Genomic DNA, 57671 nt, shown 5'->3' with positions numbered 1-57671 from the left:
GTCGAGGTAGTCCTTTGTGGACTTCCCGGTGGTGTCGTCGGCGAGTGTAGGCCGGACGCTGAGTTCGACGGCGTCGTCGCCCTGGCCGGCGGTGACCGTGAGCCGGTCCGCCTTGGTGATCTTGTCCGTGAGTTCGGCGTCGGAGAGCCCGGCCAGTACCTGGTCTCGAACGCCGGGCGGTGTGCCCGCCGTGTTCAGGGCCTGCTCGACGTCCGCCCGAAGGCGTCCGCCGTCGACCTCTTCGACACGGACGAGGTTGAGCGGGAGCAGGCGGTGGATTCTCGTGGTGGGTGTGTCCGCCAGGTGCATCGGTCGCGGGAGGCTCGGCGCGGTGCCCGAGTAGGAGGAGGGGACGGGTACGGCGTGTGGTTCGTGGCGTACCCAGCCGCCGCCGTCCGGGTCGGTCGTGGCAGCCGGGGCCACGATTCGACCGTCCGCGGTGAGGGTGGCCGGTCCGACCTGGGCGGCGGTGCCTGCCAGGCCGAGCCACAGGAGGTCCGTGGGCCGTTCGACCGGGGCGCCGAGGCTGTTGGCGAGCCCTTGGGCGAGCCGCGCGAGGTCACCGGTGTCGCAGACGTAGAGCCGGATCGTGTCGGTGCCGTTCCAGCCTGCGGCCCGCACGGCCTCGGCGAGCGCGGTGACGGTCATCCGGAGGCCGTCCCGGAAGGCGACGCCGAACTCGCCGGGGATGGCGGGCAGCGCGGCGATCGGGGCGACGAACCGGTCGTCCCCCCTGCCCCGCAGGAAGATGCCGACGGGCAGATGCTCCACGGTGAAGGGACGGCCTGGCGCGAGGTCGTCGACGGGGGAGGCGGCCGGCGGCTCGACATCGATACCAGGCTGCCCGGAGGCCACCTCAGCGGAGGGACGAGTTGGTGCGGCGGCCAGGGTGGCCGGCCCGCTCGACTCCGTTACAGGGCTCGACTGGGCGCCCGAGGAGGAGTGGGCCACCGAGCCGGTTTGGGTGACGTGGGCCGACAGGCTCGAATGGACCAGCTGGGCCGACGAGACCAGCGGGCTCGAATGGACCAGCTGGGCAGATGGGGTCACCGAATCTGGTGGAGCGATCGGGGCGGAGTGAGACACCGAGGTGGTTCGAACATGCGGGCCGGCCGCCGTGGTGGGCGGCTCGATGGACGGCCCGGTCTGAGCGGGCGTCGGTGGGGCATGCAATGCCCCGGCCCCACCGCCGGACTCCATCACGTGGTCCGATTGCGTGCCGGACCTGGCCGCCGATGTGGCGGGCTCGCTGACTGGCACGGCAGGACCGTGGTCCGGTGTGGTCGGGGAGAGACGAGTGGCCTGGAGCGCCGCGGCAGTCCGGCCGCCCGACTCCGTCACCGGGTCCGTTCGCGCGCCGGAGCCGGTCGCCGACGCGGCCGGATCGCGTACCGGCGGCGTTGGAGATGCCACAGCGTCCCTACCGCCCACCGCCGTCTCCGCACCAGCCTCCGCACCGGGTCTGGGCGCCTCCGCGGCCGGCATGGCCGTGCTGTGGTCCGTTGTCATCCGGGCCGTCGCCGCGGTCCGGGGAGCCGCGGTGGCCTGGCTGCTCGACTCCGTGGCGGTGGCCGGTTTTCCCGTGAGGAAAGCCGCCAAGGACGGTGTCTCACCCAGGTCCAGGCTGCCTACGGTCAGGCTGCCCAGGTCCAGGGTGCCCACGGTCAGGTCGCCCACCGACAGGTCCATACCGGACAGTCGCGGCGCGGCTCCTCGTCCCCGGCCCAGGAGGCTCAGTGCGCCGTCCGACGCGGCCGCCATCGGCAGCACTCCGCCGCTGTCACCGGACGCGCCTCCCTCAGGAGGGAACAGCTTCCGCAGCGCGCTCGCCAGTGGACCCTGTGCCACGTTGATCGTCGCGTTGGCCGCGGCGCCGCCGATGGCCACCTGCATGGCCGAGTAGCCCAGGTCCGCGAAGCCCTGGAAGGCCCGCGACGCCCTGGATCTCACCTCCCTGCCGGCCATCTTCTCGATCTCGACGCCCACCGCGGTGCGGAAGTCTCTCGACAGCACGTCCGCGGCGCGCCCCAGGGACCGGCCCACTCCGTAGAACCCCCCACCCAGCGCACCCAGGGCCGCCGACATGAAGAACGCGTTCCAGTCGACGCCCTCCCGCAGCTGCTGGCCGCCCTCCGTTGTCGTCAGGTTCTGCACGCCGTCGACGGCCAGGTCCAGTCCCCCCATGAACGCTGCCCCGGCCAGCCCGTACTTGGCGACGTCCACCGCCAGCTGCCGCCCAGCCCGTAGGCTGAGCCCACCCAGTTGACGGAAGCTCACGCTTCCCAACCGCACCGACAACTGCTTCAGCACCGCCGCTATGCCGACCCGCGCCACCGCCACCACGGTCGGGATCAGGAACGCGCCGAACAGGGAAGCCAGCAGCTCGGCGATGGCCGCCGCCAGCAGCACCAGCATCGCGACGATCATGATCTTGGTCTTCTCGAAGTCCGCCGCTGCCCGGAGCATCGCGGCGGCGAACGTGTCCGCCGCCTCGATCATCTGGTCCAGGGACGCGGGTACCGTCGAGTCGTACAGGACCACGACCCGCTCGGCGGTCTCACCCACCAGCACCGCGTCGAACTCTCGCGCCAGCGCGCCGTACTGGTCCCTCGCCGTCGCCAACCCGGCCCTGAACGCCATCCACGCGTCCGAGGACCGCTCCAGGTCCCGCTCGTCGCCCTCCGGCCACGGCATTCCCACGGTGACCTCCAGGAATGCCTGCAGAGAGGCGGGCAGGTCCGTCACGGCCCTGGTGCGTCGGCGACCTCATGCCTCACGCGGGAAGTACACCGCGTGAAGCCACTGTGACTCACGGTCTCGGAGCGTCCCGTGCACGGACACTGCCCGATCGTCCGCACATCATCCACTGTGGACTCTTTGCCCGACCGTACCGCTGAGGAGGGAAACCGGGGCAGAGTGCGCGTGCGTGATCTTGTCCGACCCTCGGCGGGCCGCCTAGCTTCCCGGGCATGCGCTGGCACTCCCCCGCCCGCACCCGCGTCGTCCGGCTCGGCGAGGTGACGCTCACGCACGTGCTCGACGGCGTGATGTCGCTCGCGCCCGACCGGTTCGCGCCCGAGGTGCCGCGGACCTGGTGGGAAGCACATCCCGAGCAGCTCGACGCCGACGGCCACCTCGTGATGCCGGCCGGTGGGCTGTTGGTCGAGTCGTCCGGGCGGACCCTGCTCATCGACCTCGGCTGGGGTTCGTTCACCGGCAGCCACGCGTTCGGTGACCTCCGTTGCGGCGGGTTCCTCGACAGCCTCGCCGCGCTGGGCCACCGGCCGGACACGATCGACGACGTCGCGTTCACCCACCTGCACCTCGACCACATCGGCTGGACGAGCCTGCCGGGCACCGACGAGCCCCGGCTCACCTTCGGCAACGCCCGCCACTGGGTCGCGCGGGCGGAATGGCTCGCATGGCAGGACCACACCGGTGACCACCCGGGCGGTCCGTCGAAACGCGACCACCTCGAGCCGTTGAGCGGCGCCCTCCACCTCTTCGACGACGGTGACGAGGTGCTGCCCGGCGTGCGGACCATGCCGACCGCGGGCCACAGCCCCGGACACACGGCGTTCGTGGTGGAGAGTGCGGGCACCCGCGTCGTCGCCTTCGGTGACGTGTTCCACTTCCCGGCGCAGATCAGCAATCCCGAGTGGTGTTCACTGCCGGACTCGGACCGGGACGCCACTATCCACGCGCGACGCCAGGTGCTGGCCGAGCTGTCCCGTCCGAACACGATCGGGTTCGGCTGCCACTTCGCCGACGTCGCCTTCGGCACCGTCGTCCGCGAAGGGGAGACCGGCCACCGCTGGCAGCCGTCGCCGCTCGCGATCGTCGAGGCCTAGCACCATGAACTCCGTCGAACGCCTCGCCACCTGCTACGACCACCACGACCCCGAGCTGACGGCCGACATCGTCGGCGAGGTGCACCAGCGGATCCAGCAGACCGCGCCCGTGGTCTACTCACCCGCCCACGGCGGCATGTGGTTGCTGTCCCGCTACCGGGACGTCCGTGCCGTGCTCAGGGACCACGACACGTTCAGCTCCGCGAACGGGGTGTTCTTCCCCAAGGCGCCGGGCACGCCGAAGTTCACGCCGCTGGACTTCGACCGGCCCGAGCACACCGCGTTGCGTGGCCTGATCAGCCCGCCACTGCACCAGGCGACCGTCGCGCGCCTGGCCGGCTCGATCACGGCGATCGTCGCCGAGCTGCTCGCGCCGCTGGTGGCCCGCGGCCACGGGGACCTGGCCAACGAGCTGGCGATGCCGCTCGCGATCCGTTCGGTCGCCCACGCCCTCGGTCTTTCGGACGGCGCCCAGCAACGGATCCGGGAGCTGACCAGGAACCTGTGGCAGCACCTGGCCACCGCGAGCGGTCCCGGCGCGTTCTGGCCGCCGTTCGTCGCCGTGTTCGCCGAGGACGTCGCCAGGGCACGCGCGAATCCCGGTGACGACTACATCTCCTGGCTGGTCGGGGCGCGGCTCGACGGCAGGCCGGTCACCGACGACGAGCTGCACTCCATCCTGATCTCGGCCAGCATGGCCGGTCACGAGACCACCATGAACGCCATGAGCCACCTGCTCTGGCAGCTGGCGCGTGATGTGCCGCTCCAGCAACGTCTTCGTGCGGAACCGGAACTCGTCCCGGCCGCGGCCGAGGAGGCCGTGCGGCTGTGGGCGCCGGTCGGCAACCAGACCCGGACCACCACCCGGGACACCACCGTCGCGGGTGTCGCGATTCCCAAGGGCGCGCGGATCATGCTGCTGATGGGTGCGGCGAACCGCGACCCGGACCAGTTCGCGGCGCCGGACGAGTTCCGCCTCGACCGCGGCGCCGCGATCCATCTGGGCTTCGGCTTCGGCATCCACTACTGCAGTGGCGCGCACCTCGCGCGACTGGAGCTGCAGACCGTGCTGCGGCAGCTCACCGGACACCCCGACTTCCACCTCGCCGAGACACCGAGGCGGCGCATCGAGAACGGCCGCCACATCGTCATCGACAGGCTCCCCGTCCGGTTCGGCGTGGAGACGACGTGAAGATCACGGCGACAGAATCGTCCGCGTGGCACGGTTGTGGGTGGCGGCACGCACGGGCTCAGACCGCATGCCGGCGCGGTGTGCCGCCGGACCGGGCACGGGCAAGGTCGACGCCGTGGGCGGACAGGCGCGCCCTGGCGCGGTGAATCGCCCACACCGCACCGAGATCGTCGTAGATCCGGATCATCTCGGTGCCGAGCTGCGTGGCACGGTCCGGTTGGCCAACCGAGGCGAACAGCACCGCGGCGTCCTCGAGGGTCTGTGCCAGCTCGACCGGTCTGCCGACCTCGCGGTAGGTCGCGGCGGCGATGAGCACCGGCTCGGGATCACCGCGCACCAGGCCACGGCACCGGGCCAGCGCGGCGGAGGCACGGGCCGGTGTCCGCTCGCGCCGGGCCTCACCCTCGCAGATGGCCAGCGCCCGCCTGGCGAGCCCGGTCTCCCCTGCCAGCAGGGCGATCCGCGCGACGTCCGGCATCCACTGGTGGCGCAGCATCATCTGCGAGTACCGCTCGTCCAGCACCGGCGCGAGCGCGATCAGGGCGGCGTCCGGACGGCCGTCGCGTTCCGCGGCCAACGCCTCCGCGACGACGAGGAAATCGCAGCTCTCCCGGTCGGCGGAGGTCAGCAGCGGCAGCTCGTCCGCCGCCGCCAGGTGCCGGTTCACCTCGTCGCCCCGGTCGCACAACACCGCGATCAGCGCGCCGACGCCGTGCAGCAACAGGAGTGTCGGCCCGCTCTCGCGCAGGCCGTGGAACGCCATGTCCAGCTCGCGGCGGCCGACCAGTTCGGACAGCTCCGTCACCGCCGCGTCCCAGCGTCCCGACCAGTAGTGGTTGACCACCGTCGCGCCGACGATGCCGGCGGGCAGCCGGTGCGCGCGCACCAACCGGTCCGCTTCCCGCAGCGTCGCGTCGGCCTCACCGAGCAGGTCGAGGCACTGCAGGCTGAACACGCGGTTGTCGAGCAGGCTCAGCCGCAGGTGCACGAGCTTGGGGTCGGCGCCCGCCACCGCCAGCGCCTCGTCGAGCACCGCGAGCGCCTGGTCGACGAGGCGAAGTGCCTCGGCGTGGTCGCGCTCGATCGACTGGAACAGCCACAGGTTCGCCAGCGCGTAACCCTTGGCGAAGGCGTCGCCGACGGCTTCCGCCTCGTGGATCGCCGCCCATGCCGTGGCCTGCGCGGAGTCGATCTCGCCGAGACCGAGGCCCTGACGGGCGGCCAGCAGCGCCCGGCAGCGGGCCCGCCACACCGGGGAGACCCGGGGATCGTCGACCGCGGCCCGCAGCGAGTCGACCGCGTTGCGGTCGAGGCCGCGCCGGTAGTGGACACACGCGAGCGTCCAGTGCATCTCGCCACGCAGGTCCGGGTCGCGGGTGGACCCGAGCACGGCGCGGACCTCCGACTCCGGCGACTCCCCCAGCCAGTAGAGCACCCTGGCGAGGCCGGCGGTGAGGGTCTCCACCCTGGGGTCGGTGGCGTCGCACGCCTCGGCCGACCGGCGGAGCAGGTCGACACCGATGTCCGGTGCCCAGTCGGCGACCCGTTCGCCGTACTCGCACACCCAGGCGATGGTCCACCGGTCCGGGGTGAGGGGCGTCGCGGAGAGCTGCCTGGCGACCGTTTCCGGTGCGGCGCCGGCATTGTGCAGCCGTTCGGCCGCCTGCCGGTGCAGTGCCGCACGGACCGCGGGCGCCATGGCGTCGTAGAGGGCCTGGCGGATCAGCGGGTGGCGGAAGGCGACCCGTGCCCCGTCGACGACGAGGATGCCGGCCTTGGTCGCCTCGTCGATCGAGGGGAGGAACTCGGCGGGCGACTGGCCGAGCACCACCGCGAGGTCGTTCACGTCGTCGACGCGGAAGTCGATACCGAGCAGGGCCGCGCGGCGCAGCACGTTGAGCGGCGTCGGCGACAGGAAACCCAGCCGCTGTTCGAGGGCCGAGGCGAGCGAGATCGGTGTCGTCGCGCTGACCTCGGCGGCGCCGGACTCGACGTGCACGCTGCCGTCGCGTTTGAGCGCGTCCACCAGTTCCTCGACATAGAGGGGATTCCCCGCGGCACCCCGCGCGAGCTGGATCAGGCCGGGGCCGGGCACCGCGCCGATCATGACGCGGAGCAGCCTGCCGACGTCCGCATCGGACAGTGGCAGCAGCCGCAGCACGGCACCGCCCTCGCGTGTCACGGTGTCGCGCAACGCGTCCAGCGCCTCGGTGCTCGACATGGAACGACACGCGCCGAGAACGAGCAGCGGCAGCTCGCCGGCGAGGGTCGCCAACCGGTTGAACACCAGCAGGCTCGCCTCGTCCACCCACTGCATCCCGTCGAGGACGAGGGCGAGCGGACCGTCGTCGCACAGCCTCCGCACGAGGTCGAGCAGCGCCTCGACGACCGCGTGCACGTTGCCGCCACCGCCGAGGACGTCCTCCCGGGACGCCGCGGGCCACGCCAGTTCGGCGACGCGTGCCCGCCTCGGGTCCGGCGAGTCGGCCGTCACGTGCAGGCACTCGAGGATCGTCCGCAGCGGGAACCGTTGCGCCAGCTCGTCTCCCGCGCCCCAGTAGGTCTGCACAGCCGCGTAGTCGAGTCCGGCGAGCCCTCGGGTCAGCAGCTCCGTCTTGCCGATACCCGGCTCGCCGGAGAGCCACACCGCCCGGCCCCGGCCGTCGATCAGCTCCGAGACGGCGTCCTGCAGCACCGCGAGCTCTGTCTCGCGGCCGACGAAGGTCATGGCTCTGGGCCTCGGCCGGGTGGTGACCGGCACGGAGATCGAGCTGGGCACCGGCGTCGAGACGCCGAGCGCGTTCTCGGGCGCCGCGATGGCCGGGTCGTTGACCAGTATGCGCTGGTGGATCTCGACCAGTTCGGGGCCGGGCTGGCGGTCCAGCTCGTCGGCGAGCACCTGCCGTGCCTCGCGGAACTGCTCCAACGCGTCCGCCTGGCGGCCACTGCGGTACAGGGCGGTCATCAGCAGACCGCGCAACCGTTCGTGCAGCGGGTAATGGGCCACCAGCGTGCTCAGCTCCGCGACCAGGTCCGCGTGCCGCCCGGCCAGCAACCCCGCCTCCGCCCCGGTCTCGAGCAACCTCAGCCGGGCGGCGGTCAGCTGCGTGCGGCAGGATTCCGCGAACGGGCCGGGGAGACCGCTCAACGGCTCGCCCTGCCACATCGCGAGCGCACGGTTCGCGAGCCCGACGGCGTCGTCGGCGAGGCCACGTCCCAGCGCGGCCTCGGCGTCGGCGAGCAGCTCCTCGAAACCGGCGAGGTCGACAGCGCCGGGGTCGAGCCGCAACCGGTAGCCGATGCCCTCCGAGGGCAGCACCGTGCTCGCGGTGCGGCCGGACCGGCCGGGCTCCAACACCTTGCGCAACCCCGACAGGTAGGTGTACACACTGCCCTCCGCCGTTGTGGGCGCGTCGTCGCCCCAGACGGCGTTGATCAGCTCCGACCGGCTGACGACGTGGTTGCGGCGGAACACCAACACGGCGAACAGTGCACGCTGCCGGGGCGGCCCGAGGCGGATCTCGGTGGCGTCGAGCCAGGCCCGAACCGGGCCGAGCACCTGCACCCGGAGCACACCTGCGGACATCAGGCCTCATCCTCACGTCGGTCTGGCCGTGGCACGACGTCACGTCGGTGTGGACGGTCGCTCATGGATGGTTCTCGTCCCCGGCGGGACCGCCGAACTCAATCATGGCCCCATCCGCCAGCCATGCCAACCTCCTTCTCGTGTGATACCAACGAACACGTAGTCACACTGAGGTGTCACGGGTCGCCGGCGATCCGCAGGGTGCCGTGCCCGCCTCTCGACTCGTGGACCGCGTGCGCCAGCCGGTCGGCGAGGTCCGACCGCGACGACGCGCCCAGTTTCTGCATCGTCCGGGACAGGTGGGCCTGCACCTCCCTGCGGGACAACGACAGCTCCGCGGCGATGTCGGAGTTCGACACCGCGGCGGCGGCCAGTGACGCCACCCGCCGTTCCACGTCCGAGAGCGTGTGCCAGCCGAGGACGGCCGGTGTGACGGCGCGGGGCGACACGCCACAGGCACGCATCCGCGCCTCGGCGTTCGCGAGGTCGCGGTTCGCACCCAGCTCGGTGAGGATCGCCAGGGCCTCCTCGAACATCTGCCGCGCGCGTTCACGTTCGCCCCGGTGCGCGATCAGCTCCGCGCAGTCGAGGAGGACCGAGGCCTTCTCGACCGGCCGTCCCACCTCGCTGAAGTGCCGTGCGGTGACCAGGAGGCTCGCCGGGTCGGCGTCCACGAGTGCCGTGCACCAACGAAACGCCGCGCCGGCCCTGGCCGGCACGACCTCCAGCTCCGCCTCGGCCGAGCACAGCGCGAGTGCCTCACGCACCCGCCGCGAGTCCCCCTCCGTGAGCGCGAGCCGGACGATCCCCGGCAGCCACTGGTGGCGCAGCGTCATCCGGCCGTAGTCGGGATCCAGCAGCGGGTCCATGGCGGACAGCTCGGCCGCCGGACCGGACCGCATCCCGGCGTCGACGGCACGGGCCACGAGGAGGAAGTCGCTGTTCTCCTGGGCGATGGTGTTCACGATGGGGACCGTGTCGTCGACGGCCGCGAGCGTGGCCCGCAACGTCTCGACGTCCCCCCGGTGCGCGGCGACCAGCGCGGTCACACCGTGGTGGAGCAGCCCGGTCTGGAGTCTGCGGTCGAGGTGCGCGGCACCAGGACCCTCGTCGGTGACCGACGACAGCTCGGCGACGGCCGCGTCCCAGTGTCCGATCCAGAAGTAGTGCACCGCGGTGGCGACCTGGGGGCGGTTGGTGCGCACCCGGTAGCGGCGCGCGATCTGTCGCATCCGCTCCAGTGTCACCGTCGCCTCGTCGAGCCTGTCGAGGTTCTGGAGGCTGTACGCCTGGTTGTCGAGCAGGGACAGGCGGGTGACGGCGAGGTCGAGGCTCTCGCCGGAGACGTCGAGCGCCTGTCCGGCGTGGCGGAGCGCCGCCTCGTGGTCGCGCCGCACCGAATCGAGGTACCACTGCTGCCGGAGGGCCTCCGCCACGGAGGCCGGGTCCGAGGTCTGTTCGGCGAGGTCCAGTGCCGCGCTCGCGGTGCGGGTCGCGCGCTCGATGCCACCCGGCAGCGTGTGCTCGAACTCGGCCCGCAGTGCCTGGCACCGGGCCCGCCACGTCGCCGGTGTGTCCGGGCTCTCCGCCACCTCCGCGAGCAGGCCGAGTGCGTGGTCCACCTCGCCGTCGAAGAACACGAGCTGGGCGAGGATCCACCGCAGCTCGGCGGCGTGCCCGGGGTCGGCGGTGCGGTACAGCACGGCCCGCGTCTCGGCCGTCGGCGTCTGCCCCAGCTGGAACAGCAGCCGGATGCGCCGCACGGCGAGGTCCTCGAGGCCGGCCTCCGGCACGGCGACGGACACGACGGCCTGGGAGAGCAGGTCGGCGGCCAGCTCGGCGTTCTGGACGGACACGGCGTCGATGTTGTCGCGCAGCCAGCCGACCGCCCACTCGGACAGTGCCGGGGCCGCCGCCAGGATCTGGGTGGCGACCCGGTCGACGGCCGCACCGGCCGCCGCCAGGTCCCGCGCCGCCTCGATGTGCCGCAGGGGCCGGACCTTCGGCGGCCATTCGTGGTACAGCGCCCGCCGCACGGAGACGTTCCGGAACTCGAGCTCGCGGTCCTGTTCGACCAGTACCCCGGTGGCGGTGGCCTCGCCGACGGCGCCGACCAGGTCGACGGGTGACACCCGCATGACGGCCGCCACCTCGGCCACGCTGAACGCGGTCCCGAGCAACGCGGCCGACCGCACCATCTCGTGCGTGCGCGGCGCGAGGAACCCCAGTCGCCGCAGCAGCAGCGCGGTGGTGGCGGACTCCAGCACGTCCTCGGCCGACGGGTCGAGGTCCACCAGCTCGGCGACGCCGTCCCCGATGCGCAGCGCGCCCGCGTCGGTCAGCATGTCGAGGAGCTGGTCGACGAACAGCGGGTTGCCGCCCGCGCTCGCCAGGCGCTCCGCCAGCGCGGTCCCGCAGCGGGCGCCGGTGCGCAGGCCGACCAGCTCGGCCACCGTGCCCGGTGACAACGCGTCGAGGCTCAGCACGCGGCCGCCGACGGCGTGCACGGTGTTGCGGAGCTGTGTCAGCTCCGAGGTCGGCGAGACCGGCCGCGACAACCCGACCAGGAGCAGCGGGAGCCGCAGGGTGAGCCGCGCCAGCCGGTGCCAGAGCGACAGTGCCTTGTCCTCGCTGCCCTGGAGGTCCTCGACCACCAGGACCAGCGGTGTCTGGGCGCAGGCCTGTGCCACGAGCGCGACCGTCTGGTCGACCGCCTCGTCACCCGGTTCGGCCCCGCCCGCGAGCCGGTCGGCGGTCGACCACACCACCCGGCAGTCCGGCGAGATGCCGGCGACGCCCTTCGCCAGCAGCGCCGTCTTGCCCATCCCCAGGACGCCCTCGACCCAGAGGCAGCCGCCGTGCCCGCCGGCGAGACCGGTCAGCATGGGCTGGAGCAGGCCCAGCTCCCGTGTCCTGCCGACGAACGTCGCGGCCGGTTCCGGTCCGCCGCCGTGGGACAGCATCGCGACCGCGGCGGTGCCGGGGTCCTGCGGCGTCCACATGCCGGCACCGATGTCGGCCGCCGTCACCTCGGCCCTGGCCGCGATCTTCTCGCGGATCCGTCGCATCGCCGGCCCAGGCTCGATCCCGAGCTCGCCGACCAGCACCTCCTCGGTGTCCTCGAAGAGCCGCAACGCCTCGACGTCCCGGCCTGCCCGGTGCAAGGCGACCATCAGCAGGCCCCGGGGACCTTCCCGCAGGGGGTTCCGCTCGACCAGGTCGGTCAGCTCGTCGATCGTCGCCGCCGTGGTGGTGTGGTCGCCGTGGGCGAGCCGCGCGGCGGCCCTGCGGCCACGGGCCATCAGCCGCAGCTCGCCGAGCCGGGCCCGGTGGAGCCGGGCGAAGGGCACCGTGAGCCCTTCGAGGGAGTCGCCGTGCCACAGCGCGGTCGCCGCGTCCAGCTCCGCGGCGGCGCCGGCGAAGTCACCCTGCTCCCAGCGTTGCTGCGCGGCCTCGTGGTGCCGGAGGAACAGCTGCTCGTCGATGCGTTCGGCGGGTACCCGCAGGGAGTAGCTCGTGCCCTGTGTCGTCAGTACGGCGGTGTCGTCCGACGAGCCCCGGACGGACCGCAGCGCCCGCCGCAGGTCGTAGATGTAGGTGTGGAGGGTCCCGATCGCCTTCGACGACGGTTCCTCGCCCCAGAGCCCGTCCACCAGCTCCGCCTGCGAGACGGCGCGGTTCACGCTCAGCGCCAGGATGGCGAACACTGCGCGACGGCGTGCCGTGCCGAGGTCGATCTCCACGTCGCCGTGCCATGCGCGAACCGGCCCGAGCAGCTGGATCCGGACGGACGGGGGGTCGGTGGCAGCCGTCATCGGGACGGCCTCGCCCGTACCGCGCGCCTCTCTGCGCAAACAGCTGGAGCCCAGCAATTCGCCAGAGGCATCACGAAAACATCATATGTCGTGCTATCCAGAGTGGGTGACACACCCAGGGCCACGTGCGCGAACGGGTGAATCATCACCCGTTCGGCCCAGTCAGATCACCCCGGCGCGCATGGCGTACGCGACCGCGTGCGGCCTGTTACGCAGCTGGAGCCTGGTCGTCAGCGCGTAGATGATGTTCTTCACCGTGCGTTCCGAGTACGACAGGGTGGTCGCGATCTCCGCGGTGTCCATGCCGTCCGCCATCAGGCGCAGCACGTCGATCTCCCTCGGGTTCAGCCCCGCCGCGTTGAGCCCCTTCGGCCCGAGCACCTCGTGCTGGAGGTGGTTGACGTGCCGCAGCAGCTCCCCCAGCAGGTCGGGAGGCATGAGACCGCCGAGGGAAGCGCTTGCCAGCACGGCGTGCAACAGCTGCTCGCTCGTCGCCATGGCCCTCGGCAGGATGGCCCGCACCCCGCACTCGACGGCGACCAGCAGGTCCGACTCGCTGACGTCGTTCGCGACCAGCACGACCGGTTTCCCGCTGCGTGACTCCCTGCGCAACAGTGCCAGGGCGCGCTGGCTCATGCTCTCGGGGATGTAGACGACCACGTCGGCGTCGCCGCGCTGCGTCGGTTCGAGCAGCGTCAGCTCCGGGCACCCGCGGAGGTAGCCGGAGACACCCGCGTAGCTGATGGCGTCGGGGGTGTTGACCACGACTCGAACGCGTTGCTGAGAAGCCTGTTGCATGGGAGCCCTCCCCGACCGGTCGACCACTGACATCGAGTGTGCGTCCTGTTACTTCACATCCGCTCCACCACGTCCACTCAGGCGTCGGCGGTCATGATCGCCACCGCGCGGACCGGGGCACCGGTGCTCCCCCGCAGCAGCACCGGGAAACCGGCGAAGACGAACCGCCGCCCCGCGACCCGGCCGAGGTTGGCGAGGTTCTCGTAGATGAGGACGTTCTCGGCGGTGAACCGCAGGTGAGCCGGGGAGATGGACCCGTCCGGGCCGTCCGGGCTCGGCTGGTCCACCCCGACCGCGGCCACGCCGTGGTCGACGACCCACTCGCAGGCCGTCCCGTCGAGACCGTGGTAGTCGGTCAGGTACCGAGGGGTGCCACCGAACCGGTCGTGGACACCGGTGTGCAGCAGCAACACGTCACCGCGGCGTGGTTCCTGGCCGCACGCCTCGACCGCGGCCGCCAACCGTGCCGAGGTGACCGGGCCGTCGCCGCCGGACACGCTCAGGCACAGGGCCGGGCCGTAGCACGCGGACAGCGGGATCCGGTCCACCGACGCGGCCCCCGGGTCGATGTGGTTCGGCGCGTCGACGTGGGTTCCCGCGTGGTCGCTCAGGGCCATCCCGCACGAGGAGTACGACGTGCCGTCCGGCAGCCGGGTGTCCGCGTGCGACTGGTGTTCCCACAGCCGGGTCGGTACCAGACCCGGGTAGACGGGCATGCCCTCGTAGAACTCCTGGCTGAGGTCGACCAGCTCGGTCATCGAGGCACCGCCGCACGCACCGCGTCGGCGTGTCCCCGCCGGGCGAACGGCAGCCACGACGGCAGGAACCGCTCCGCGTAGCGGATCTCGGCCGCCGCCTTCGTGACCTCCAGTTCCGGCAGCAGGGTCGAGGCCTGCTCCCGCGAGAAGCCGCTCGCCGCCAGGTAGGTCTCGGTGAGCACGTGCAGCGCGTCGTCGTAGACCTCCCGCACCGACGGCGGGTCACCGCAGGTCTCCTGGCGCCACAGGAAAGCCAGCACGAACGAGCGGCGCAGCGACGCGAGGTCGCGCAGCGGTGTGTCACCGAGGGCTCGTTCGTCCTGTGACGTGAGGGGATCGCCCTCCAGGTCGACCAACCGGACGGCGCCGTCGGCCGGAACCAGGAACTGTCCGAGGTGGACATCGCCGTGGATGTCACCGAGCGCGTCGTGCAGGCGTGCCAACGTGTCCCCGAAGGACGACGCCAGCTCGCGGAGCCGGTCCCCCCGCTGTGCGGGGTCGAGGCCCACCACGACGGTCCACCCGTCTTCGGCGTCCGGCACGAACTCGGTCACCACGGCGAGCGTCGTCAGCCGCCCGTCCACCGAACGCCACACGAGCGCACCGGTCAGGGCGGGCGCGGCGGTGCAGCCTTCGGCGGCGAGCCTGGCGAGGAGGTCGTGCTCGCGGGTCACCCCGATGGCAGGCTGGACATACCACTTGACGACATAACGCTCGCCGACGAGGTCGATGGTGTTCGTGTGTTCGCCGGAAAGCCTGCGTGCCACCGTGACGGCGCTCGGCGCCACCCACGTGTGTACGCCGGCCCCGCCACGGTCGGCGTGCACGGGAGCGGCACCACGCAGGGCCTCGACCAGCCGCAGTCCAGCCTGGCCGGGTGCACCGCCCAGCTCCTGCGACAGGCCGTCGGTTCCCTGGCGCAGCACCAGGTCCACGTCACGCAGGTGCAGCACGTCGACGACGGTCACGCGGCAGCGCCGAGGTCGTGGGCCTTCCGGCCGACGAACAGGTAGTAGAACAACGGATCCCCGTCGATGGAGTCGCGGTGGCGGTACCGTTCCATCCGGTGCACACGCAGCGCACCGGTCGACGTCATCTCCTTCACCAGCTCCGCGAAGCCCGACGTGTCACGCGCGTCGAGGAAGTTCTCCCTGATGTTGAACACGACCCAGCCGCCGTCGGCCACGACGTTGTACGCGTTGACGAACGCGGCGACCGGGACGTCGCCGAAGCCGAGCGCGGAGATCGACACGAACGCGTCGATCTCCCACTCCCCCAGCTGTTTGAGCAGCTCGTCGTCCGGGTCGGCCATGTCGGCGACGTAGTACGCGTCGTAGGCGTGCGGGCGGTCGCGGAGGCAGGCGTCCCGTGCGTCGGCGCTGATGTCCAACCCGATCACCCTCGCGGCGGGCAGCAGCTCGCCCACCATCCCGTTGCCAGCGCCCAGGTCGAGCACCCGCAGCCGGTGCACGTCACCGGTGTCGTTGGCCAGCGCCGAGAGCAACGCCTCGCTCGCCAGCCTGGGCGAGGTGCACCGCAGGCGTTCGTAGAACAGCTGCTCGTACAGGCCGGGTCTGCGGAAGATCGCGGCGTAGTCGTGTGCCCCGATGCTGGTCTGCCGGCCGTCCTCCAGGAGCTGGAAGCTCCACTGCTCGGCCATCACGGTCGCGTGGTCGGCCGGCGGCAGGGTGATGGTGTACTTCGTGGCCGTCGTCATGTGCTGCTCCTCGGGTGTGCGACTCAGTCGGGATACCGGTTGGTGATGGGCATCCGGCGGTCCCTGCCGAACGCCCTGCGGCTGACCCTCAGCGGCGGCGGGAGCTGGTGGCGCTTGAACTCCTTCGCGGCGATCAGCCCCAGCACCAGGTCGACGTCGTCGACGCAGGCCCCGGTCTCGGCGAGGATGCGTTCCCGGCCGGCCTCCTCCTCGATCGCCAGTTCCAGGATCCGGTCGAGCACCCCGAACTTCGGCAGCGAGTCCTCGTCGCGCTGGTCGAACGCGGTCTCCGCGCTGGGCGGCCGCTCCACGATGCCCCGGGGCACCGGGTCGGTCTCGGACAGCCCGGACCGGTACCGCACCAGCTCGTACACCTGCCACTTCGGCACGTCGTCGATCACGCCCAGCGCGCCGACGGTGTCGCCGTAGAGCGTGGAGTAGCCGACGCTCGTCTCGGTCTTGTTGTTGGTGCCCAACACGAGCCAGCCGAGCTTGTTCTGCATCGCCATGAGGATCGTGCCCCGGATGCGGGCCTGCAGGTGCTGCTCGGCCACGTCGATGGCCAGGTCGACGAACACCGTCTTCAGCATCTGTTGGTAGGCCACGAAAGCGGGTTCGATCGAGATCTCGTGGCTGCGCACGCCGAGGTTGTCGGCGAGCTGGCGGGAGTCCGCCCTGGTCTCCGCCGAGGAGTACCGGGAGGGCATCAGCAACGCCTCGACGCGGTCGGCGCCGAGCGCGTCGACCGCGATCAACAACACGAGTGCCGAGTCGATCCCGCCGGACACCCCGAGGCACACCTTCCCGAGGCCGTTCTTCTCGACGTAGTCGCGGAGTCCGAGCACGAGCGCCCCGTACACCTCCGCGTCCTCCGCCAGGACGGGCGCGAGCACGGGCGTGCCGCGTCTGCGCTGCTCCGGGACCGGCGGCCGGGACACCCCCGGGAGCACGGCCGGTCGCGCCGCGCGCAGGCCGCGGTGACGGGTGTCGAGCAGTCTCGCGCGGTGCACGGCGGCTACGTCGATGTCCACGTGCAGCAGGCATTCCTCGAACCGCGGCGCCCTCCCGAGGACGACGCCCCGGTGGTCGACCACCACGGAGCCGCCGTCGAAGACGAGCTGGTCCTGCCCGCCGACCAGGTTGCACATCGCGATCGGCGTCAGGTGGTCGCGGGCCCGCTGCACGATCATCCGTTCCCGCTCCACGCCCTTGCCTCGGTGGAAGGGCGACGCCGCCACGTTCACCATCAGCGCGGCGCCCGCCGCCGCGACGTCGGCCAGGTGCTCGCCCTCGATCCAGATGTCCTCGCAGATCGAGAGCCCGACCGGGGCGTCGCCCACCTCGACCACCGAGGGGCCGGCACCGGGTGCGAAGTAGCGGCGCTCGTCGAAGACCGCGTAGTTCGGCAGGCGGCACTTGCGGTAGACAGCCCGCACCGCCCCGTCCGCGACGACGGCGAGCGCGTTGTAGACGTCCCCGTCCCACTCCGGGAAGCCCACGAACGCCACGACATCGTGGGTGTCACGGGCGAACTCGTCGAGCGCGGCCCGGCAGTCACGCAGGAAGTGCGTCTTGGTCAGCAGGTCCTCCGGCGGGTACCCGCAGATTGACAGCTCCGGCGTGAGCACCAGCTCCGCCCCCTCGTCCCTGGCCCGGTCCGTCCACTCGCGCAGCCTGCCGACGTTGCCCGTCAGGTCCCCGACCACCAGGTTCAGCTGCGCCACCGCCAGCCGAAGGGGTCCCGAGTCGCTCGACCGGCTCATCCGCCCGCCTTTCTCCACTGAGTCTCGGCCGGGTCAGGAACAGCACGGTGGCGGTGAGCGTCACGACCGACGCCACCGCCATCGCCGCGGTCCGCCAACCCAGCCAGTCCATGACCGCGCCGGTGAGCGCGCTCCCGACGGCATTGCCGAGCACCATGAGGGTCACCGACCAGAGCAGCGGCGTCGCCGCGCTCGCCGCGCCGGAGGCGAGGATGGCCCTGGTCGTCTCGATCGCGAACGGAGCGCACATCACCCCGAGCGGGATCGCGGCCACCGCGGCGGTGGCGAGGCCACCCGGCAGGCAGGCGAGCACGAGGAAACCGCCCGCCGCGCCGAGTGTCAGGGGCGCAACCCCTCCCACCTCGCCGAACCGCGCGCGGATGCCGTAGCCGAGGGCACCGAGCGTGCTGCCGACGGCGACGAGCGCGAGCAGCATGCCCACCATCACGGGCCGCCGCGCGGGGTCGAACGCCGGGGACACCACCTCGAACGTCCCGTAGATCATCCCGAACGGCGCCCACCCGATCACCAGCCAGAACAGGCTCGGCCGAGCGGCCTCGGTCTGGGGCGCCGCTTCGGTGGCCGCCTCGGTGGCGGGTTCCGGCAGTGGGCCCGCGGACACGAACAGCACCGCGCCGGCGAGCATCGCCACGATCGCGACCACGAGCGTCATCCTCGGCGGTGCCATCAGGAGCACCGCGGCGCTCGCCGAGGCGCCGACGAGGTAGAGCACCTCGTACACGCTCGCGTCCAGCGCTATCGCGGCACGCAGCCGGGCCTCGTCGCGGCCGACGAGGCCGATCCACGCGTCGCGCAGCGCGACGGCCAGCATGGGCCGGCTGGCGCCGCCGACCGCGGCCGCCACGACGGCCGGCACGGCCGACGCCGCGGTACACGTCAGGAGCACCGTGGTCAGCGCGGCTGCCGCCACAACGGCGAGGGGGATCGCGCACCGGCGGGCGCCGTAGGCCCGGAACAGCCGTGCCTGCACGAAAGGCCAGGTGGCGCAGCCGATCCCGAACGCGGCGAGGATCAGCCCGGACCTGGCGTAGGAGTCGAAGTGACCACTCACCACCAGCACGACGCCGACCGGCACGAGCCCCATCTCGGCACCGGTGAGCAGGACCCCGCCGATGAGCCGGGGCACGGCCGGGATCGCGAGCACCGGTCCGTAGGCACGACGAAGGCGCGTCGGAATCCCTTGGCGCGCGGCAGCGCAAGGGTTTGTCTGGCTGTCCACGGCAGTCAGATCGCCGCGCTGACGAGGGACTCCGCGAGATCGGCGATCCGGGTGCCACCCGCGAGGGCACCGGGATCGTGCCGGATGGACTCGGCCGTCGCGGTGAGCCGCCGCCGCAGGCCCTTCTCGGCCAGCAACCGCTCTATCTCGGCGACCATGGCGTCCGGATCGAAGCCGTAGGTGTCCATCCGCACCCCGAGTCCGAGGTCGGCGACGCGTTGCGCGTTGTCGTACTGGTCCCAGAACAGCGGCAGCACGATCATCGGCAGGCCTGCGGCGACGGCCTCGTTGAGGGTGTTGCTCCCGCCGTGGGTGATGATGAGGTCGCACTCCGGGAGCACGTTCGGCTGCGGTAGGAAGGGCTCGCCGTACATGGCCGGGCCGAGCCGCACCTCGTCGTGGCACGGTCCCATCGACACGATGGTGCGGTGGCCGGTCCTCGCGACGACGTCGACCAGGTGCTGGAGCAGCCGGGTGTCGAGCGAGCCCATGCTGCCGAGCGACAGGTAGATCACCGGGCCGGTCCCCGGCAGGTGGTCGTCGACGTGGAACGGCCGCTCGCCGGTCCGGACGACCGTGTCGAGCCGGTGCCAGCGCTCGTGGAACCCGGGCGGACGCGGGTAGTCCAGTGCCTCGGGGTAGGTGTAGAGGTTGAGCCACGGCGAGGTGTAGGAGAACCGCAGTGGCTCCAGGGGTGGTGCGCCCTGTGCGACGCAGAAGTCGTTGAACTCCGCGTGCAGCCCGGTGTGGAGCCGCGCGTACTCGGCGTGGAACTCGGCCCAGCCCGTGCGGTCGTGCAGGGAGTAGCCGGAGAAGGGCGGCGGCAGGTCGGGGTCGGCCAGTTCGAGCGGGTTCGCCGAGATCGACCGCACCCACGGGATGCCGGAGGCCTGCACGGACGGGTCGGCGCCGACGTTGTCGACGACGATCAGCTCTGGTCTGACCTCCTCGATGATCTGGCGTAACCGAGGATGGGCGTGCCTCGCGGACCCGACCAGCTCAGTCCACTGTGGATGGATGACGGTGGTCAGCTGTTCGGTCGTCGAGCCGCGGAAGTGCACCGCATTGCGCCGAACCCACTGCGCCCAGAAGGCCGTACCCGACTCGGCCGGATCGACGGGTGGGGGCGACGCCTCGTAGACCACCTCACCGAACCCGTGTCCTGCGGCGACACCGAGGAAGCTCTCATCGACCGCGAACACGCACTGCAAGTTGCGGGCGCGGATGACCTCGGCCATCGCCCGCAACGCGTTGTAGGGACCCCAGGCGGCGGCGCCGGGAACGAACAGCACACGTGGTTGAGCACACATGGTTCCTCCGTGAACCTCAGGGCGAACGCAGAAGGAGGTGTGTGCCGAATCAGCCTGTCATCGGGTTTCCGTGTTCGTGCGAAGTCCTCTGTGGACTGCGAGTGGAGCGACCGGCACCGATCGTATACAACGTTCGATCATTCTGACAGACCGCGCCGCAAAGTTACTGCGATCTTGGTTACTCGTTCACAAGCTTGCCTGCAAGATGCAGGTCGCAATGTGGACTGTCCGAACTGGTCACGAGCTTTTCCAGCCATACCTGGACAATCGTCTTGACCGCCGCGACATGGACGGTCATCATCGTGAAGTGGTCGCCATCCACCTCGACGCGCTCACACGGCCGCGGCCACTCCGCTCGGATCTCCCCACCACGCAACGCCTCCCGTGCCGAGACGAACAACGTCGGCACGTCGAGGTCGCCCGGCATCCAGTGGGACAGGATGGCCCGGTAGGCGTCGGCGGCACGCTCTCCCCCGGGCGGCGCGGGCCGGCGGGCGAACTCGGATACCGCCCACGGCAACACTTCGGCGCGGAATGTCACATCCGGCCAGAACGTGTCGAGCAACACCAAACCGGCCGGCGCGTGGCCTTCCATGACCAGTCGTTCCGTGACAGCATGCGCGATCCAACCACCACTTGAATGTCCACACAGGACAGTTTGGCCCGGATCGCCGAGGGCGAGCACGGCCGCCACCTGCGCGGACAGGAGCGCGTCCAGGTCGGCAGGCAGCTGCTCGACGTCCACGAAACCCGGCTCCGGCAACACGAAGGCGTCCCGCTCACCCGCGAGCAGTGCGCCAAGGGCGTGGAACTCCGCCGGACCGCCGAACGGCGTGACCGACGGAAGGCAGACGAGCCGCAACGGAGCAGGCCCGCTGCTCAGCACCGTCGCAGGCTCGCCGGCGTGGCCGAGGAGGAAGTCGGCCAGCGACCCGGCCGTCGGGTAATCGAAAACCGCTGTGACCGCAATACGTCTACCGGTCAGCGCGGCGAGCCGGTTGCGCAGCTCCGCCGCCGCCAGCGAGCCGACACCCAGCTCCGCGAACCGCCGGTCCGGCTCGATCGCGTCCGGGTCGTCGTGGCCGAGCACCGCCGCGACCTGGTGCCGCACGGCGAGGACGAGTTCGTCACGACTCAGACGTGGCCGCGTGGCGGGGGTCCCGGCCGTGAGCACTGGTCCGACCGGCTCACCCCGCCAGAACCGCTTGTGCTGGAACGGATAGGGCGGAAGGTCGACCGGTCGGCCCTGTCGCGCGCCGAGCACGGCGTACCAGTCCACGTCGGCGCCGCCGGTGTACGCCCGCGCGACGGACCGGTGGAACTGGCGCAGACCGCCGTCACCGCGCCGCAACGTCCCGAACACCACCGACTCGATCGGGACCGTCTGCTCGATCGGGTCGACGAGCACCGGATGTGCGCTGATCTCGACGAACCGGCGGTACCCCCGCGCCGCCATGGTCTCGGTCGCCCGGTGCAGGTCCACCGTCTCGCGCAGGTTGCGACACCAGTAGTCGACGGTGAGCGAACGCGTGTCGATCTCCTCGCCGGTGACGGTCGAGACGAACGCGACCGTGGCCTGGCGCGGCTCGATGCCCGCCAGCTCGGCACGCATCCGTGCCAGCAGCGGGTCGACGTGGGCGCAGTGGCCCGCCACGTCGACGGCGATGGCCCGTGCGGACACACCGTGCTCGGAAAGGCCTGCCACCACGGCGTGCACGGCGTCCACGTCACCGCTGACCACCACGGACCGTGGCCCGTTCACCGCGGCGATCGACACTCGGCCGCCGAACGGCTCCAGGAACCCGGCCGCCTCGTCGGCCGGCAGCGGCACGGCGGCCATGGTGCCTCGGCCGATCAGCTCGGTCAGCAACCGGCCCCGCACGGCGCTGATCCGCGCGGCGTCGGACAGGGACAGTGCCCCGGCGGCGTAGGCGGCCGCGACCTCGCCCTGGCTGTGGCCGGCGACGGCGTCCGGGCGGACACCGACCGAGGCCCAGAGTGCGTCGAGGGACACCATCGTCGCGAACAGCGTGGCCTGGACCACGTCGACGCGGCCGCCGGGCGGCTCGTCGAGCGTGCCGAGCAACCGTGCGGTCACGGACCAGCCGAGGTGTGGGCGCAGCGCGCGGTCACACTCGGCGAGCGCCGCCGCGAACGGCGGTGAGGTCCGGGCCAGCTCGCTCGCCATGCCGGCCCACTGCTGGCCCTGGCCGGCGAACACGAAGGCCGTCCCGCCCTCGACGGGCCGCCCGGTGACGACGTCGTCGGAGTACTGCCCCGCCGTGAACGCGGCGAGCGCGGGCCGGTGGTCGCCGTCCTGGTCTGGCAGGGTGACCGCGCGGAACTCGTGTCCGGACCGGACCGTCACGAGCGCACGCGCGACGTCGGCCGGAGCCGGCCTCTCGGACTCGACACGTTCCGCCAGCGCGCGCAGGTGGTCGGCCGTCGCCAGCAGACCGTTCGCCGACGCGGCGGAGAACACCCACGGCGCCGTCCCGCCCGGCTCCTCCGGTGCCACGACATCCTCGGCCGGTGGCTCCTCGACGACCACGTGCGCGTTGGTGCCGCTGATGCCGAAGGACGAGACACCCGCCCGGCGCACGCCTGCCGGCCACGGTGTGGCGCGGTCGAGCACCCGGACGGTCTCGGGCGACCAGTCGACGTGGGCGGTGGGGACCGCCGCGTGCAGTGTTCTCGGGAGCAGGCCGTGCCGGATGGCCAGCACCATCTTGATGACGCCGACGACACCCGCCACTGCCTGGGTGTGCCCGAGGTTCGACTTGACCGAGCCGACCCACAGCCCCTCGGTGTGGCGGTCGCCGTAGACGTCCAGCAGTGCCTGGGCCTCGATCGGGTCGCCGAGCATCGTGCCGGTGCCGTGTGCCTCGACGGCCTGGACGTCGTCGGGAGTGAGGCCGGCGTTGCTCAGGGCGCGTTGGATGACCGCCCGCTGGGCGGTGCCGTTCGGTGCGCTCAACCCGTTGCTCGCGCCGTCGGAGTTGATCGCCGATCCACGCAGCACGGCGAGGACCCGGCGGCCGTCCCGCCGCGCGGCCGACAGCCGCTCCACCACCAGGGCGCCGACGCCCTCCGACCAGCCCACGCCGTCGGCGGTGTCGGCGAACGGCTTGCACCGCCCGTCGGGTGCGAGCAGGCCGTGCTGGCCGAGGTCCACGAACGTGGCCGGCGTGGACATCACCGTCACGCCCGCGACGATCGCACGGTCGCAGTCACCGGCGCGGATGGCGGTCATCGCCTGGTGCAGCGCGACGAGCGACGACGAGCACGCGGTGTCGACCGTGACGGCCGGGCCACGCAGCCCCAGCACGTACGCGATCCGGCCCGACGCGACGCTGGCCGCGTTGCCGATCAACAGGTTGCCGTCGTACACCGCCGGCGCCTCGGCCAGTCGGGGGGCGTAGTCGGAGGCGAACATGCCGACGAACACGCCGGTGTCGGTGTCGCGCAACGACCTCGGGTCGGCTCCGGCGTGTTCGACCGCCTCCCAGGCGACCTCGAGCAGCAGCCGCTGCTGTGGGTCCATGGCGACGGCCTCGCCTGGCAGGACACCGAAGAACGCCGCGTCGAAGCCCGCGATGTCGTCGAGGTAGCCGCCGGTCAGCGAGAACCGCCGGTCGTCGATGGACAGGTCCTCCGGCCAGCCGCGGTCGGCCGGGACGGGACCCATGGCGTCACGCTCGTCGACGAGCAGCCGCCAGAACTCGTCCGGTGAGGCGACCCCGCCCGGCAGCCGGCAGCTCATGCCCGTGATGACGAGTGGGTCCTCGCCCTGCTCGGGGCGGTGGCCGGCGTCGGTGGTCGCCGTGCCGGCGCTCGCGGAACGGCGGCCGTCGCTCCCGTTGGGGCGCGTGGACCACGCCGGTGCCGCGTTCCCGTTGCCTGCCAGCGCGGCGAGGTGCGTGGCCAGCGCTGCCGGGGTCGGGTGGTCGAACACCACGGTGCTGGTGAGCGGCAGCCCCGTCGCGTCTCTCAGCTCGTTGGCCAACCGCACGGCCCCGAGCGAGGTCAGCCCGTGGTCGCGGAACGCACTGTGCTGCCTCAGGTCCCCCGGCGTGCCCGACGCCTCCGCGAGGACCGCTCGTGCCCTCGCCAGCACCAGTTCCAGCGACACGGCCGTTTTCCCGGTCCGTCGCGCCGGAAGCCCCGCGACGAGGTCCGCCAGGCGGCGGCGGGCGATCTTGCCCGTCGCCGTGTGCGGGATGTCGGGCAGGACGACGATCTCGACCGGGATCTTGAACCGCGCCACCCCCTTGCCGACGAGGTGGTCGGTGACCGCGCCCAGCGTCACCGACGAACCCTCCGTGACCGCGAGGCAGGGATACTCGCCGAGCCGCGTGTCCGGACGACCGGCCACCGCGGCGGCCCCGATGCCCGGCAGGTCGGCGAGCTGCTCCTCGACCTCCGTCGCGCTGAACTTCTGGCCGCCGACATCGATCAGCTCCGCGACCCGGCCGTGGAACACGACCAGACCATCAGTGTCCACAGTGGCCAGATCGCCGGTCCGCAGCCAGCCGTCGCCCGGTACCGCCCGCGCCGTCAGCTCCGGATCCCCCAGATATCCCCGGAACGCGTAGGGACTGGCGACCCACAGTTCGCCGACCTCACCGGGCACGCAGTCCGCGCCGTCGCGCACGACCCGCACGCGGGCACCCGGGACCGGCCTGCCGATGCCGCGGGTCGCGACACCGGGTGGGTCGTCGGCACCGGTGAACAGGCCGGCACCCAACTCGGACATGCCCCACTGCACGACGACCGAGGCGCCGCAACGCCGACGGAGGTCGTCCACCAGCGTGGCCGGCACCTTGGAGCCACCGGTTCGCACCTCACGCAGCGGGAACGACTGCTCCGAGCCGGTCAGCCGGGCAAGGAGATCACGCACCTGCGTCGGCACCGCGAACAACACGATGTCGTCGGATGCGCCGCGTGCCAGGCTGATCAGCTCATCGGCGTCCCAGCTGGACAGCAGGAGCTGCGGGGTCCTGGTGAACAGGCTGGTGTGGATCGAGAGCAACCCGAACAGGTGGGTGAACGGGCTGGCGCTGACGACGCTGTCCGTCCGGCGGGCGCCGCTGGCGGCCACGACGGCGGCGGCGTTCGACAGCAGCCCGTCGTGGCTGTGCATGGCGATCTTCGGGCGGTGCGAGGTCGTGGCCGACGACGGCAGCAGCAGGAACGGGTCATCGGGGCGCACTCGCACCGACCACGGCCGGGCGCGGGCGAAGTCCTCCACCAGCTCACGCAGGTCGACCACTGTGGACAGTGCGGCCAGCTCCGCCGTCGCACGGCCGGGGGCGACGACCGCCACGCGTGCGCCGCTGCGCCGGACGAGCGTCGCGAGTTCCAGCGGGCCGTTGTTGGCGTGGACCGGCAACAGCACGCCACCCGCGACCGCCACCGCGGTGTGCAGCACGAGGAAGTCCCAACCGTTGGGCAGCTGCGCGACCACCACCTCACCCGGCGTCACACCGTGTTCCTGCAGGCCCCTTGCCAGCGCCTCGGTGTCGTGCCACCACTGCTGCCACGTCCACGCCGTGAGACCGTCGGCGAAGGCGATGTCGTGCGGCCCCGCCTCCACCGCCGCACGCAGCAGGTTCGGCAGCGTGTGCCCGAGCAGTGCCGCACCGGGCTCAACGAGGTAGTCGTCCGCTGTCAGGGCCACCACGCACCTCCGTTCCTACAAGGCCCGCGCGGCGAGCAGTGACATGCCGTGCCAGACCGGCGTGACGTTCTCGAGCACGAAGCCGTTGCCGGCCAACAGTCGCGTGTACTCGGCGTGGGTCCGTTCGCGCCCGCCGGTGATCGCGAGCATCTGCAGGTCCCAGGTCAGGGCGGGAGAAGGCACCGGCTCGTCCGGCAGAACCCGCTCGATCGCGAGCAGGGTCGTGCCGGGCGCCATCGCCGCCCGGCAACAGGCGAGCAGCCGTTCGCACCGGTCGTCGTCCCAGTCGTGCAGGATGCGGCTGAGGACGTAGAGATCACCGCCTGCGGGCACCGCGTCGAAGAAGTCCCCCTCGACCAGCTCCACCCGGTCGGTCGCGGTGACCGACTCGCCGGTGATCACGTGCTTCCGGTCGAACAGGATCCCGGTCGCGGCCGGCGCCCGGTCCAGGATGGCGTGGAGCAGTGTGCCGTCACCGCCGCCGACGTCGACGACACGGCGCGCCGAGGAGAAGTCGTAGGCGCCGCCGAGACGGGCGACCAGCGCCCGCGTGGACGCCGTCATCGTCCGGTTGAACCGTTCACTCAGCTCCGGGTTGTCCGCGAAGTACTCGAAGTGCTCCTGGCCGAACACGTGGCCGAAGGCGCTCCTCCCCGTCCGGACCGCGTGTCCGAGCTGTTCCCACGCGGTGAGGAACTCGCCGCCGTAGACGATCGCCAGATCGGCGAAGGCGTTGTCGCGGCGCAACAGTTCGAGCACCGGGGTACTGACGTAGTGGTCACCGACGACGGTGACGACGCCGAGCCCCGCGAGGTAACGCAGCAGCCGGGTCACCGAGGACGGGTCACCGCCGACCGCGCCGGCCGCCTGCTCCCCGGTCAGCGGACCGGTGGCCAGCGCGTCGGCGAGGCCCAGCTCGGCCGTCACCGACAACGCCTTCGTCGTGACGTGACCCGTGACGAGTTCCAGCAGGCGGATCTCCGGTTCGGCGGTGACCGCCGCTGCGGCGTGCTCACGCAGGGCCTTCTCGTGGTGCCCTGCGCAGAACAGTTCGAGCCGGTGGAACCCGTGCTCCCGCCGGTTCCCCGTGCCGTCCTGCGCGGCGAAGTAGAACACGGACCGGCCGCCGTCACCGGCCTGCTCGAACGGGTTGTGGCCGCCGCCGTCGGCCACGAGGCCGGTCCGGTGGCAGACCAGCTTCCTGGCGACGTCCAGGCACTCCGGCCGGACCTCGAAGGCGACGTGCGTCTCGAACCCGCCCCGCCGCTCCCTCGCCGCGATCCCGTCGCCGTCCGCCCGGTTCTGGAGCCCGGGAAGGACGAACACCTCCACCGCACGGTCGGCGTGGTTTCCCAGTCCGCCGATCACGATCGACACCGGCAGGTTCGCCGGTGGCTGGCCGTACCGCTCCGCGAGCCTCGCCGCCACCACGGTGCTCGGCACCGGCTCCGCGACGGCCAGACCGCAGAGCTTCAGGAACTCGACGACCTCGCTCTCCCAGTCCGGGAACACGACGAGCCCGATGTGGTGGAGGGTGGCGAGACCGGCCAGCTCCTCCGCCGTCTCCTCCATGCCGAAGGCCGCCAGGGCGCCTGTCGTGTCCAGCTCGTCGATCCTGGCCAGCATCGTGGTCAGCCGTACCAGGTCCGGTGTGTCGATCATCGTTGTCTCCGTGGGCTCACGCGTTGACGGGCGGCGGCACGAGGTCGTCGGCGAAGCGTTCCTCGACGATCGGCGAGCGGAGGATCTCGGTGGGGACGTCGAGCATCTCCACCAGGGTGTCCATTTCGGACATGAGCTGGTCGTCGATCGTCCTGGTGATGACGTCGAGGGAGGTCAGCCATGACGCGGTGACGACCTCGGTGGCCAGGTACCAGCCGGCCTGGCTCCGCACCTCGGTCATGGCGAACAGCTCGCACAGCAGGAGCAGCATTCGCCGCGCGGCCGGGTCGTCCTCGGCGACGGCGTCGGCGCGCAGGTGTTCCGCCGTCGTCCTGGCGAGGTGTGCCTCGACGAATTCCTGGGTGAGGTCCGCCAACTCGTCCCAGATCGTGAAGGTGTCGTGACCACCTGCCACGGCGGCGTCGCGGGCGGCCACGAGTTCGGCGTGGAGGTCGTGTTCACGCCGGCGGAGCAGCGCGACACAGCTTTCCGGGGCGGACGGCAGCCCCACCTCGGCGACCGGCGGTTCGTACTCGACGCCGTCCACCATGGCCGGTGCCGCGTTGAGCAGGTACATCTGGTTGTCGCCGCCCGCGTTGTGGAACGTGACGGCGAACTCGTGGAACTCCCACAAGCGGTTCGGCGCGATGAACCCGGCCACGCCACAGCAGCGCTGGGCCCCGGTGATGCCGCGCTCGGCGAGGCGGCTCACCGCGACCTTCCCGAGCGCGCACGTCCTGAACTCACCGTCCGACAGGCCCCGCGTCCCGCCGTGCGCGGCCGGCACCCGCAACGTCAGCTCGCCGACCCGGCGGGCGACCGCGGTGGCGGCGAACGTGTCCGCCATCGCACGGGTGAGGAGCGTCCGCACGTTGCGGTGCGCGGCCAGCGGTCTGCGATCGCCGTCCCGGTCGTTGGCGAACCGCCGGTGCACGTAGGGCGCGGCTGTCGCGAGGCTCGCACGTGCGGCAGCGGCGAGACCGAGACAGTTCGAGCCGTGCGCGAACCGGGACACCCCAACGGATCGCCTGGTGCGTTCCCCGGCTCCGCCGAGAGGATCGGTGAACACGCCGGCGCTCGTGACCGTCGCGCCGTCGGCGAGCCAACCGGCGCGCGGCACCCGAACGTCGGTGAAGCTCGTGCTGCCGTAGTCCAACGGCACCTGCGGGAAGGCGGGGATCGGCCTGATGCTCACGCCGGGACAGAGCTTGTCGTTGTCCCGCAAGGGAAGCCGAAAGAGGAACACCCCGTGGTCCACACCGTCGACCACCAGCCTGGCGCTGACCACGCCCCACCGGGCGATGCCGTCGACGGCGACGTTCGACGGGAACTTGGTCGCCTCGGGACTCGGCGTGCGCAACACGAACTCGTCGGTCGTGCGGTCGTAGTGCGCCTCGGTGAGGATCCTCGCGCTGCTGCTGCCGTAGCCCAGCTCGGTCATGAGGATGGCGCCGACCATGCCGTCGGGATCGGGCAGGTCCGCGCCGTCGACGTCGCCGCCGTAGTCGGCGACCGCACCGATTGCCATGCAGTGGTGGAGGAAGAAGGCCATGAACAGGCTCGGTGACACCATCGCGGTGCGCTCGAGCAGGTCGCGCAGCAGCCGGTGGTCACCCAGCACGAGCGCCGTCGACGGGGCCAGGCTCCGGTTGACGAACTGGAGTTGCCGGTAGGTCAACTCGTTCCGCTCGTGCGGCAGGAGATCTCGGGGCGGATCGAAGATCGGGTCGGCGAGCAGCTTGCCGACAGTCGTGGCGTCCACGGCGATTACCTTCCACAACGGGGGAACTACCCATGGCAACGTCTCGAAAGTAAGATGGGTTGGTGGGCGGCATCAAGCCTCGCCGACAAGAGCTGCCCCAGCTGTCCGTGGCGCCGGACGCCCGCACCCGGGTCGATTGACAAGCCCGAGGAAGCGGTGTAGCGAAATACGTATCCGCGTGTTCGCGAGGGATCTCCCCCGGATACAAGGGAATCTGCCCAGTAACGCGGCCGAGGCGGTACCCGCGGGCACAACCGTCAGCACGAACCGGGAACCACGCGCCACACCCTGAGAACATGAACGGAACAGTGTGGACGATTCGTGTGAACGAGGAACAGGATCCCGATGACGGTGGTATTCGACAACAGCTCACCCGGCGATGTCGCCGATATCCTGTGGTCCAACGGAATGGCCGACAACGTGGGGTTGATCGAGCACGGGACCGGTCGGACCTACCGCTGTCACGAGCTTCGCAGCGCGGCCGAACGAGTGGCCGCCGAGCTGAGGAGCCTCGGGTTACGGTCCTGCGAACCGGTAGCCGTGGTCGGCGACAACGGCGCGGAGTTCATGGCGGCCTACCACGGCACGCTGCTCGCCGGCGGCGTCGCACAGCCGCTGGATCCCCATGGCACGAAGGCGGAATGGCGAAGCCAGCTGGAGAACTCCGGTGCGCTCGTCGCGCTGTCGACGACGTCCACCCGGCAGCGGTTCACCGAAACCCCTGTCGCGCACGTGGTCGCGGTCGGTGACGGCGGTGACCTCGGCTGGGACGAGCTGCTCGAGGGCGGCACCGTCCACTTCGGATCCCCGCTGGTTCGCGAACGGCCCGCGGTTCTCCTGAGCACCGGCGACCCGGCGTCCGGGTACAGCCTGCTGACCCAGCACACCGTCGTCACCACCGCGACCAGGACGGCGCGCCTGCACGGCCTCACCGCGCACGACGTCGTGCTGTGCACGACCCCGTTCTGGGACAGCTACGGCATGTGCGTGGTGATGAACCCGGCGATGCGCGCCGGGAGCACGCTCGTGACCATGCCGAACCGGTTCTCCGCGACCGACCTGCTGCGCGCGGTGGAGCTGCACCGGATCACGGTCGCCTACCTCGCCCCGCCGCTGCTCGTCGACCTCGTCCGCGAGGCGGGGACCGGACACCACGACACGAGCAGCCTGCGCCTGGTGTGCTCCCGGGGCGAGGTGCCGCGCGAGGTCGCCGAGACATGCTCGGCCCGGTTCGGCGTCCCGGTCGTGGAACGCTAGGACTCCGAGGACGAACGGCCGAGCGAGACGGCCCCGACGACCGCCGACGGCTCGGCGGACGGGACCGGCGCGGGACCGGCAGGCAGGGGGAGCACTCGCCGGTAGACGGACACGGCCACCGTCCCGACCACCAGGTGCATCGCCATCAGCGCCACGATCGGCACGGCGCCGACGTCCGCGACGACGGACAGCACGAGCGGTGGGACGAAGGACAGGAGCACCACGACCGGCACGAGCCAGCGCAACAGCCGGGCAGGCCGGTCCACGCCGCGCCGGATCACCGCCCAGCCGATCGCGCCGGCGGCCGTGCCGAACACCGTGTACGGCACGAAGGCGATCGGCGTCAGCGGGACGAACCTCGGCACCGAGACGAGCGCGCGCGCCAGGGTGGCGATGCCGAGGTTGACGAGTGCGGCACAGGCGGCGGCGAGGACGATCGCGGTCGCCACCGTCGCGGGACGCTTCGTGGGCATGACTCCTCCGTAACGTTCACAATGGACTGGGCGGCTACGCCACGCCCGTGCGCACCGCGTACGCCACGGCATGCGATCTCGTGTTCAGCTTGTACCGCGACATGAGCTGGTACAGCAGGGTTTTGACGGTGCGCTCCGAGCAACCCATCTGCTCGGCGATCTCGTCGGTGAGCAGACCGTCGGCGAGTCCCCGCAGGACGTCCCGCTCACGGGAGCTGAGGCCCGACATCGTGATCCCGTTGGGTTCCAACACCTCGCGGCGCAGCTGGTCGAGCTGCTCCAACAGCTCTCCCTGCAGTGCCGGGGAGAAGTGTGCGGCGCCCTGGCTCACCGACACCACGGCCGCGCCGAGCCGGCCGGCACGCAGGTCTCGCCTCGACAGCACGGCCATGACCCCGCAGCCGACCGCGACCAGCGCGCGTGACGGGTGGAAGTGGTCCGCGACGAGCACGCAGCGCACGGGCGCGTCACGCGGGGCCTTCTGGCGTAGGTCACGCAACCAGAAGAAGGCCGCGTCCCCGACGGTCTGTTCGACGAGGACGATCACCTCGGCCGCCGTCGCGCCGTCGGGTCCGTCAAGCAGACGCAGGCGCGGGTCGCCCGCGAGGATGTCGGCCATGCCCGCCCTGCTGAGCGGATCGGACGAATGAACGGCGACCGGTACGGGTGCTGTCCGGTGTGCTGCCAAGCGCTGGTTCACCCTCCCAGCATGAGCGGCGCCACTTCACGGCCGCTCCATTACGCGGTCGGCTGGATCCGCTCGTCATCCAGCGGCTGGGTCAGCACCGCCATGGCACGCTGGAGTGCCACCGTGTCGAGGCCAGGGGGCGGCCCGTCCGTCGTCCGGATGTGCGCCACCAGGTCCGGATCCGGGGTGAGGCGGTGTTCCTCGAGGTAGTAGGTGACCGCGTCCGGCCAGATCCAGCGGCCGTCGGTGCGGAACGTCATCGGCACGACGGAACCCCTCGCGGGGTCGGCGACGTCCGGCATGGTCGCGAGGGTCACCAGCAGCTCGGTGCCCGACCGCAGGTACCACAGCACCCGCTCGCGTTCGGACTCGTCGGTCATCCTCGGGTGGTCGGGGGCGAACCGGGGTCCCAGCTCCGGGTCGGACATGTCGAAGACCCTCGCGACGACCGGCTCCACGTCCGGCCGCACGGACCAGAGGAGAGTGCCGACCGCCCGGGCCATGCGCTGGTACCACGGCGGATCACTGACGGTGGCGACGACCTCGACCTGAGGGAACTGCTCCCCCGCCACGCTCAACAGGCTCTGCAACCTGGCGGTCAGCCCCGGCAGGCCACCCTCGGCGAGCTGGGTGGGGTCCGCCTCCACCACGTGGACCGCGCGTGGCGGCGGGTACGGGGCGTTGTCCGCGGGCCACCGCCAGGCCCGCCACAGGCCCAGCACGCCCGGCTCACCGGCCACCGCCGCCAGCAGGTCGCCATCGACCTCGTCGCCCGCGTGCTCCGGCGCCTTCGCGGTGAACCGCCACAGCAGCACTGGTTCCTCGGCGGCCAGCTCGACGGCGTCCAGCAGCCGCTCGTCGGCGCCGTCCCCGGTCAGGAGGTCGCCGAGGAGATCCATGTCGTCGTCGGTCAGCGGCAGTGTCGTCCGCGTGCCCGCGAACGCCAGGATCCGCGCCACCTCACCGCCGGCGCCGCGTGCCAGTCGTGCCCTGGCGTCGGTCAGCAGGTCGTCCGGCACCCAGCCGGCGACCCGCAGCAACGTGTCGTGCAGTGCCACGGCGGCAGACGGCTCGGTCATCGTTCCTCCAGGTTGGACCACACCGGGAGTCTGGCCGTCAGCGCTTCACGTTCACTCCACCTCGGCCGACCGGGGCGTGGACACGAGCTGGAAGCGGGCACCGGGCGCGAGCCGGCCGTCGCTGATCAGCGCGTCGCTCACGAGGGCGTACACGTTGTTGTGGAAGCCGGCCTCCCGCAGCGCCGCGGCCAGGTCGAAGCCGACTCCCCCGTGGCTCGGGCGGGCCCCGGCGTCCTGCGCCAGCACGACGACGTCGCGCTCGCCCCCACCGAGCAACCGCCGGAACACCCCGGAACGCAGGAGCATCTCCCCCGCCTTGCCGCCGCGCAGCTCGGTGACCAGCCCGCGAGGCACCGACGCCACGCGGACGAACTCGCCGGCCCGCGCGTCGAACACGAGCACGACCGGGCGGACCACACCGGCCAACCCCGCCGAACCGGCGAGCCCCTCCGCACCGCTGTCGACGAACAGGTCCAGTTCGCGCTGCATCGGCGTGCTGGTCGGGAACGTGACCACGAGCCCGGACGCGAGTACCGCCACGTCCTCCACGGTCAGCTCGCCGTGCTCGACGAAACGGTCGTCCCAGACCGCCGTCACCGTTCCCGTCAGCCCGTCGTCGACGACGCCGAGCGACGCCACGTGGGGCCGGTTGGTGACCAGGTGGAACCCGGGCCACGGACCGCCGGTCATCGCGCCCATGAACTCGACCACCTCGGCGGTCCGCGCCCGGGCGGCGGCGATCCCGGGTGCGTCCGACCCGGTGTTCCTGGTCAGCACGACCAGCTGCCCACGCACGTCGCCGTCCCGCAGTCCGCCTCGCTGTTCCATGCTGGTGACGAGCATGGAGGCCACGTCCTCCGGCATCATCGGTCGCCAGGCCCCGCCCTCGCGCCGCACGAGCCGGCCGCCGTGCGTGGTGAGGAACACGAACACCGGTGGGGCCTGGCCCTCACTGCGCACCAGCTCCCACGGCGCCGGTTCGAGTGTGGCCGTGATATTGCCCTCGGCGTCCCGCCGCGCCTGGATGACGTTCTTCGTGGCGAGGTCTCCCGCAGACGTCAACCCGTGCAGTGTCCTCGTGAAGCCGTCCCCGTAGTCGAGGGAGAAGAACGTGGGCCGCCCACCGCCGTCCAGCACCGACCGCACGTCCTCCGACGGCGGCACCGCGGCCGCCGGCTCCATGGCCGGGCCGGCGTCCATGACCGAGTCCGGCTCCACCGCCGTCACCGGGCCATCACTCGACGGGTGCGTCACGGGCCTGCCCCGCTCCGCCCTGGCCCAGGTTCCCACCAGTGTCGCGGTCAACCCGCCCCGCTGCGGCACGTCCGACGGGAACGTGCCAGCCATTCTCGCCACCGATCGATGGGACTCGCCTTCCGCGACCCTTCTCAGCGCCCACGACCGCACCCAGTGCAGGCCCTCCGGATCCTTGAAGTCGCCTTTCGCGTCGCGCGCGAAACTGATGTCCGCAGGCAGCTCCAGGTTCGTCCAGCTCGCCGCGTTCCGCTCGTCTCGGGGTGACACGTAGAACATCAACGTGTCACCGTCACCACGCGGCCGGAACGCCAGGAACTCCTCAGGTGCCTCCCGCACCGGGTACGGACCGGCGACCAGCTCACGAACCCGCTGGGTGAGACCGCTCTGACGCCACCATTTGAGCACCGTCGGGTTGCTGGCGAAACCGATGGCGGCAGCCACGTCCGACGAGCTGTACAGCCTCTTCGTAGCCTTGTTGAACCGGACCGAGTACAGGGTCGCCAAGGACCTCACCAGCTGTTCGGCGGAGGAGTCGACGAAATGGCCGTGGTTGTCGCGGGCGAAGCTCATTCCCGCGGGCACCGCGACATTCCTCGGCACGCCGGCCGGCAACGGCCGGTCTGACAACCCCAGGTACACCCTCAGCGAGTCGCCTTCGAACCGGGGCTCGTAGTCACGCAACTCCCCGACCGCCGCGGCGGCGTGCTGGATCACGCGCCGCCCGAACTCGACGCTGTCGGCATCGCTCGCCAGCCCGGCCTCGATCAGCCATTGGTGCACGGTCGGTTCCCGGACCATGCCGGTCATCCTCGCCAGGGTAGCCGCGTCGTAGCCGTCCGCCGCGGCGGCCGCGATCACCCATGACCGCACCCAGTGCAGGGCTTCCGGGTCGCTGAGGTCGCCGGCCGAGTCGCGCGCGAAGCCCAGGTCCCCGGGGACCACCAGGTTCGTCAGTGTCGCCACGTTCCGCTCGTCTCGCGGCGACACGAAGAACTCCAGGGTGTCACCCTCACCACGCGGCCGGAACGCCAGGAACTCCCCGGGTGCCTCCCGCACCGGGTACGGACCGGCGAGCAGCTCACGAACCTGCAGGGTGAGACCGCTCCGACGCCACCATGTACTCACCGCTTTGGTCGTCACGAGGCCGGACAGCCGGGCGACGGAGCCACCGTGGTGAAGACGCTTGCGCGTTCGGTCGTACTGAACGCCCTTCACGATCGCCCAGGACGTCACCAGCCGCCCGGCAAGGCCGTCGTTGAAGCGCACGCGACCGAAGTCCGCCCCCGGCGGCGGTGCGATGTTCGGCGCCACGCCCGGTGGCACCTGGTGGTTGGTCAACCCCAGGTACGTCGCCAGTGAGTCACCCTCGAACCGGCCGTCGAAGCTCAGATACTCGAAGGGAATCTCCGCCGCCTCCGAGAACGCCTGTTGCACGGTGGCCGGGATGCCCGCCTCCGACCACCACTGGGACACCGTCTCCGCACCCACCATGGCAGGCAGGCCGACCAACGCCGCCACCGTCGCCGCCGTGTACAGACCCCTGTCCTCGTCCATCGCGCCGAATGCCCCGACGACCCACGACCGCACCGCCTCCGTCGCGTCGGCGTCGAGCAGGACCCCGTTCGCGTCGCGGGCGAAGGACATCCGGTCGGGCGCGGCGAAGTCGCCGGACGCGTACCTGATCCACGTGTCGTCGGGAGCTCCGGGGCGCCACCGGCTGAGATCGCGCAGTGCGACGCTCGTCGGATCCAGTGCCGGCAACGGCATCGGCTCGTCCGGGTCCGTCGGTAGCGGCGGCTCGTCGAGGTGCTCCGGCGGTGCCGAGTACCGGGGCCGGCCCGTCGACGGCCCCGGATCCCCGGACTCGTCCGGCGCCGCCCGGCCCGGTCGCGGACCGTTCGGGGCACCGCCGGGCAGACCCGGCCGCGCGATCGGCACGTCGGCACGCGACAGCACGCTGTGCGCGATCAGGTCGGCCAGCTCGACGGTGCCCAGCCGGGCGGCGTCCGCCCCCAGCGCCGTGTGGACCCGTTCGACGGCAGCACGGTCGACCGACCGCACCGCTCCGCCACTCAGCTTCGCCGCGGCGCCGTCGACCCACACGGCCAGGTCCCGCAACGGGATCGGCTGGTTCGCGGTGTCCGCGAGGTCGGCCCTTTTGGTCGCCGCGGGAACGGCGGGCGGACGTTCCTCGGCGTGCGCCGCGACGTCCGCCTCGGTGATCAGGCCCCGGTCGAGTGCCTCCTGCTCCCACACCCGCACGAGCAGGTCGTCGCGGGAGCCGATGCGGACGACCGAATGGGGATCCGGCCCGCCGAGAGCGCCACGCACCGACGCGGCGGCGGACTGGGTCCAGTTGGAACCGTGGCGGGTGACCTCGGTGTAGAAGTCCGCGTTCGCCAGGAACAGGTACGAACGGCCGGTGTAGTCGACCCCGTGGGCGCCGCTGCCGCCGGTGTCCGGCTTGGTCACGACGCCGGTCGCCGCGTCGTTGCCGATGGTCTCGCCGGCGGGCGGACCGCTGGTGATGCTCGTCGGACCCGGCCCGTGCGCACCGACGGTCTCGCCGACGAAGAACGGCACGGACGGCCCGAAGCTGCTGGCGGACGTCGTCACCGTGCCCTCGGGCCGGACGTCCTCCAGCTCGTGGGACAGGTTCATCTCCGTGCCCTCCGGCAGGGCACGCACCAGCCGGAAGCTGCCGGGGTCGAAGTCGGCGGTGACGGTGAGGTCGAACAGCGAGTCGTAGAGGGTGTGCTTGGCACCGACGACGTTCGCCGAGCTGTACCTGTCGCCGGTGAACACGGCGTTCGACGCGGCGTGCAACGAGCTGCCCTTGGTCATGGCGTGCGCGACGTACTCCGCGTTGCCGCCCGGCCGCGTGTACTCCGACGGCGTGCCCGCCGCCGCCCGGAGCTGGTCCTGCCCGATCGGTCCGGTCGGCAGTCGCTGGCTCGACAGCTGCGCGTAGACCGCGTCGTGGACGGCCGACGCGGTGCTCGCGCCGATCGACTCGACCCGCCAGCCGCCGGTCTCCTCGAACATCGGCTGGTTCCTCGGCGGGCGGGTGGTCAGGACCGTGACCGTGGGCGGCGTCTCGGGCCCGGTCAGGGGCGGCGACGCGGAGGCGCTCGGCGACTGCAGCACGACCGCACCCGCCAGGATGACCGGGGGCACCGCGGTGCGGTCGAGGTCGACGTGCCTTGGCACGCCGAGCAGCGGGGTGTCGAGCATCGGCATGGGTGCCCGGCGGCGGGTGATCGTCAGCTCGTAGTCGACCTCGTGGCCCGTCCGGCCGACCTTGTCGGTGTCGACGTGCGTGCTGACCTTCTCGGTGCCGCCGCCGGGGAGGATCACGTCGGTCCTGCGGCTCCTCGCGCCGCCGAAGATCTGCGGGGTGGCCCCGAGGGACCACGTGCCGGGGGTCGCCCGCGGCTGCCCTGGCCCGCCGTCCTGGTCGGGTTCTTTCGACGGCGCCGTGTCCTTGCGGCCGTGCACGCCGGCTTCGACCGCCACGGCGGCCGACCACGTGGTGTTCTTCCTGTCCTGTGTGGACACGGTCACGTAGTTGTCGTTGCTCTGCTTGACCGGGATGACCGGCGGGACCGGGGGCTCTGGCGGCTCCCGGTCGGCGGGCCGTGCGGTGACCCGGATGTCGACGACGTCCTGCAGCAGCACGCCCGGGTCCGGCACGGAGATCACACCGCCGTGGCCCTGGTCGCCGACGAGCACGTCCTTCAGCCACACGTGCCCGTTCGGGCCGTTCAGCATCTCGTCGACCTGGTTGAGGACCTCCGCGCGCCATTTGTTGCTCGTCACCCCGAGGGTGGTGAGCGCGTTCCCGACCTCCGTGAGCGGTGACCGCAGCGTCGCGTCGACGACCGTGGTGTCGCCGAAGGACGCGTAGCCGCCGTCCTCGGGCAGGAGTGTCCGCGCCGGGTCGGCGACGGGCGTCACCGGGTCCGGCAGCGCACCGGCCAGGTCGGCGGGCACCGGCACCCCGGCCGAGGTGAACAGGGCGATCGCGTGCTGGACCGGCAGCTCCACCAGGACACCGTTCGGCTGGTCGACCGTCACCGGCAGCGGGGCGAACGGCAGCGTCTTGACGACGTTGCGCAGGTTCAGGTCGGCCTCGTAGGTGTACCGGGCGTCCAGCACCACCAGCGCGGTCGGGCCCCGGTACTTGAACGCCTGCTTGGCGCCGCTGGTCAGGTCGGCGGTCTTGTTGCGGCCACCTCGCCAGCCACCGCCGAAGACCGCACGCACCGCCGAGCCGACGGCACCCTCGCGCCGCGAGGAGTAGCCGAGGCTCACCTCGCCCTCGACGCCCACGGCGGTGGCCTTCGTGGTGCCGGTGACGTGCTCGCCGAGCTGCGTGCGTTTCAACGAGCTGTCGGGGGACACGTCGAGCAGCCTCGGCGCGGAGTAGTCGACCCGCGCCGTCAGCTCGCCGTTGAAGTCGGTCAGCCGGCCCGGCGCCAGCATCCGCCCGCTGCGCGAGCCCCTGCCGCTGATGCCCTGGCTCGCCGTGCCCCGGCTGCCCGCCTGCCCGACGAAGTTGCGCACGGCGTCGGCCGAGGTGGTGCCGGGACGGGTCAGCTCGGAGTGCTTGTAGTCGTAGACGTTCGTGGTGGTCCGCGCGTCCACCGTCCTGGTCTCCACGAGCCGGTCCTGACCCCAGGACGACCAGCTCCCGGAACCCTTCGGCGGGACGCGGGTGGACGGGCCGGGTGCCGCCTGCGAACCCTCCGCGGCCTCGACCCGCTTCGCCAGCGCGATGTACAGGCCCTCGGTGGTGTTGGGCGTGACCCACACGTGCTCGACGTTGGCGTAGTCGCCGAACGCGCCCCGGCCGACCGCCTCCGGCGCCGGAGGCGGGGTGCCGAGGTAGATGCCGGCGGTCATGGCGCTGTCCGGCAGCGGCTGGGTCGCCCAGCGGAGCTTGTCCGCCGTGGTCGACACCTCGACCGCGCCTGACACGGTGGCCGTGCGCAGGCCCTGCTGGCCGGCCGGCTCGCCGGCGAGCACCCGGTCGATGTCCGCCGCCGACGGCCCGTGGAGCCGGTCCTTCGCCTTCGCTCCGAACAGCTGACGGCCGCCGAGGAAGAACCGCTGCGCCCAGTTCGGCGTCGGGGTGGAGCGGTGTCCGAGCGTGAACTCGACCGTGCCGGAGAAGTCACGCAGGCCGCCGTAGGACTTGCTGGACCGCCCGTCCTTGCCGGTGTAGCCGGACTTGTTCACGTGGCCGGACTCCCACGTGCCGGTGACCGCCGCGCGTGGCGCGCCGCCGGAGGTGGACGGCCCGCCCCGGTACGGGTTCGCGTTGGGGTTGTCGGTGCCGGTCACCACGTTCGCGCCGCCTGCCCCGGCGCGCGCGCCCCGCCTGGGGTCGAGCGTGCGGCGGAACTGGTCGGCGGCGCGGTCCTCGGCACCCATCTCGGTCAGGCTCGACGGCACCGTCGTGGCCGGCGCGGACAGCTCCGCGTGGAACTCGAGGTGGTGCGTGCGGCCGCCTTCCTGCCAGGTGACCGCCTCGGTGCCGTGTATGGCGTTGTACATGGCGTCCCGCGCGCTGTCCGGTGTGCCGAACTTGGCGGCCACGGCCGCCGCGCCCGCACGGCCGAGTCCGTACGACAGCACGGGCACGACCTTGTTGGTGTCGACCGACCGGATGGCGTCCTTGCCGAACCAGTACACCTTCGGGTTGTTGGGGTTGACGTCCTGGCTGCCGGTCAGGTGTGCCGGCAGCGGCAGGCCGAGCCTGCGGGCGTCCGCCACGGTCAGCGTGACGGTGCTCCGCACGGTGTCGTGCACGCCGGTGGCGCCGCCGAGCCGCGCCGGCCGCTCCACCCGGTACACCAGCTCGGTGTCCCAGAAGCCGTGCCCCGTCGACCGCTCGGTGGCCAGGGTGGCCGCCTCGGTCGCCCAGGAGCCGAAGTCGCTGAACAGGCCGGCGAACCACCGCTTCGTGCCGGCGAAGAAGCCGGCACCGAACGACGCGTCGCTGCCGCGCGCGGTCGACCAGGCGGAGCCGTGGCCCGCGAAGTGCGCGTGCTCGACCTCGGTGGTGCCGAACAGGGTGATCGAGGGTTGGGCGGTCGGCGTGATCGTCGTCGCCTCGCCGTCCACGGTGACCCGCACCGGGTTCTCGTCATGGGTGAGGAGCACGGTCCGGAGTGCGCTGGTGACGGGCTCCGAACGACCCAGCGTTGGCTCGAACGACGGCGGGACGGTGACCACGCCCGACCGCAGCAGCGGGAACGCCTCCACCGGCACGGGGTTCGGCATCGCGACGCCGGTGCGGGTGATCCCCGGCAGGCGCAGACCGGCCTCGACGGGCGCCACCAGCGGCTCCAGGCCGGGACGGCTCGCGGTGAGGACCATCGTGGCCGGCACGATCGACCGGTAGGTGGTGGTCCTCGCCCCGGAGACCGTGGCCGACTCGAACCTCTGTGTCCGCCTGGTCATCCCGCCGGCGAAGACCATCGGCCGGCCCAGCAGGCTGAGGGCGTCGAGCGGCGTGACGAACAGCAGGGGGATGCGCAGGGGCAGGCTGCTCGACGTCGTCGACGCGCGTGGGACGCTGACCTCGCGCGATGTCGCCCGCGCGCTCGCGGTGGGTCGCCCGTGCGGTGGCGCGGTCGTGGTGTCCGCGGGCCGGTGCAGGTCCGCGGTGACCGCGATGTCGACGGGGCCGTTCGGTGTGGTGACCTGCAGGCTGCCGCTGTTGACCGCCTGCGCGAGCCCTTCGGGGCCGAGGCCGGCGAGCTGTGCGGCGACCGAGTCCTCGGGCAGGCCGGTCAGGTCGGCGACCGCGGCGGCGAGCGCGTCGAGCGGGCCGAGGGTCTCGATCCGCACCTCGGCGCCGGGCGGCAGGACCGACAGCTGGGCGAGTCCCCGTTCGATACCACCCTGCCTGGCGGCCTCCTTCGCGTCCTCCCTGGCCTGCTTGGCGGTGTCGACGGCACTCCTGGCCTCGTCCCGGCGCAGGTTCGCGGCGTTCTCGGCGGCCAGCACGGTGTCACGGTGCTCGCCGGCCCGCGTGCCCGCGCCCGCCACCGCGGCGGTGGCGGTGTTCGCGGTCGCCAGGTGCGCCGCGATCTGCTCGGTGGCGGCCGTGGCCGTGGCGAGCGCCCGCGTCGCGCGGGACTCGGCCTCGACGGCCCTGTCGTAGGCGGTCCGCGCCGCCGTGTAGGAGGACTGCGCCGCGATGAGGTCGGCGCCCGTCGCTTCCACGACGGCGTCGGCCGCGTCCAGGTCCGTGCCGGCCTCCTTGCCGAACTTGTCCGGCTCGCGCAGGGCGGACCAGTACTTCTCGGCGTCCTCGAACCGCTGTGAGGCCAGCTCCAGCGCCTCTCCGGTGCCGACGACCGCGCCGTAGGCCTCCCGCACCGACCTGGCGAGCAGCTCCAGCTCGGTCGCCGTGTGCCGTTGCGCCATCCGGGCCTGCCCGAGCGCCACCGCGACCCGGTCACGTGCGTCCGCGGCCTCCTGCTCGATCCGCCGCGGATCCAGGGGTGGACCTGTCGGCACGGACGACTCGCCGGCCTGCTGCCGCTGACCGGTCACGTCGAGCGGCTCGGCCGCCGACGCGTCCGCGGGTCGCCGGGTGCCCAGCGCGTCGGCCAACCTCGACGAGAGCGCCGCGGCCGCGAAGGGACCGCTGTCGAGCAGCTGGTGCGCGACCAGTGTCTCCACGTCGTCGATCAACGGTCGCAGCCACGCCGCTCCCACCCCGCCACGGCCCTCGATCACCAACGGCGTCCGGTGCTGGCGCGTGACGATCGACGCCGCGTCCGCCAGCAGCTCCGCACGCACCGCAGGCTCCACACCGGCCAACCGGCCTTCGGAAAGCCGCGCCGACTCCGCGACCCACGCCGCGGCATCACGGGCAGGCGGCCACAACCACGCCTCCGGCACGGACACGGCCCCGTCCCGCACCGAGCCGACCCAGGTCGAGACAGCGGCCCAGAACCGGGTGTCGGCGAAGCGGGCCGGTGCCCCGCCGGCAGGGCCGCCACCCTGCCGCACCACCGGCACACCCAGGTCGGCGAGGATCGTCGACGCGATCAGCTCGGCGGCCGCGCCCCGAACCAATCCCTGGGTCACCTCCCAGAGCGTCGCACTGGCCTCCTCGATCATCACGGGATCCAGTGCCGTCACCCGAGCACCGGACAACCGCACGGCGGCGGACACCACGTCCCCGAACGACGGACGGCCCGGCGGCGCGGACGAGGTCGAGACCGGCGGCGCGGGAGGACCCGTCGGCCTCGGCCGCTTGTCCACGCGACGTGTCGGCGGACCGGCGACGTTCGCCGCCTGTTGCCACGACGTGACCCAGTACCGAGCCTCCGGGTCGACGACGTGACCGTTGATGTCGCGGGTCAGGTCGATGCCGAAGTTCCGCGAGCTGGCGAACGACTCCACCGTGGGGTGCTCGGGCGAGGGCCGGTATGCCAGGAAATCCGGATGGGGCGTGCGCATCGACCCGGCGATCCTCCTCCGCACCGCGACGCCGAGTCCGAGTGCGGACAACCGCTTCGAGACGGTGTTCTCGTTGAGACCGAGGTACCTGCCGATCTCGGCGGTCAGGAGCGGCTCCCCGGTCGTCGCGTCGGTCCGCAACGCCTGCACGACGAGCCAGGACGTCGTCCACAGACTGCGTCTGGACCGCGTCGTGTCGGAGGGGAACAGTTGGTCCAACTTCTCACCAGGTTGTCGTGGCTGCCAGGAGAGGAAGTCATGGGTCAGTGCGGCGGCCGCCTCGAACCGCTCCTGGAGATCCGGCGAGACACCGACCTCCGTCCACCAGCGGGACACGTCGGCAGCCGACACCACGCCAGGCAGACCGATCAGCTCGGCCAGCCGTGACGCGGTGAACATCCGCCCTTCGGTGTCGAACCTGCCGAACTTCCCCACCAGCCACCGCTGCGTCACGGGATCCGCCAACCCGGCCTGGGCATCCCGGGCGAACGAGAGGCCCGTGGACCACGAATAACCCACCGCCGCTGCCGCGTGCGGAAGGGCGGTCCGCGCGATCACGTCGACCAGTCCGGCCACGTCGTGGTGCGCGGCGTTCTCCCCGAGGCTGACGTGGATCTGTTGCACCAGCGCTGGGTCGACCTCGGTCACCCAGCCTCCGGTCAGCCGCGCCACCGCGCCGCCGACCCACGCCGTCAGCGAAGCCAGCGGCACCTCCCCACCGGGGGCTGAACCGTCGGTAGTGGGCGGCAGACCGACGAAGTCCGAGTCGTCGGAGCTGGCGTCCGACAGGTCCTCGCGGCCGAGATCGGCGAACCGGTTCGGCAGGGTGTCGCGCAGCAAGGCTTCCAGGGTGGGGCTGTACTCCAGCATGTCGCCGACCCTCTCGATGCCCACCGACACCGCGACGGCCTCGCGCACGAGCTCGACGACGTCACGCTCGACGAGCGGCAGAGCCTCACGCCGGAGACCGTCGAGGAAACCGCTGATCAACCGGAAGATCTCCCCGCCGACCTCCTGCAGCCACAGGACAGCCGAGTCGTGTGCCAGTCCCGCATCCACCTGTCGCCCGTACTGTTCGTCGAGCGTTCGGACCGAACCGACACCGGCGGCCAGCGCGGGTTGGCCGGGTCCGCGCGGAAGCAGGTTGGTGGTGGTCAGCTCCAGTGCTCGCGGCGACGTGACGACCACGGTCTTCTCGCGCAGGACACCGTCCCGCACGGCGCCGGGAACGGCGCTCACGATCCTGAGCGCGTCCAGCACGGAGTCGATCGGGCCGACGATCCGCTGCCGCACCGGCGACGAACCGAGCATGCCGATCCACTCGTCCTCGGTCAGCGGACGGTCGCTCAGCGTGGGATCGAACACCATCCATTCGGGACCGCCCTCCCGCTGCACGAACACCATCGACGCGACGTGGTAGGCGAACGGGAGGTCGATCCGCGTCGTGTCAGGCAGGTTCCAGCTCGTGCTCAGCGGCGGCTCGTTGCTGCCGATGAAGATCTTCCTCGGCTGCGTGCCCAGCTGGATCAGCTTCAGCGCCACCAGGTGTGCTCGCATGTAGCAGTGGTCCGACGCGAAACCGTGTGGAACCGGCACCTGACCGAACCGGTAGTCGAAGGTCATCCGGCTGACGGCCTGGAACCACTCCAGGGCCGCGTCCCACTCGACCGGCGACGGGTCCGTCCACTCCTGCCGGACGCCCTCGTCGGGGATCGGCTGGGCGAACAGGTGCTCGACGTACTCGCGCTCACCGGGCAGCGCCGCGGCGAGGTCCTCGCCGAGCGACCGCCCCACACCGTGCTGATCGGTCGTCAGCAGCCGGTAGGCGTCCTCGACCGCCCACACCCGCCGCGGCTCCCGGTCGAGCGTGCGCAGCAGTTCGAGCGCGTCCCGCTCGGCACCCGCGTCCATCCAGTCCCGCAACACGTCGGCGAAGGACTGCACAGCCACGGTGTCCGCAGGCCGCGTGCCGGGAAGTCCGCCCGTGCGGGGCGGCGGCGGGAAGTCCGCGCCGTCGAGGCTTCGTGGCGGGATGTGCCCTGTCTCCTCGTTGACGCGGTCGACCTGGGTCTCGGTCAGCCTGCCCGCCTCCTGGGCCGCCGTCAGTGCATCGGCGAGGCTGTGCCCCTGCGACTGTTCGTAGGCGTCACGCAGCTGCTCGCCGTCGCGGCGGGCGTTGGACTGGCGCAGGATCGTCAGGACCTCCCGGAAGTCGACCGGGGTGTCGCCGCCCTCCAGCAACGTGGCCAGCCGTTGCGCGTAAGGGACATCGGACACCGGGACGAAGTCGTCGCTCGCCGACCCGGCGCGGTCGTTCCCGGTGAGGTCCGGGAGCGCCGTCGGTGCGGCCACCGGGTGCCACCCCCGCACATCGCCGAGCTGGCTGACCATCGTGCGTTCGATCGCCCAGGCGTGTCGTGGCTTGATCGTCGAGGCCGAGGAGATCAGCCGTCCCATCGGTCCGTCGTCGTCGACCACGCGGCCGCGGTTCTCGTTCGCCAGGAACACGCGTGTGCCCTGGACGTACTCGTCGACCAATCCCGCGAAGTGCGGGATCTCGTGGGCGAGACGCCTGCCCGGGTCCCGCAGCGACCACCGCGTCTGGTCGGTCCTGCGCGGATCGTCGGCGGGCAGCAGGGTGATGTCCGCGTGCGCGGGTTCGCCGCGGCCGACGAAGTCCACCCGCATGTGCAGCTGGTCACCGTCCGGCAGCCGGAAACCTCTGTTCACCATCGCGTCGAGGCCGGCCTTGACGTCCAGCTCGACCGCGACCCGGTCGGTGGCCGACACCCGTGAGCCGTCCAGCCGCAACCGGACGGTGTACTCCCGCACGAACCGGCCCGGCGTCACCTCCATCCGCCGGACGTCGTACCGGATCAGGTGTCGCAACCTCGGCAGCCGCCCGGGGCGCGCGGTGCCCGTGAGGAGCGGGTCGGCCAGTTCGGTGTCCACGGTCCGGACCTCGGCGCCGGCGCGCAGTCCTTCCCAGTCCGCCGGCCGCAACGGTTCGTCGGCCGGGGCGAACCACTCGGCGGTGGAGGCGTCCGAGTGTCGCCAGGTCTCGTCGTCGAGCACGGACGGTGGCGTGGCGACGCCGCCGTCGCCGAACTCCGACGCCTCCGACCGCATCGCCGGGCTGGACGACCGCGACGAACTGGTTCCCGAGACGGTGGGCGGGGCTTCGGACGCCCACTGGTTCACCACGGACTTGCTCACGAAGCCGGTCGACCTGGCGACCCTTTCTCCGTCCCGGCCCGCGGCCACGAGGCCCTGCGCCCAGGTCCGCACCCAGTGTTTGGCCTCCGGGTCGACGAACACGCCCCGGGCCGACTGGGCGAAGCTCATGCCAGGGGGCGTGCCGTAGTTCTTCTGCGTGTCCTCCGGCAGACCCTCGGGCAGAGGGTCGTCCGACAGGAACAGCTTCAGCGAGTCGCCGTCGAACCTGAGCCGGAAGTCCCGCACCGCGGCGGGCAGCGGGCGCATCGGTACCGTGAAAGCGGCCCGCACGTCGGTCGTGAGACCGGCCTCGTTCCACCACGTGCTCACCTGTCTCTGGCTCACCAGGTCACCGGACAGCTCCGCCACCTTGGAAGAGGCGTAGTACCGCTTCTTCGACCAGTCGACCTTCCTGCCCATCGCGACGACCCACGCCCGCACCCACTCACGGCCGACCGGGTCGATGAAGACGCCGGCGCCGTTCCTGGCGAACGAGACCCCCTCGATGGCGAGGTTCGGCCGCACCCCCGCCGGCAGCCCACCCGCCGGCATACCCCTGCTCGTCAGCCCCAGGTACAACTTCAGCGAGTCGCCGTCGAAGCGCGGTTCGAACGAGACCAGCTCCGGGAGCGGCGGTGCCGGCGGGATGGTGTTGGCGCGCGCGGTCGGCGCGACATCGTCGGCAGCCGGCTCCGCCGCTTGCGGCCGTTGCGGCGGCATCGCCGGGTGCGGCCCCGGCAGGAGGGCACTGATCGACGGCAGCACGCCGTCGAACTCCGCCCCCGCCCCGGCGCGCAGCGGCGGCAACATGACGTCGAACTGCGGGAAGACCTGCCGAATCGGCGGCAGGACGTCGGCCCCGTTGTCGAGCCGCGGCCGCTTGGACGCCGGCGGCCCGTCCTCGGCGAAAGTCCCGAACCTGCCCGCCAGCTCCCGGGCCGACGACTCCGCCGCGGGAAAACCACGCTCCCACAACTGAAGGGCGACCACCGCCGTGAGATCACCGACCAACTGCCGCGAGTGCGGCAGCCCCTGATACCGGACCACGATCTGCTCGGCGGCAGCCAGTAACCCCTCACGCCGCCCACCACCGACCGCGTGTAGCCGTTCGTAAGCCCACGCCGCCATGGCGTCCAGCGATGCATCGGACGCCGGCCGGCCACCCGGTGGCGCCGGTGCGATCGCGACACTCACCGCACTGTCCACCTGCGACAGGAGGACCCGGCCGCTCTCGGTCACGGCAGGCCGCAAGGCCATCGGCTGCCCGCCTCGGTCCACGGCGTGCATCGGCTCTGTGCCCGGCCGTCCCGGCCGGGGGTCGAAGGTGGTACTTCCCCCGGCCGGGGCGGTGTCGGGCTCGCCGAACAGCGACGGTGCCCCGCCGACCTTGTTCTTCCTCGCCCACGCCACGAACTCGTCCGGGGTCAGCAGCGAGCGGCGGCCGTTCCCCGGGTCGTTGACCGAGAACACCGGCCGCCCCTCGACCCTGATCGCCTGCGCGTACACGACATGGCCGGGCATGCGCAGCCGGTCACCGGCACCCGACGCCATGCGGGCCCAGAACTCCTCGCGTGCCCGCGCCGTGTCGAGCCGGTCGGCGAGCGGCACGGGCGGCTGGTGCAGCGTCTCCCGGTCCGCGGAGCCGAACGGCCTGCCGTCCGGCTCCGCGGCGAGTTCGTCCCGCAGGGACGCCGAGTACAGCTCCGTGCCGCCGTGCTTCCTGCGACCTGGCCGGTCGAGGTGCAGCTGGGGCGCCAGCAGCTCGCTGCCCAACGAGCTGCCACGCACGACTCTCGGGGTCAGCACGGCCACGGGCGGCTGGTTGAGGTCGGTGGTCCCGAGCTTCTGCATGGACCGCGCCCACTGGTCGGTGATGGCACGCCAGGCAGCGGGGTCCTGCCGACCGGAGGCGGCCAGCTCGAGTGCCCGCGCGGTCAGGCCGTCCATCGTCGACCTCGTCCGGGCCACCCGGTCCTGGAGCACCTGCTCGTAGGTGCGGCCCAACGGACGGTCACGCACGGCACGCGCGGTGGGTGGGGTCCGCTGCAGGCTGTGCTCGAACCAGCTCGCCGCGCGGTGGCCGATGGTCAGCAACGCGGCCACCGAGGGAACCCTCGCGCGCAGCGCGACATCGATGACGGTCGGCTTGCAGGTGGTGATGAACCGCTGCTCCTCGTGCCCGCTCACCGCGTACATCGACTCCACCAGTGCGGCGGGGTTCGCCAGGAGCGCCGGGAACAGCGGTGCGTCGAGCAGGTCCGAGCGGCCGCGCTGGCTGAGGTTGACCAGGCCGAGCACGGCCAGCCGCACCGGGAGCGGCGCGTCGACGGGGAAGTCGATGCCGCGGACCATGGACCTCGGCGCCGTGAACGGGTTCGCGCCGCGCTCCAGGTAGCTCGCGATGTCGTCCAGGACCTGCACGAGCCGGTCCGGCGTGATCGGCTGGATCGACTGCCATTCGGCCCTGGTGCGCCCGCTGGGCCGGGTCGGCACGTGCGAGGCGATCAGCACGGCGTCGTTGACGAGACCACGCAGCTGTTCCCGCGCACCGGGGTCGGTGAGCGTGGCCAGGCCACGGCCGATCACCGACAGCTGGTCACCGACGCCCGCCGGCAGGTCCCGCCGCTCCACCACGCCGGTCCCGGCGAGCTCGCCAAGCTCGGCCGCCCAGCTCGCCAGCTCCACTGTGGACAGTGTGAGGCCCGCGACCCCGTCCATCACGCGGTGGTAGTCCCCCGCGATGCCCTCACCGGGCCCTCGCGCGGCGGGCACGTCGTGGTCCTGGCCGCGTGCGTCGCCAGGCGCGGCGAGCACGGGCTCGACGCGGGCGCCGTCCGCCAGGCGCAGGGTGCCCGACTCGACGGACGCGTGCCCGGCGTACACGTCGTTGTCGAAGCCCTCCGCACGCAACGCCGCACGCACCCCGGCGCCGAGACCCCCGGCCGCGCTGCCGGCACCTCGCGTGACCACGACCAGCGAACGTTTCCGGTCGGCCAGGGTCTCCCGCATCAGCGCGGCCTGCAGCAGGATCTCCCCGGCCTCGCGTCCACTCAGCTCCACGGTCCGGCCGGAGGGCAGCGCGACCCGTGCCGTCTCCCCTGCTCCGTCGAACAGCACGACGATCCGGTCCCCGACGCCCTCCAGCCCGGCGGTACCCGTCAGCCCCGCCGAGCCGTCCGACACGAACGCGTCCAGCTCCTGCCAGGCTCGCTCGTCGGCCGGGAACGCCACCACGAACCCGCCGGCCATGACGACCACGTCGTCGATCCCGAGCGGGAAGTGCGCCTCGAACGGTTCACCCGACGTCGCGAAGGTGACCGGCCCGTCCGGTGTCCCGTCCGACACGAGCGGGGCGTGCTCGCCGACCTGGTGCAGGCCCGGCCAGGTCCCGCCGGTCAACGCGCCGAGGCGGTCGACGAGTGCCCGCGTCAGCTCCTCGGCCGTACCGGGGTCGCCGTCGAGGTCCTGGGTGAACACGACGTTGCCCGGCCGGGGGTCGCCGTCCGGTACCTGTCCGGAGTCGACGATCCACTGTGCCAGCTCGTCCGGGGTCATCGACGCGCCGCCGACGGTGAACGCGCCGTTCTCGACCTCGGTCAGGATGAACAGGGGTGGCGCACCGCCCGCCCACGGCGCGGCGACAAGCTCACCGTCCGGTCCGGCGACCGTGCGCAGCCCGTCGCCGCCTCGGCCGGCCACGCGCGCCAACGCGTCCCCGTGGCGGCCGGTGGTGTCCACGGCGCGCGGGCCCGGGGCGTCCGGGCCGAGGTGTTCCGGGTTGCTCAACCCCAACCGGGCTGGAGCGGTCGGTGGCACCTCGGTCGTGTAGGTCGACGGGGTGGGCGGCTGGCCGTCCGGGGTGTGTGTCGCCCAGCCGGCGCCGGTCGCGTCCACGTCGGCCGACGGGCGCATCGGCACGACGAGCCGCCCGTCGTCGGTCGTGGCCGCCGGACCGATCCGCACCGCCGGGCCGGGGCCGTCCATCCCGATCCAGGCCAGGTCGATCGGCCGGAACACCGTGACACCGGTCTCCTTGGCCAGGCGGTCGGCGAGCGAGGCGAGGTTGCCGGGTTCGCACACGTAGAGCCGGATCGCGTCCTTCCCGTTCCACCCGGCGGACTTCGCGGCGTCCAACATCTCCGGTCCGGTCGGGCGCGGGCCGCCGTGCGTCCCGTTCCGGAACACGATGCCGACCTCCCCCGGCCGCCGGGGCAGCAACGCCACGGCGGCGGCGAACTCGTCGCTCTCGTTGCCACGCAGGAAGACACCGACGGGAATCCGCACCGGGGTGAACACATCAGACGTGGCCGCCGCCCGTGCCGGCACGCCCGCCGCCACACCCGCTGCCGCAGCACCAGCCGGCGACGCGGGCCCGGCCGTCGCGAGGCCCGGCGAGGACCGTGCGGGCCTGATCGCGGTCGCCGCCGGGGCGGTCGACTGTCGCGCGGGACCGGGTGTCTGTGCTCGTGGCCGCACCGGGGCCATCGCCGACTGCGGCGGGGCCAGCGTCGGGGACAGCGACGGGGACAACGTCGACGGGGACACCGGCGGCCGCGCCGAGGGGGTGAGCGACCCCCGTCTGCCGCGGTGCGCGGAGCCCGACCGCGGTGCGCCCGGCCGGCTCGGCGACGCCGAGGGGACGGTGATCGTGGGCGCCGGCTTGGGCACGGGCAGGCCGAGAGCGGCGAGGCCGGCCTCGTCGACCCGCAGCCAGGCCTTCGGCGGGTCACCAGCCTCCTTCGGGTGCCACTCGTAGGGCGTGGTCGTCGTTCCGTCGCGGTGCTGGACGGTCAGCCTCGGCCGCAGTTCGGCCTGGACCAGGAACACCCGGTCGGTCCTGCGTTCGGTCGTCCTGGGACCGCCGGGGGAGGTGGCACGCTCGCTGCCGAACTCGCGCTCGTAGCCGGGGATGCCGAGCACGCTCGCGGCGGGGTCGGCCACCGCGCTCGCCGAGAGCGTGCCGCTCTTCTCGACGCTCGTGGTGGTCTCGTCCGCGGTCGTCGAGAGGTGGGTGAGCGTTGCGCCGGTGATCTGGCGGACGATCACCCGGCGACCGAGGTCGAAGCTGACGTTGACGCTCGAGATCGACCTGCTGCCGACCTGGACGGTGTAACCGGCCGCCGACAGCGGTCCGTCGAAGTGCTGGCTGAGCCAGCTCGCGCGGGTGGCCACCAGCAGGTGGTAGGCGCGGCGCGCGCTCAGGCCGTGGGCCAGCCCGATCAGTGCTTCCTGGAGCTTGGGCGCGTCGAAGGGCCACGCCCGTATCGTCGCGTCCTTCGGCACACCCGGTTCGGCACCGTCCAGCTTCCGGGACTCCCGCCACGAGTTGTCCACCTCGTCGAGCGGTCGGCCCGTCGCGCGGAAGATCGAGCCGACCGTGGTGCGGACCGCTTCCGGCAGCGTGAACGGGGTGCCGGTGAACCAGCCGGTGAGCGGGTCCGTCCGCAGGCCGGGGACGTTCCTGCGGTAGGCGCCCGACCGCATGTACGGGTGCACCTGCACCGTGACCTCGATGCCGAACCCGTGCCGTTCGGCCTCGCCCTTCCACTCGTAGATCGTGGTCGGCCCGGTGACCGTCTCACGCTGCCGTCCCGAGGAGCGCTCGCCTTCGAGGCCCGCCTGCGGCGCGACGGCCTCGCTGATCATCTCCGAGCCGAAGAACTTCGGGATGGGGATGGACTTCGACCCGGAGCCGGTGACCCCGCCGCTCAGTGCCGTCGAGCTGCTCGCGGTCTTCGTCGTCGAGGTCCTCAGCTCGGACCTGAAGCTGTACTCCCGGTCCCTGCCTCGGTACTGGGCATCGTCGAGTAGCCGCGCCGACACGATGACCAGCTCCTCCAGCTTGCCGGAGTCGACCGGTCGGTTGGCGAGCGCGACGAGACCGCCGTTGAGCATGTCGGTCATCTCGATGTCGAAGTTCAGCGCGAGCCGCGTCGCGAGGTCCCCGAGCATCTCGGTGTCGTTGAGCCTGGTGTACTTCGCGGCCGTCTTCGGGTGGGGGATGTACTTCGAGACGAAGTCGCGCAGCCGCTCCTCGATCAGGCGCACCAGGTCACGCACCGTGTCGGGTGTGCCGGGGTCGACCCCGCCGACGCCGTGGCCGGCACCGGTCGGCGGCGTGGTCGCGTCGGGCGGCGCGGGCAGAGGCGTGCCCGCGCGGACGGCCTCGTAGGCCCGCCGGTCGTCGGGGTGCAGGTTGCGGTCGACGTCGTGCGCGGTCAGCTCGCCGATGGTGGGCAGGTCGCTCGCGGTGACCCAGACCTTCACCGCCTGCGGCACCTCCCGGTACCGGGTCTCCCTGGTCTCCGCACCGGGGTGTTCGCCGCCGAGCGGACCGGTGTCGCTCCCGTGCACCGAGGTGTCGAGCTGGTGGCGGACGTCGAACTCCACGAGGTAGCCGCGTTCGACCCTGCTGTGGGTCGTGGTCACCTCGTCGTTGTCCTTCTCGCCGACGGAGTGGTCGCGGCGCACGCCGACGGTGGCCTCCACACCACCGGTCACCGGGCCGAGCGGCGCGGAGACCGAGTGGGTCAGCGTGACGCCCTTCGACCTCTCCTCCGGCCGGTCCAGCTCGATGGTGGTGCGGGTGGTGCTCGGGAAGGTGTGCGCGTCGTCGCGGTCGACGATGCGCGCGTTGCCGAGCACCGTCGTCAGTCCCACGCTGCCGAACAGGTCGCGGCCACCGATCTTCGCGATACCACCGTCGTTGTGGCTCTCCAGCCACAACCGGTCGGACACCGTGCCGGCCAGCCCGAACCTCGCCTGGCGCGACGGCCAGCTCGACCACGTGTCGAGCGCCATCCGTGAGGACTCCCGGCCGCGGTCGCCGGGGTTGCCGCCGCCCAGCGGCGCCGAGGCCCTGCCGAGGAACACCCGCTTCCCGATGTCGACCATCCTGCTCCGGGTCCCCGTCGCGGCCGGTAGCACGAGCATCCGCGTCGCCGTGGAGGCGAGCGAGTCGATCGGCTTCAGCGAGTCGATCTCGTACTCGGCGGGCAGCCTGCCCTCCCGCATCGGTGTGGTCGGTTGGCTCGCGGGGAGCCACCCGGTCTCCACCATCGTCGACGCGGGCCCGAGGTCGACCCCGATGCCCCGGCGCTCCGGTACGGCGATCTGCACCCTGCCCGCCAACCCCGGCTGGTAGGCGGGCTCGGCCGGGGCCTCCGAGGCCGGGTCGAGCTTCTCGCCGCGCCACTCGAACGGCGGCTCGAGGTCGTCGAAGCCGAGGCCGAGCCGCGCGTCCAGCTTCATCGGGTAGCGGTAGAGGTGGCTCCCGCCCTCGGTCTCGAACTGGTTCTCGTGCCCGACGTTCCTCGACACGGAACTCTCGCGTGACCTGTTGGCCGATGCCTCGGCGCTGCCCGACAGGCTCGCCACGCCCGCGTCGCCGCTCGCGGAGAACCCCGCCGACCTGGACCGCTTGCCGACGACGCTGGTGCGCCTGCTCTCGCTGACCGCCAGCAGACCGCTGAGCTGCTTGTTCGGCGCGCCCGTGACGTACTTGCCCTGGTCGGCCACCATCGTGCCGGACAGGAACAGGTCCCGCTCGCCAGACAGCGAGAACCGCAGCCTGTCGCCGCCGTGCAGTGCCTTCGCGTTGTCCCGCAGGAACTCCCGCAGCCGCTGTTCGACGTCGTGGATGTCGGCGGTCCGGACGGCGCCCTTGACGACCAGGCTGCGGACCAACCGGTCCACGAAGTACTGCTCGGTCGCGGGAGTGAGCCGCCACTGTCCCCACACGTTGTGCGGCACTTCCTCGACCCGCATGCCGGACGGGCCTCGGCCGCCGGTGCTCGCGCCGGAGCCCGACTCGGGGTCGGAGTCCATCTCGCCCGGCAGGGCGGCGACGACCCGGACCGGGAGGTCCGCGACGAACGACGTCGCGGACTCGGGGTGCCTGATGAACTGGTAGCGGAAGCTGTCCTTGGCGGCCGCCTGGTCCGGCTCGGCGACCGAGATCTGGAGGTGGATCTCGCCGGGGATGTCGTCGACCTCGCCGGTGGACCGGGTCTGCTGCTCGTGGTGCACCCCCGCGCTGTGCGACGACTCCGACTCGGCGGTGCGGCCGTAGGACCCGCTCACCGAGAGCCCGAAACCGAGGGCGGTGGCGATCCGCTGGCCGAACGTCACGGAGAACTCGCCGCCCCAGGCCTGGGACGACCCCGCGGACCGCGTCGTGGAGCCGCTGACGCTGCGCTTGTGGCTGATCTCCGCGGTGCCGCTCGTCACGTGCGACGGCGTGCGGGGGCGACCGAGGCGCTGGCTCGCCGACGGGTGTTCGACGCGACCGACGATGACCTCGTGGGGGCGGCCGCGGTACTGGAACGTCTTCCTGGCGAGGCGGTAGGTGACGACGTCGCCGCCGTGCTCCGCGGCGAGGTCGTCGAACCACTCGCCGAGCCCGGACTCCTCCCACGCCTTCTCGTCCAGCTGCAGCTTGTTCCGCAGCTGCGTCGCCGCCCTGCCGATGCCGGGGAACTCGACGTGCTTGATCGCCTTGCGCACCTCGTCGAGGGCCGCCCAGTCCCGCGCCCTGTTGACGGCGTTCGTGTTCCTCGACGAGTCGAACGACAGCGCCGAGGACCGCCGCCGCCGGTGCGTGGTCGGGACCGCGGCCGTCGCGCCGTGCCAGGCGAGGGTAAGCCCGGGGACGACCACGTCGGCCGTGACCGGGACGTCGCTGTGGTGCCTGCGCAGGATGCTCGAGTGCCTCGGGGTGATGACGGCGCGGTACTGCACGTCGTGCTGGGAGTTGACGGTGGGGCGCTGGTCGGCGGTCAGCTCGGCCGAGCGCCGCGACTCCGACGTCACGGACTGGCTGCCGCGCATCTCCGAACCGACGCCGAACGGTTCGAAGTGGACGTCGCCGACCGGGCCGACCGGCACGGTCAGGAAGTTCGCCCTGGCGGGCGACCGCTCCGCGGCGTCGACGGCCGAGGTCAGGTCCGGCGCCGACTCGTGTGCGCTCGACCGGTCGCCGAGAGACGCGGTCTCGTGCGACGGCACGCCGATCCCGACGACGCTGACCTCGATGTCGAAGTGGGGCGTCTGCGCGGTCAGCCCGTCGAGCGTGTCGCCGAAGTCGCCGAAGTTCTCGTCGGGGAACTGCGTCCTGACCCAGTCGGCGGGCGGCGCGTGCCTGCGGAGGCGCTGAGCCAGCAGGTTGGTGATCATGGTGCGCACGGCGGCGAAGTCCGGGGTGAGCCCCGGGACGTCGACCAGTGTCGGCCGCGTGACCCTCGCCTGGTGTGCCAGGGTTTCCGCGGCGGGGTTCGGCGGCGGGACGATCGCCCGGGGCGGCGGCGGGGCCAGGTGCACGGGTTCGGCCAGCCCGAGATCGGTCGCGGGGGTGTGCGTGTCCCGGTCCACCGGCGACGGCGACACGGTGCCGTCCTCCGGTGCCCGTCGTGACCACCGCCCCCCGCTGACGATCGACGGCCGGCCGTCGGTCCAGACCAGCTCGCCGCCCGTGACGCCGCCGGCGACCGTGCCGGGCCCGAGCCAGACGAGGCCGGCGTAGAAGTCGATGGGCACCCCGAGTTCGGCGCCGACGGCGTCGGTGAGCGCGGCGAGGTCCCCGGTGTCGCAGGCGACCAGCTCGACGGGGTCCCGCCCGTTCCAGCCGTTGGCCCGTGCCGCGGTCGCGATGTCCTGCACCGTCACGGCTGTTCCCCCGTGCTCCGCCGCCCGGAAGATGACGGAGAAGATGCCCGGTTTGGCCTGGATCCGTGAGACTGGCCCGACAAGGTGGGCATCGAGCGGTCCCGCGAGGAACACCCCGGCCGCGACGGGCACGGCCACCGGCCGGGTCGTCCGTGCGGCGGCGTGCCCAGGTGCGGGTCCGATCGGCGCTGGGGTGCCCCCGTCGCTGACCAGGTCCACGGATGGTGCGAGGAGTGGGCCGTCCTGCTGTCCCGGATTCTGGTGACCGTCACGGTGGTCGCGGTGGTCGCGGTGGCTTGGCGTGTCGGCGGTGTCGGAATGTGTCCTGGGTGTGCCGTTCCCGGTGGCGTCGGGCTGCGACACCGGCAGCGTGTCCGTCTGCCGGCTTGGCTGGCCCGCGTTCTGAGGTGGTGAGGAGGGCGGGGTGGGTGGCTGTGCCGAGGACCGGGCGGCGGCGGGCGCGGAGTCCGCGGACGGGTTGGTGGCATCGCCGGGCCTGCCCGGCATCCGAGCCGCAGCGGGCGACGGTGTCTGTGGTGACTGTGGTGACTGTCCGGACGTCGGCGCGGCATCGCCGGAAGAGGTGGCCGGAGGACCGGAGCGCGGCGTCCCGCCCGAGGAGATGGGGTTCTGCGTGGTGGGGTTCTGCGGAGTGGCAGGCGCCGAGGCGCCGACCGCCGCCGCCGAAGAAGGCCCCGATGAGGTGACTGCAGGAGCGGTCCCGGAACTCAATCCGGTTCCGGTAGGCCCAGATCCGGCGGCAGAACCGGCTCCGGTGACAGGGCCCGGCCCACCGACAGAACCCGGCCCACCGACAGAACCCGATCCACCGACAGAACCCGGCCCACCGACAGAACCCGGCCCACCGACAGAACCCGATCCACCGACAGAACCCGGCCCACCGACAGAACCGGATGTGGTGGCAGAACCCGATGCGGTGGCAGGAAGCGAACTGGTGGCAGGAAGCGAACCGGAGCCGGAACCCGAGCCTGCGGCGGGAACCGATCCTGTGCCAGGAACCGAGGCGGGGGCCGGTGTGGCGGTCGCCCCGGGTTGGGTGATGCCGGTCGGACCGCTGGGCGCCTGTTCGCCGAAGTAGTCGGCAGGCGCTGGGGCCGCTACTCCGGGTGAGGTGTCCATACTCGGAGCCGTGGCCGATGGGCCTGCGGCCCCCGGGGTCGTCGCCGGGGCACTTGGTGTGGTGGAGGCGGTGTCGCCCGTTGGGTTGGTTGTCGCCGTTGGGGTGCTTTCGAGTGCCGGTGTGGCATCGGCCTGGGTGAAGGCGACACCGACCGAGGTGGGCTGCGCTGTCGTTCCGGCGGTGCCGTTGACCAGAGTGGCGCCGCTGAGACCGGTGCTGTCGCTGGCGATGGATACGTCGTCACCAACAACGGTCGCGCTGTCGCTGACGCTTGCGGTATCGACGTCGACCGGCTTGCCGCCAGTGGTTTCGCCGTCCGTGACGGCACCATCCGTGGAGCCGGCCGTGACGGCACCATCTGTGGTCTTGCCCGCCGTGACGGCACCATCCGTGGTCTTGCCGGCTGTGACCGCGCCGCCCGCCGTCTTGGTGTCAGTGGCACCCCCAGCGGCTTTGCCGTCAGTGGTTCCGTCGATCCCTCCGATCGACAGGTCCCCTATGGACAGATCCCCCAGTGACAGGTCCCCCACCGACAGGTTCGGCGTCGACACCCTGGCGCCCTGCGCACGGCTCATCAGGCTCAACGCACCGTCCGTCGCAGCGGCCAACGGCATCGCCGCACCACTCTCCGCCGACGCACCGTCCTTCGGCGGGAACAACCTCGACAACGCACCAGCCAACGGCTCCTGCGCTACGTTGATCGCCTGGTTCGCCGCCGCACCACCGATACCGATCTGCATCCCCGTGTAACCCAGGTCAGCGAAACCACCGGCCAACCGACCCACCAGCCCACGCATCTCCGGGCCCGCCAGCGCTCCGACCTCGTTGCCAACCGCCGCACGAAAATCACGCGACATGATGTCCACACCGCGGCCGATCGACCGGCCGACACCCCAGAAGGCGCCGCCCAACGCACCCAGGACCGACGACATGAAGAACGCGTTCCAGTCCACACCCTCCCGCAACCGCTGACCACCCGCGGTATGCATCGTGTTCTGGATACCATCAATAGCGATGTCCAGACCGCCCATGAACGCCGCACCCGCCGCCGCGTACTTGGCCACATCCACCGCAAGCTGCCTACCAGCCTGCACACCCGCCGCCCCCAGGTGCGCCAAACCCTCACGCGTCGCCAACCGCAACGCCACCGCACGGAAACTGAAACTCGCCAACCGCATCATCAGCTGACGCAACGCCACACCAATACCCAAACGAAACACAGCCACAACACCAGGAATGAAAAACGCACCAAACAACGACGCCAACAACTCAGCAATCG

At 72.0% G+C, this 57671-nt stretch carries 20 protein-coding genes (1 of these 20 running past the window's edge); 4 read left to right on the top strand and 16 right to left on the bottom strand.

Annotation, left to right across the window (positions count from 1 at the left end; genetic code table 11):
* Positions 1-2745 carry the start of a WXG100-like domain-containing protein gene (locus tag CLV71_RS21955; RefSeq protein WP_133904719.1) on the bottom strand. Its footprint begins 4113 nt before the window's first position, so 2745 of the gene's 6858 nt are visible here — the first part of the coding sequence; its start codon is at positions 2743-2745; its stop codon lies beyond the left edge, outside the window.
* A 224-nt stretch (positions 2746-2969) separates the two neighbouring features.
* Between CLV71_RS21955 and CLV71_RS21950 the strand changes: the two genes are divergently transcribed.
* Both CLV71_RS21950 and CLV71_RS21945 read left to right on the top strand, forming a co-directional pair.
* A complete protein-coding gene (locus CLV71_RS21950; protein WP_133904718.1) occupies positions 2970-3851 on the top strand; it encodes an MBL fold metallo-hydrolase in 882 nt (293 codons plus the stop codon).
* 4 nt (positions 3852-3855) lie between these two features.
* A complete protein-coding gene (locus CLV71_RS21945) occupies positions 3856-5043 on the top strand; it encodes a cytochrome P450 (protein WP_133904717.1) in 1188 nt (395 codons plus the stop codon).
* Between the two features lie 58 nt (positions 5044-5101).
* Here CLV71_RS21945 and CLV71_RS21940 read toward each other — a convergent pair whose 3' ends face one another.
* The 11 genes from CLV71_RS21940 to CLV71_RS21890 all read right to left on the bottom strand — a co-directional run bounded on the left by CLV71_RS21940 (position 5102) and on the right by CLV71_RS21890 (position 29134).
* Positions 5102-8629 carry an ATP-binding protein gene (locus tag CLV71_RS21940; protein WP_133904716.1) on the bottom strand — a complete coding sequence of 1176 codons (3528 nt, stop codon included), beginning with the start codon at positions 8627-8629 and terminating at the stop codon, positions 5102-5104.
* Positions 8630-8805: 176 nt separating this feature from the next.
* Positions 8806-12444, bottom strand: coding sequence for a BTAD domain-containing putative transcriptional regulator (locus tag CLV71_RS21935; protein WP_133904715.1), 3639 nt, complete (start codon positions 12442-12444; stop codon positions 8806-8808).
* A 162-nt stretch (positions 12445-12606) separates the two neighbouring features.
* Positions 12607-13242 carry a helix-turn-helix transcriptional regulator gene (locus CLV71_RS21930; RefSeq protein WP_133904714.1) on the bottom strand — a complete coding sequence of 212 codons (636 nt, stop codon included), beginning with the start codon at positions 13240-13242 and terminating at the stop codon, positions 12607-12609.
* Between the two features lie 77 nt (positions 13243-13319).
* Positions 13320-14000 (bottom strand): cyclase family protein, encoded by a 681-nt coding sequence (locus tag CLV71_RS21925; protein WP_133904713.1) that lies wholly within the window; start codon positions 13998-14000, stop codon positions 13320-13322.
* A complete protein-coding gene (locus CLV71_RS21920; protein ID WP_133904712.1) occupies positions 13997-14968 on the bottom strand; it encodes a hypothetical protein in 972 nt (323 codons plus the stop codon). Before CLV71_RS21920 ends, CLV71_RS21925 begins: the two co-directional genes overlap by 4 nt.
* The gene (locus CLV71_RS21915; protein ID WP_133904711.1) at positions 14965-15717 is read right to left on the bottom strand and encodes a class I SAM-dependent DNA methyltransferase; all 753 of its coding nucleotides are present in this window, start codon (positions 15715-15717) and stop codon (positions 14965-14967) included. Before CLV71_RS21915 ends, CLV71_RS21920 begins: the two co-directional genes overlap by 4 nt.
* A gap of 23 nt (positions 15718-15740) precedes the next feature.
* Positions 15741-17480, bottom strand: coding sequence for an NAD+ synthase (locus tag CLV71_RS21910; protein WP_133904710.1), 1740 nt, complete (start codon positions 17478-17480; stop codon positions 15741-15743).
* A 1245-nt stretch (positions 17481-18725) separates the two neighbouring features.
* On the bottom strand, positions 18726-20030 hold the full coding sequence (locus CLV71_RS21905; protein WP_133904709.1) for a nucleotide disphospho-sugar-binding domain-containing protein: 1305 nt from the start codon (positions 20028-20030) through the stop codon (positions 18726-18728).
* Positions 20031-20208: 178 nt separating this feature from the next.
* Positions 20209-25710 carry a type I polyketide synthase gene (locus CLV71_RS21900; protein ID WP_166664202.1) on the bottom strand — a complete coding sequence of 1834 codons (5502 nt, stop codon included), beginning with the start codon at positions 25708-25710 and terminating at the stop codon, positions 20209-20211.
* Between the two features lie 15 nt (positions 25711-25725).
* Complete coding sequence (locus CLV71_RS21895; protein ID WP_133904707.1) at positions 25726-27372, bottom strand: methyltransferase; 1647 nt, start codon at positions 27370-27372, stop codon at positions 25726-25728.
* A gap of 16 nt (positions 27373-27388) precedes the next feature.
* Positions 27389-29134, bottom strand: coding sequence for an acyl-CoA dehydrogenase (locus CLV71_RS21890; protein WP_133904706.1), 1746 nt, complete (start codon positions 29132-29134; stop codon positions 27389-27391).
* Between the two features lie 345 nt (positions 29135-29479).
* On the opposite strand from CLV71_RS21890, the gene CLV71_RS21885 reads away from it, so the two are divergent.
* Positions 29480-30391 (top strand): AMP-binding protein, encoded by a 912-nt coding sequence (locus CLV71_RS21885; protein WP_133904705.1) that lies wholly within the window; start codon positions 29480-29482, stop codon positions 30389-30391.
* Here the strand turns inward: CLV71_RS21885 and CLV71_RS21880 are convergent.
* The 4 genes from CLV71_RS21880 to CLV71_RS21865 form a co-directional block, all read right to left on the bottom strand.
* Positions 30388-30864: a DUF6069 family protein gene (locus CLV71_RS21880; RefSeq protein WP_133904704.1), complete on the bottom strand. Its 477-nt coding sequence runs from the start codon at positions 30862-30864 to the stop codon at positions 30388-30390. The genes CLV71_RS21885 and CLV71_RS21880 overlap by 4 nt on opposite strands.
* Positions 30865-30898: 34 nt before the next feature.
* Positions 30899-31483, bottom strand: coding sequence for a helix-turn-helix transcriptional regulator (locus CLV71_RS21875; protein ID WP_133904703.1), 585 nt, complete (start codon positions 31481-31483; stop codon positions 30899-30901).
* Positions 31484-31602: 119 nt separating this feature from the next.
* Complete coding sequence (locus tag CLV71_RS21870; RefSeq protein WP_133904702.1) at positions 31603-32631, bottom strand: hypothetical protein; 1029 nt, start codon at positions 32629-32631, stop codon at positions 31603-31605.
* Between the two features lie 51 nt (positions 32632-32682).
* The gene (locus tag CLV71_RS21865) at positions 32683-55251 is read right to left on the bottom strand and encodes a protein-glutamine glutaminase family protein (RefSeq protein WP_208297680.1); all 22569 of its coding nucleotides are present in this window, start codon (positions 55249-55251) and stop codon (positions 32683-32685) included.
* 2124 nt (positions 55252-57375) lie between these two features.
* Between CLV71_RS21865 and CLV71_RS21855 the strand changes: the two genes are divergently transcribed.
* Positions 57376-57671, top strand: a 296-nt coding sequence (locus tag CLV71_RS21855) for a hypothetical protein (RefSeq protein WP_133904699.1), incomplete at its 3' end; no start/stop codon positions are given.

The sequence above is a fragment of the Actinophytocola oryzae genome, assembly GCF_004364325.1.
Classification (GTDB): Bacteria; Actinomycetota; Actinomycetes; order Mycobacteriales; family Pseudonocardiaceae; genus Actinophytocola; species Actinophytocola oryzae.
This window is presented reverse-complemented; position numbering and strand designations above follow the sequence as displayed.

Coding starts and splice junctions, on each gene's coding strand:
- CLV71_RS21950 (WP_133904718.1), top strand. CDS start 2,970: ATGCGCTGGCACTCCCCCGCCCGCACCCGCGTCGTCCGGCTCGGCGAG.
- CLV71_RS21945 (WP_133904717.1), top strand. CDS start 3,856: ATGAACTCCGTCGAACGCCTCGCCACCTGCTACGACCACCACGACCCC.
- CLV71_RS21940 (WP_133904716.1), bottom strand. CDS start 8,629: ATGTCCGCAGGTGTGCTCCGGGTGCAGGTGCTCGGCCCGGTTCGGGCC.
- CLV71_RS21935 (WP_133904715.1), bottom strand. CDS start 12,444: ATGACGGCTGCCACCGACCCCCCGTCCGTCCGGATCCAGCTGCTCGGG.
- CLV71_RS21930 (WP_133904714.1), bottom strand. CDS start 13,242: ATGCAACAGGCTTCTCAGCAACGCGTTCGAGTCGTGGTCAACACCCCC.
- CLV71_RS21925 (WP_133904713.1), bottom strand. CDS start 14,000: ATGACCGAGCTGGTCGACCTCAGCCAGGAGTTCTACGAGGGCATGCCC.
- CLV71_RS21915 (WP_133904711.1), bottom strand. CDS start 15,717: ATGACGACGGCCACGAAGTACACCATCACCCTGCCGCCGGCCGACCAC.
- CLV71_RS21910 (WP_133904710.1), bottom strand. CDS start 17,480: ATGAGCCGGTCGAGCGACTCGGGACCCCTTCGGCTGGCGGTGGCGCAG.
- CLV71_RS21905 (WP_133904709.1), bottom strand. CDS start 20,030: ATGTGTGCTCAACCACGTGTGCTGTTCGTTCCCGGCGCCGCCGCCTGG.
- CLV71_RS21895 (WP_133904707.1), bottom strand. CDS start 27,372: ATGATCGACACACCGGACCTGGTACGGCTGACCACGATGCTGGCCAGG.
- CLV71_RS21885 (WP_133904705.1), top strand. CDS start 29,480: ATGACGGTGGTATTCGACAACAGCTCACCCGGCGATGTCGCCGATATC.
- CLV71_RS21880 (WP_133904704.1), bottom strand. CDS start 30,864: ATGCCCACGAAGCGTCCCGCGACGGTGGCGACCGCGATCGTCCTCGCC.
- CLV71_RS21875 (WP_133904703.1), bottom strand. CDS start 31,483: ATGGCCGACATCCTCGCGGGCGACCCGCGCCTGCGTCTGCTTGACGGA.
- CLV71_RS21870 (WP_133904702.1), bottom strand. CDS start 32,631: ATGACCGAGCCGTCTGCCGCCGTGGCACTGCACGACACGTTGCTGCGG.